The sequence below is a fragment of the Kineothrix alysoides genome (assembly GCF_000732725.1).
In the GTDB taxonomy this organism is placed as follows: Bacteria; Bacillota; Clostridia; order Lachnospirales; family Lachnospiraceae; genus Kineothrix; species Kineothrix alysoides.
In genome coordinates this window covers 1,557,131-1,614,801 of record NZ_JPNB01000002.1, presented here as the reverse complement: position 1 = coordinate 1,614,801, position 57,671 = coordinate 1,557,131, and the positions used below count along the sequence as shown (strand labels likewise).

At 43.2% G+C, this 57,671-nt stretch carries 55 protein-coding genes and 1 pseudogene (1 of these 56 cut by a window edge); 7 read left to right on the top strand and 49 right to left on the bottom strand.

All coding sequences use genetic code 11. From position 1 onward, the window contains the following. Positions 1–122 precede the first annotated feature (122 nt). The 4 genes from CC90_RS0118465 to CC90_RS23355 all read right to left on the bottom strand — a co-directional run bounded on the left by CC90_RS0118465 (position 123) and on the right by CC90_RS23355 (position 3,506). The gene (locus tag CC90_RS0118465; protein WP_157837565.1) at positions 123–308 is read right to left on the bottom strand and encodes a helix-turn-helix domain-containing protein; all 186 of its coding nucleotides are present in this window, start codon (positions 306–308) and stop codon (positions 123–125) included. 202 nt (positions 309–510) lie between these two features. After that, positions 511–1,200, bottom strand: coding sequence for a collagen-like protein (locus CC90_RS24880; RefSeq protein WP_031392192.1), 690 nt, complete (start codon positions 1,198–1,200; stop codon positions 511–513). Positions 1,201–2,056: 856 nt separating this feature from the next. Continuing rightward, positions 2,057–2,638, bottom strand: coding sequence for an SOS response-associated peptidase (locus tag CC90_RS0118455; protein ID WP_031392191.1), 582 nt, complete (start codon positions 2,636–2,638; stop codon positions 2,057–2,059). Between the two features lie 193 nt (positions 2,639–2,831). Then, positions 2,832–3,506: a collagen-like protein gene (locus tag CC90_RS23355; protein ID WP_031392190.1), complete on the bottom strand. Its 675-nt coding sequence runs from the start codon at positions 3,504–3,506 to the stop codon at positions 2,832–2,834. 235 nt (positions 3,507–3,741) lie between these two features. Between CC90_RS23355 and CC90_RS0118445 the strand changes: the two genes are divergently transcribed. Then, complete coding sequence (locus tag CC90_RS0118445) at positions 3,742–5,082, top strand: IS30 family transposase (RefSeq protein WP_031392189.1); 1,341 nt, start codon at positions 3,742–3,744, stop codon at positions 5,080–5,082. 348 nt (positions 5,083–5,430) lie between these two features. Here the strand turns inward: CC90_RS0118445 and CC90_RS0118440 are convergent, their stop codons facing one another. From CC90_RS0118440 to CC90_RS24875, 7 genes are all read right to left on the bottom strand, one after another. Then, on the bottom strand, positions 5,431–5,661 hold the full coding sequence (locus tag CC90_RS0118440) for a hypothetical protein (protein ID WP_031392188.1): 231 nt from the start codon (positions 5,659–5,661) through the stop codon (positions 5,431–5,433). Positions 5,662–5,898: 237 nt separating this feature from the next. After that, positions 5,899–6,633 (bottom strand): glucosaminidase domain-containing protein, encoded by a 735-nt coding sequence (locus tag CC90_RS22635; RefSeq protein WP_132038562.1) that lies wholly within the window; start codon positions 6,631–6,633, stop codon positions 5,899–5,901. An 11-nt stretch (positions 6,634–6,644) separates the two neighbouring features. Next, positions 6,645–7,175, bottom strand: a complete 531-nt coding sequence (locus CC90_RS0118425; RefSeq protein ID WP_051869773.1) for an N-acetylmuramoyl-L-alanine amidase — start codon at positions 7,173–7,175, stop codon at positions 6,645–6,647. Positions 7,176–7,185: 10 nt separating this feature from the next. Then, positions 7,186–7,389: a holin gene (locus CC90_RS0118420; protein WP_031392185.1), complete on the bottom strand. Its 204-nt coding sequence runs from the start codon at positions 7,387–7,389 to the stop codon at positions 7,186–7,188. 15 nt (positions 7,390–7,404) lie between these two features. Continuing rightward, the gene (locus tag CC90_RS0118415; RefSeq protein ID WP_031392184.1) at positions 7,405–7,704 is read right to left on the bottom strand and encodes a hypothetical protein; all 300 of its coding nucleotides are present in this window, start codon (positions 7,702–7,704) and stop codon (positions 7,405–7,407) included. A gap of 93 nt (positions 7,705–7,797) precedes the next feature. Continuing rightward, a complete protein-coding gene (locus CC90_RS24045; RefSeq protein ID WP_031392183.1) occupies positions 7,798–8,475 on the bottom strand; it encodes a collagen-like protein in 678 nt (225 codons plus the stop codon). A 128-nt stretch (positions 8,476–8,603) separates the two neighbouring features. Then, the gene (locus CC90_RS24875) at positions 8,604–8,708 is read right to left on the bottom strand and encodes a CD1375 family protein (RefSeq protein WP_278245486.1); all 105 of its coding nucleotides are present in this window, start codon (positions 8,706–8,708) and stop codon (positions 8,604–8,606) included. Positions 8,709–8,764: 56 nt separating this feature from the next. On the opposite strand from CC90_RS24875, the gene CC90_RS24040 reads away from it, so the two are divergent. Continuing rightward, complete coding sequence (locus CC90_RS24040; protein ID WP_108702655.1) at positions 8,765–9,124, top strand: site-specific integrase; 360 nt, start codon at positions 8,765–8,767, stop codon at positions 9,122–9,124. Positions 9,125–9,250: 126 nt separating this feature from the next. Here CC90_RS24040 and CC90_RS0118395 read toward each other — a convergent pair whose 3' ends face one another. From CC90_RS0118395 to CC90_RS0118315, 17 genes are all read right to left on the bottom strand, one after another. Beyond that, positions 9,251–10,399, bottom strand: a complete 1,149-nt coding sequence (locus CC90_RS0118395; RefSeq protein WP_031392181.1) for a HAMP domain-containing sensor histidine kinase — start codon at positions 10,397–10,399, stop codon at positions 9,251–9,253. Beyond that, positions 10,396–11,097, bottom strand: a complete 702-nt coding sequence (locus tag CC90_RS0118390; protein WP_031392180.1) for a response regulator transcription factor — start codon at positions 11,095–11,097, stop codon at positions 10,396–10,398. Before CC90_RS0118390 ends, CC90_RS0118395 begins: the two co-directional genes overlap by 4 nt. A 331-nt stretch (positions 11,098–11,428) precedes the next feature. Then, positions 11,429–11,881, bottom strand: a complete 453-nt coding sequence (locus CC90_RS0118385; protein WP_031392179.1) for an Hsp20/alpha crystallin family protein — start codon at positions 11,879–11,881, stop codon at positions 11,429–11,431. A gap of 21 nt (positions 11,882–11,902) precedes the next feature. Continuing rightward, on the bottom strand, positions 11,903–12,265 hold the full coding sequence (locus CC90_RS0118380; RefSeq protein ID WP_031392178.1) for a hypothetical protein: 363 nt from the start codon (positions 12,263–12,265) through the stop codon (positions 11,903–11,905). Positions 12,266–12,275: 10 nt separating this feature from the next. Continuing rightward, positions 12,276–12,650, bottom strand: coding sequence for a hypothetical protein (locus tag CC90_RS0118375; RefSeq protein ID WP_031392177.1), 375 nt, complete (start codon positions 12,648–12,650; stop codon positions 12,276–12,278). Further along, a complete protein-coding gene (locus tag CC90_RS0118370) occupies positions 12,635–13,078 on the bottom strand; it encodes a MarR family winged helix-turn-helix transcriptional regulator (RefSeq protein WP_031392176.1) in 444 nt (147 codons plus the stop codon). The genes CC90_RS0118375 and CC90_RS0118370 overlap by 16 nt, the downstream gene beginning before the upstream one ends. Positions 13,079–13,359: 281 nt before the next feature. Beyond that, complete coding sequence (locus tag CC90_RS0118365; RefSeq protein ID WP_031392175.1) at positions 13,360–14,901, bottom strand: sialidase family protein; 1,542 nt, start codon at positions 14,899–14,901, stop codon at positions 13,360–13,362. Between the two features lie 36 nt (positions 14,902–14,937). Next, positions 14,938–16,239 (bottom strand): hypothetical protein, encoded by a 1,302-nt coding sequence (locus CC90_RS0118360; RefSeq protein ID WP_031392174.1) that lies wholly within the window; start codon positions 16,237–16,239, stop codon positions 14,938–14,940. A 175-nt stretch (positions 16,240–16,414) separates the two neighbouring features. After that, positions 16,415–16,729 carry a YolD-like family protein gene (locus CC90_RS0118355; RefSeq protein WP_031392173.1) on the bottom strand — a complete coding sequence of 105 codons (315 nt, stop codon included), beginning with the start codon at positions 16,727–16,729 and terminating at the stop codon, positions 16,415–16,417. A gap of 10 nt (positions 16,730–16,739) precedes the next feature. Next, positions 16,740–18,005 carry a Y-family DNA polymerase gene (locus CC90_RS0118350; protein WP_031392172.1) on the bottom strand — a complete coding sequence of 422 codons (1,266 nt, stop codon included), beginning with the start codon at positions 18,003–18,005 and terminating at the stop codon, positions 16,740–16,742. Between the two features lie 182 nt (positions 18,006–18,187). Beyond that, positions 18,188–19,072 (bottom strand): carbohydrate ABC transporter permease, encoded by an 885-nt coding sequence (locus CC90_RS0118345; RefSeq protein WP_031392171.1) that lies wholly within the window; start codon positions 19,070–19,072, stop codon positions 18,188–18,190. A gap of 1 nt (position 19,073) precedes the next feature. After that, the gene (locus CC90_RS0118340) at positions 19,074–19,970 is read right to left on the bottom strand and encodes a carbohydrate ABC transporter permease (protein ID WP_031392170.1); all 897 of its coding nucleotides are present in this window, start codon (positions 19,968–19,970) and stop codon (positions 19,074–19,076) included. Between the two features lie 139 nt (positions 19,971–20,109). Next, a complete protein-coding gene (locus tag CC90_RS0118335; RefSeq protein ID WP_031392169.1) occupies positions 20,110–21,552 on the bottom strand; it encodes an ABC transporter substrate-binding protein in 1,443 nt (480 codons plus the stop codon). Positions 21,553–21,797: 245 nt separating this feature from the next. Continuing rightward, positions 21,798–22,070 carry a DUF6171 family protein gene (locus CC90_RS0118330; protein ID WP_031392168.1) on the bottom strand — a complete coding sequence of 91 codons (273 nt, stop codon included), beginning with the start codon at positions 22,068–22,070 and terminating at the stop codon, positions 21,798–21,800. Positions 22,071–22,081: 11 nt separating this feature from the next. Then, positions 22,082–23,590 carry an alpha-N-arabinofuranosidase gene (locus CC90_RS0118325; RefSeq protein WP_031392167.1) on the bottom strand — a complete coding sequence of 503 codons (1,509 nt, stop codon included), beginning with the start codon at positions 23,588–23,590 and terminating at the stop codon, positions 22,082–22,084. Positions 23,591–23,655: 65 nt separating this feature from the next. Beyond that, positions 23,656–25,128 carry a glycoside hydrolase family 43 protein gene (locus CC90_RS0118320; protein WP_242843334.1) on the bottom strand — a complete coding sequence of 491 codons (1,473 nt, stop codon included), beginning with the start codon at positions 25,126–25,128 and terminating at the stop codon, positions 23,656–23,658. A 20-nt stretch (positions 25,129–25,148) separates the two neighbouring features. Then, positions 25,149–26,117, bottom strand: a complete 969-nt coding sequence (locus CC90_RS0118315; protein ID WP_031392165.1) for a glycoside hydrolase family 43 protein — start codon at positions 26,115–26,117, stop codon at positions 25,149–25,151. Positions 26,118–26,655: 538 nt separating this feature from the next. Here CC90_RS0118315 and CC90_RS0118310 point away from each other — a divergent pair. Then, entirely contained in the window at positions 26,656–28,596 is a 1,941-nt protein-coding gene (locus CC90_RS0118310) for a glycoside hydrolase family 127 protein (RefSeq protein WP_031392164.1), read from the top strand. Between the two features lie 20 nt (positions 28,597–28,616). Further along, a complete protein-coding gene (arfA, locus tag CC90_RS0118305; RefSeq protein WP_031392163.1) occupies positions 28,617–30,125 on the top strand; it encodes an arabinosylfuranosidase ArfA in 1,509 nt (502 codons plus the stop codon). Between the two features lie 111 nt (positions 30,126–30,236). Here the strand turns inward: arfA and CC90_RS0118300 are convergent, their stop codons facing one another. The 11 genes from CC90_RS0118300 to treR form a co-directional block, all read right to left on the bottom strand. Beyond that, on the bottom strand, positions 30,237–31,217 hold the full coding sequence (locus CC90_RS0118300) for an ArsR/SmtB family transcription factor (protein WP_051869771.1): 981 nt from the start codon (positions 31,215–31,217) through the stop codon (positions 30,237–30,239). A 166-nt stretch (positions 31,218–31,383) separates the two neighbouring features. Further along, positions 31,384–33,111 (bottom strand): methyl-accepting chemotaxis protein, encoded by a 1,728-nt coding sequence (locus CC90_RS23345; protein WP_081906051.1) that lies wholly within the window; start codon positions 33,109–33,111, stop codon positions 31,384–31,386. Positions 33,112–33,184: 73 nt separating this feature from the next. Further along, positions 33,185–34,009, bottom strand: a complete 825-nt coding sequence (locus CC90_RS0118290) for an HAD-IIB family hydrolase (protein WP_031392160.1) — start codon at positions 34,007–34,009, stop codon at positions 33,185–33,187. A 96-nt stretch (positions 34,010–34,105) separates the two neighbouring features. Further along, positions 34,106–34,879, bottom strand: coding sequence for a response regulator transcription factor (locus tag CC90_RS0118285; protein WP_031392159.1), 774 nt, complete (start codon positions 34,877–34,879; stop codon positions 34,106–34,108). A 31-nt stretch (positions 34,880–34,910) separates the two neighbouring features. Then, positions 34,911–36,611: a sensor histidine kinase gene (locus CC90_RS0118280; protein WP_031392158.1), complete on the bottom strand. Its 1,701-nt coding sequence runs from the start codon at positions 36,609–36,611 to the stop codon at positions 34,911–34,913. A 61-nt stretch (positions 36,612–36,672) separates the two neighbouring features. Next, complete coding sequence (locus CC90_RS0118275; RefSeq protein ID WP_031392157.1) at positions 36,673–38,331, bottom strand: ABC transporter permease; 1,659 nt, start codon at positions 38,329–38,331, stop codon at positions 36,673–36,675. After that, positions 38,324–39,436 (bottom strand): ABC transporter ATP-binding protein, encoded by a 1,113-nt coding sequence (locus tag CC90_RS0118270; RefSeq protein WP_031392156.1) that lies wholly within the window; start codon positions 39,434–39,436, stop codon positions 38,324–38,326. Before CC90_RS0118270 ends, CC90_RS0118275 begins: the two co-directional genes overlap by 8 nt. Before the next feature lie 132 nt (positions 39,437–39,568). After that, the gene (locus CC90_RS0118265; protein WP_031392155.1) at positions 39,569–40,693 is read right to left on the bottom strand and encodes an ABC transporter substrate-binding protein; all 1,125 of its coding nucleotides are present in this window, start codon (positions 40,691–40,693) and stop codon (positions 39,569–39,571) included. 148 nt (positions 40,694–40,841) lie between these two features. After that, positions 40,842–41,765: a SufB/SufD family protein gene (locus tag CC90_RS0118260; RefSeq protein ID WP_031392154.1), complete on the bottom strand. Its 924-nt coding sequence runs from the start codon at positions 41,763–41,765 to the stop codon at positions 40,842–40,844. After that, entirely contained in the window at positions 41,740–42,498 is a 759-nt protein-coding gene (locus CC90_RS0118255; RefSeq protein WP_031392153.1) for an ABC transporter ATP-binding protein, read from the bottom strand. The genes CC90_RS0118260 and CC90_RS0118255 overlap by 26 nt, the downstream gene beginning before the upstream one ends. 92 nt (positions 42,499–42,590) lie before the next feature. Continuing rightward, the gene (treR, locus tag CC90_RS0118250; RefSeq protein ID WP_031392152.1) at positions 42,591–43,313 is read right to left on the bottom strand and encodes a trehalose operon repressor; all 723 of its coding nucleotides are present in this window, start codon (positions 43,311–43,313) and stop codon (positions 42,591–42,593) included. Between the two features lie 202 nt (positions 43,314–43,515). On the opposite strand from treR, the pseudogene treP reads away from it, so the two are divergent. Then, a pseudogene (gene treP, locus CC90_RS0118245) lies at positions 43,516–44,922 on the top strand (PTS system trehalose-specific EIIBC component); the annotation flags it as partial. Positions 44,923–45,315: 393 nt separating this feature from the next. Beyond that, positions 45,316–46,974: an alpha,alpha-phosphotrehalase gene (gene treC / locus CC90_RS0118235; protein ID WP_031392149.1), complete on the top strand. Its 1,659-nt coding sequence runs from the start codon at positions 45,316–45,318 to the stop codon at positions 46,972–46,974. 96 nt (positions 46,975–47,070) lie between these two features. On the opposite strand, the gene CC90_RS0118230 is transcribed toward treC, so the two are convergent. The 3 genes from CC90_RS0118230 to CC90_RS0118220 all read right to left on the bottom strand — a co-directional run bounded on the left by CC90_RS0118230 (position 47,071) and on the right by CC90_RS0118220 (position 51,184). Next, entirely contained in the window at positions 47,071–48,798 is a 1,728-nt protein-coding gene (locus CC90_RS0118230) for an ABC transporter ATP-binding protein (protein ID WP_031392148.1), read from the bottom strand. Further along, the gene (locus CC90_RS23340; RefSeq protein ID WP_051869770.1) at positions 48,785–49,882 is read right to left on the bottom strand and encodes a helix-turn-helix domain-containing protein; all 1,098 of its coding nucleotides are present in this window, start codon (positions 49,880–49,882) and stop codon (positions 48,785–48,787) included. Before CC90_RS23340 ends, CC90_RS0118230 begins: the two co-directional genes overlap by 14 nt. A gap of 450 nt (positions 49,883–50,332) precedes the next feature. Beyond that, positions 50,333–51,184 carry a GNAT family N-acetyltransferase gene (locus CC90_RS0118220; protein WP_051869769.1) on the bottom strand — a complete coding sequence of 284 codons (852 nt, stop codon included), beginning with the start codon at positions 51,182–51,184 and terminating at the stop codon, positions 50,333–50,335. A 90-nt stretch (positions 51,185–51,274) separates the two neighbouring features. On the opposite strand from CC90_RS0118220, the gene CC90_RS0118215 reads away from it, so the two are divergent. Further along, a complete protein-coding gene (locus tag CC90_RS0118215) occupies positions 51,275–51,796 on the top strand; it encodes a peptidylprolyl isomerase (protein ID WP_031392146.1) in 522 nt (173 codons plus the stop codon). Between the two features lie 479 nt (positions 51,797–52,275). Here CC90_RS0118215 and fba read toward each other — a convergent pair whose 3' ends face one another. The 7 genes from fba to CC90_RS0118180 all read right to left on the bottom strand — a co-directional run. Continuing rightward, positions 52,276–53,139 carry a class II fructose-1,6-bisphosphate aldolase gene (gene fba / locus CC90_RS0118210; protein ID WP_031392145.1) on the bottom strand — a complete coding sequence of 288 codons (864 nt, stop codon included), beginning with the start codon at positions 53,137–53,139 and terminating at the stop codon, positions 52,276–52,278. Positions 53,140–53,282: 143 nt separating this feature from the next. After that, positions 53,283–54,209 carry a diacylglycerol/lipid kinase family protein gene (locus CC90_RS0118205; protein ID WP_031392144.1) on the bottom strand — a complete coding sequence of 309 codons (927 nt, stop codon included), beginning with the start codon at positions 54,207–54,209 and terminating at the stop codon, positions 53,283–53,285. Between the two features lie 151 nt (positions 54,210–54,360). Continuing rightward, on the bottom strand, positions 54,361–54,624 hold the full coding sequence (locus CC90_RS0118200) for an HPr family phosphocarrier protein (RefSeq protein WP_031392143.1): 264 nt from the start codon (positions 54,622–54,624) through the stop codon (positions 54,361–54,363). Positions 54,625–54,639: 15 nt separating this feature from the next. Beyond that, positions 54,640–55,584, bottom strand: coding sequence for a DNA-binding protein WhiA (gene whiA / locus CC90_RS0118195; RefSeq protein WP_031392142.1), 945 nt, complete (start codon positions 55,582–55,584; stop codon positions 54,640–54,642). A 2-nt stretch (positions 55,585–55,586) separates the two neighbouring features. After that, positions 55,587–56,450: an RNase adapter RapZ gene (rapZ, locus tag CC90_RS0118190; protein WP_031392141.1), complete on the bottom strand. Its 864-nt coding sequence runs from the start codon at positions 56,448–56,450 to the stop codon at positions 55,587–55,589. Between the two features lie 17 nt (positions 56,451–56,467). Further along, positions 56,468–57,379, bottom strand: a complete 912-nt coding sequence (gene murB / locus CC90_RS0118185; RefSeq protein ID WP_031392140.1) for a UDP-N-acetylmuramate dehydrogenase — start codon at positions 57,377–57,379, stop codon at positions 56,468–56,470. Positions 57,380–57,428: 49 nt separating this feature from the next. Continuing rightward, positions 57,429–57,671, bottom strand: the final stretch of a protein-coding gene (locus CC90_RS0118180; protein ID WP_031392139.1) for an ROK family glucokinase. The gene runs 702 nt beyond the window's last position; the window shows 243 of its 945 coding nt (coding positions 703–945); the start codon falls outside the window, past its right edge — the gene reads right to left on this strand; the stop codon is at positions 57,429–57,431.

Here is a 57,671-nt window from a genome sequence, read left to right as displayed (position 1 = left end):
CTTTTATCATTTGCATGTCACCCTCCGTACATCCAATAGAACATACGTTTTTATTTGTCTATTATAGAATACCGATAGATATTTTTCAGCCACAATATATAGAGCGATAAAAAACATGTTTACTACTGTTCTTTGCAATTAACCATTTCTCCTATTTCTACATCAAGAGCGCAGCACAATCGACAAATCGGAATCAGAAACGGAATCATAGACCCACTCTCGATCTTGCTCATTGTCCTAGTACTCATGCCCGATACTCTCGCTACCTCCCTAATCTTTAAATCATTTTTCACTCTTAATTTGCGCAAATTAATCTCCATACAGGCATGCTTCATATCGCCTATATTGTATTTATAAATCGTGTATTTTTATTGTATTCATAAAGTTTTTCGTATGGGAAACATACCGTGAATGTCGTTAATTTTTCTCAAACAGCGAAAAGTTTTTGGGGACTTAAATTAAGAGCCGGTAAAGATTGCTCCCTACCGGCTCTGTGATTTTTATATTAAACTATAATAAAATACATGCTTCTCCATAAAACCACTGATCTGTTTTTATTTCCTTATGAGCAGTTACTTTAACATCACCAATTATGTCTATTGTAACCCTTAGCAAATCGCCGCTAATAGAACCTATGGCATTAAATGATAACTGAGCCGTCCAGCCTGGAATAGTAGCAACACGCAAATACTCATAGGGCTTTACTGTTTGTCCGGTTAAATTTATAGCAGTTACAATAGAAGCCATAAATCCATTAAGGTCAGCTTGAATCGACACATTTCCGAAAGCTGGGGTAACCGCGTAATGTGTTTTGTTCATTTTGTTATTTGCATTAACAATTTTATCATTTAATGCTTTTCCCATTGTCGCATCCAACGCTTTGCCTACTACTGTTTCCTGCAAATTTGCAACAAGTTCCGGTGTATCGCCTTTCGGACCCTGCGCACCAGTATCTCCTTTATCTCCCTTATCTCCTTTGGGGCCCTGCGCACCAGTTGCACCTACCGGTCCCTGAATACCCTGCGGTCCTCTATCGCCAGTTTCACCTTTGGGACCAATTAAGCCCTGTAATCCGCAATGTCCTGCCGGTCCCTGCGGGCCTGCTGGTCCCTGTGCCTTAACTCCAGTGTCTTCATTATCTACATACCAATTTCCATTTGCTCCAATATAAGGAGCGTATACGCTGCTGAAAGTTTCCATGATTTTTCCTCCTGAATAATTGATTGATAGTTTCTCACATGTGGTAGCAGCAATATAGAACATTTGTTCTATTATCGCAATAGTGAATATGACCAAAATTATCCGGGGAATTTCTATACAAGGAAAATTAACCGGTTTATAAGTTATAGATATGTAGGATTTCGACACGACCAAGTTGCATAATCTGTCGATACGAATACTATAATATTGGGCTAATGATTATGCTTGACAATAATTATTGTTTCATCATACCCCCATACTATGGAAAAAGGCGGCGTAACGCTACTTATTGCGCTGCCTTTTTGTGCTGAGCTCCCATTCGTAGACGAGCGCCATAATAGCTTTATCATATAGAAATCCGACCCACAGTTGTGACAATGCCATTGTTTGAATCGCTTTGTTCCTAACAATCCGAATAATACAGTATTTACCGTCTTAGATATCTTTGTAATTCTAGATGTATTTGCAGATTTACAATAAGGACAAGTAACCTTTGGCTTTGTTGGGTCTGGTATTACACCAATCACTTTATATTCTCGCCGAGATATTTATCGCCTTTAGTCCGCCAACATATTTACATATAGTACGTTTATAGCTCTCTATATACAGAATGAAATAATATTTCAATTTTATTGTTTTAATTAAATTAATAATAGCAAAGGTTTTATAACTATACAAAAATATAATTAATATTTGTATGTTTTTTTATCGATTCATTCAAACGTATGTTCTGCATTATCATTAACGCATGTGATGATCATTTGTCATTTGTCATATGCGTAAGCGTAAATTTAAATTCTACATGCTTCATAATAAGCTAAAATGTAGAACTTACTTTTTCATTTAACCCAAAATATTACAACGGTAATTTGAATTGCTCGTAATCTCTTATTTGCTTAAGCTGCGTAGGCGTTTTATGCAGAATAAAGTCTGTAAATTGATTATCAAATACCCAGCTTTCTAATTCGCTGTCCTCCAATATCAGCGGCATACGCTCATGCACATTTTCCACGGATTTATTTGCATTAGTAGTTAATATAACAAACCTATTTTCACCATCATACGACTTCCAGATTCCAGCCATATAAATTATATTATTGTCGTTACGCTCAAAGCGAATTTTATTCTTTTCTTTATCCCATTCATAGAATCCTGCTGCTGGCACGATACAACGTCTTTCAATAATAGATTTACTAAATGTCCGCTTTGTCTTAACGGTTTCGCTTCTGGCATTGACGATTACACCCTTATCTGTATGTTTTGGGAAACCCCAAGTCATTACGGATGACGTAAGAGAATCCTGATTACTGTGGATAATCGGCACTTGGTTTGTCGGGTAAATATCACCTTTCTTATGCACTATCTTCTCACTTACTTGGCGTACTATTTTTTCTATTTTATGTACTGTCTCATCGTCTACATAATATCTGCCACACATACTCATCCCTCCAACATCTTTACTTATTATCCGCATCCATAAAACTTATTAAACATTATACATCAAAAAAGATGGCATGATAATATATGGAGAATTTATTCGATATAATTAAGAGCCGGTAAAGATTGCTCCCTACCGGCTCTCTGGCTCTTGTATACTAAATAGTTACTTTATCCTGTTTACTTAAAAATAATTAAATAGGATTAGTTGATGACCAATTTGTATAATTATTACCGTCGTGGCCTCTAAAGTAGCTCACCCCATTGCTGATGTCATAATCAGTTATCGCCACGTATCCTGAAAAGGGGCACTCTACTTTAATAAGATGCCGCATTCCGGTACCCGCAAAACTTACATTGGGAAAGTCTGATTTGAACATTGGAGTAATGAGCATTGCGTAGCCTTCACTTGTCAATGCCGATATGATCTGATCCATAGTGCAACTATTATTAAGGCCAATTTCGGCAACATTTTTAAACATTTTCCATGTCAACTTACTATTTAACGAATTAATGCTGGTCGTGTTTGTTTTTATCTTATCATCCAACACTTTACCCATCGTTGCATCCAAGGCTTTACCCGTTACGGTTGTCTGCAAATCTGCTACAAGCTCCGGCGTATCCCCTTTCGGGCCTCGCTCTCCAGTATCACCCTTATCGCCTTTGGAGCCCTGCGCCCCGGTTGCGCCTACTGGTCCCTGAATACCTTGCGGACCTCTGTCACCGGTTTTACCTTTAGGACCAATTAATCCCTGCGGACCAACGGGTCCCTGGGGGCCTTCATCTCCCTGCGATCTCATTCCGGTATCTTCGTCATTGATGTACCAATTACCATTTTCTCCAATATAAGGCGTATTTTCGTTTGTCATTTTATTTTCCTCCTGAATAATTGATTGATAGGTTCTCACATGTGGTAACTGTAATATAGAACATATGTTCGTATATTGCAATGGTGAATATTACCAAAATTATCCGGGTAGAATGAAAACTTAATTTCTAGTTGGCAAGAGTAAATTCTACCCCTGTAGAAATTACCTCCGCACCACTTTTTCTGTATAATAAAGGAGCAGTTGATTGCCCTCCTGTGCAGAAAGAGAGGTCACCATGAACAACAGACCTACTGGCAATCATAAACACCTTACCTTATCCCAGCGTATATCTATAGAGCACGGTTTAGCTGAAGGAAAATCCTTCCGGGCAATCGCTGCATTAACCGGCAAAGATCCAAGTACCATCTCAAAAGAAATTCGCAAGCACACTCAAATAAAAGAACACAGCAAATCAAGAAGTTTTGCTAAAGTTCCCTGCAGCCACAACAGAGATGATACAAATCCCAGAGCCAATAAGTGCAAGATGCTACATGCTTGTGGTGATGAGGAATGTATAAAACTATGTCGGTCCTGTCACAAACACCAGTGTGAAAAAGTTTGCAAGGAATACAAGCCTAGGCAGTGTGCGAAACTTAATAAACCACCCTATGTATGCAATGGATGTCTGAAACGTGTGAATTGCTTACTGGAGCAGAAAATTTACTCTTCTAAATACGCCGACGATAATTATAGAGATGTTCTTATCTCAAGTCGGGAAGGGATTAATCAGACACCGGAGCGGATACAGGAAATGAATGATCTCCTGACTCCTTTGATTAAGAAAGGACAGTCTCTGGGGCATATTTATGCCACACATGCTCAGAAGTTAGGATGTTCCAGGCGTACTGCTTATACTTATATCGCAAGTGGTGTTTTTGATGTGAGAAACCTTGATCTAAGGCGTAAAGTCAAATATAAAAAGAGAAAGACATCCACCACTTGCAGTATGAATAACCGTACCTTCCGGATTGACCGGGCCTATAAAGATTTTCAAATGCTTTTAGCGAATGGTTTTACTGGCAGCATCGTAGAACTTGATACTGTGGAGGGGCGAGCAGGTACAAAGCCGTGCTTCATGACGATGCTATTTCGTAGCTGCAATCTGATGTTGATATTCCTTTTAAGAGAACAGACGCAGACAGAAATTAAGCGGATCTTTGATTCACTGACAGAAGCATTAGGCATAGAGGTGTTTCGGAAGCTGTTTAAAGTGATCCTTACTGACAACGGCCATGAGTTCCAAAATCCCGACGAATTGGAGACCTCCCTAACTGGAGAAAAACGAACTGCTGTATATTATTGCGATCCGTATCGCTCCAATCAAAAAGGAGCCTTAGAAAAGAATCATGAGTATATACGATATGTCAGACCAAAGGGGACTTCATTTGAAGATTTGGACGATCAGAGAGTCACCCTTCTTATGAATCATATCAATAGCGAAAAAAGAGACAGCCTAAACGGACATAGTCCATTTGAACTGTCTCAGCTGCTCCTGGATAATAGGCTCCATGACTGTTTGAACCTGAAAGAGATTAAACCAGATCATGTAAATCTGAAACCAGGATTACTAAAATAAATTAGAACTAGATAGCATAGGCGGATTCCACTGCATAGAACTTAGTCTTACATCACAGACATGTGGAATTTAGTCTCGCACACTAGTTCCAGATGTCCCATTCTCATGCAAAGAATCAACTGATTTCTGTGTTATTAGTTCTATTATAATAGAAAATCACCTCTTTGTTAAGGATAATCTGGAATTAAAGTCCGCATGAAATGCGGAGATATCAAAAGTAGAACTTAACTTTTCAATTAAGCCAAAATTATCCGGGGATTTTCTATATGATAAATTAGTACCAGTGCATAAAGAAAAAAGCGCCCATCCGAAGATGAGCGCCCTATATATTGTGACACAAAGAATCTTTTAATAATAATCATGCTTATCAAGAAATATGCATTTTACAAGTAATATAATAAAATATACTAAAACTGTAACAGATAATATAGCTGCAAAATGAAATATCAATACATTACGTTCGATTGAAATAGCATCCATTCCTCTTTCCTGCCATGTGGATTTAAAAATCAATATAAAAGGAGTCAAATAATAGTCTACTCCAAAAGCAATTATCAGAGATATTATACCATCTTTCATCTTCGTTCCCCCTCATGTTTTATATAACATGAATATATCACAAAATTTTTATTTATGATAGAATAGTAATAGTAAAAAGGCAGCTGTGTGGCCGCCAGTATATATTTTATAATTCAGTTTCTAATTCAATAATCATTTTTTTCAATTTATTATGCCTGCTCTTGTCAATATCGTCCGATTTTAATTTTCCTGCCTTTACTACTTCTTTGAACAAACTTCTTATTTCACCTTTATCAATTAAATGATCTTTTTTTCATTTAATGATTTTAAAACTAACTCAGCTACCTGTTCAATTGAATCGTAGTTTAAATCGGACAAATCTCTGTGCAAATTCATATATTCTTTTATAAAGGAAATAATCCCCATACCTTCAAGTCTCTTAACAAACCTCTCCGCATTATTCTTGCTCTTATATGCCCTGAGCTGCACCACCCATAGCTTACCGGCCGGTGCAAGCTCATCCTCTACCGCATCGAACCGTGTGAGGTCATACTTCTCTATGTAATCATTGATAAGGGATTCCGCGTACGTCAGTGATGTAGCATAGCCTAAATCCTGCAAATACTGGCATACAAGTACATATTCCTCACAACCGATTATAGGCCTGTAGCGCAGCGTTTTTCCGCCGTCCGTACTTCTTTCTGCTATATAGGTATTGTGGTCGAGGATGGATTCTTTCCAGCTTCCATATGATCGCCACTCGGTGTTGTCTACGGTATAGTAACTCCCGTCTGCCCTCTGCTCCGTGGCAGCCTTGATATAGGTCTTGCCAGCCCATCCGTTTTTCTTGATGCCGAACAGCGTATTCGCGTTCTGGGCTAACTCCGAGGCTCCGCTCGCGGATTCTTTAATAGCCTGAGACACCACCACGGAAGGCAGAATAATCTTACGGTCAATCCAATCCTGTCTGGCAATCTCGCCCACGTACTCCACGAACTCATCAAATGGCATGTCGTGTTTTTCTGCCGGCACGTCCTCCGGATTTACTGCCTAATCGTAAATGCCGTTAAAATAGCCTGCGCAATGGTATCAGCACCGCCTATACGATTATAAAGAGCAACATCCTGGCCATTATCGCAAAAGCATACTTCTATCAGTATTGCCTTTGCCTTGGTATTTTTAATCACGTACAAAGCAGTGCCGGCTTTTACGCCCCGGTTTTTGAATCCATAAGCAGCAATATTACTGCATACGTCAAGAGCATTCTGATACTGTCTGCCCTCATAAGTATAGACTTCCACACCTTGCCCGGTATGAGCTGCTGAAGCGTTAAAATGGATGCTGATAAACCAATCCAAATCCTCCCGGTTCGCCAATGCTACTGCCGCCACAAGGTATTCTGCTTGCGTATTGGCTTTATCTACAGTGCAATCCACCACCTTTGCGCCTGCAGCGCGTAATTTCTCCATAAGGGCATATCCGACAAGCCTCGTATGGTTCGATTCTTTGATAAAGCCTACTGCACCATATCCGGCGCCGCCTATCGTATGCCCGCAGTTTACTCCCATCGTCATGGTTCTCTCCTTATTCTTTCAACTCCGGCAGTCCGGCTGTTGATGTCAGCAGAGATAAGATTCCTGCCAGCACGGAAGCAGACGCTACCACCACCCAATTTACCTCTGACATGATCGTCGCCGTGCCAATCGTCGCAACTGCGGTCTGCGCTACTGTTTTGACCGCCCTTACTCCTGCTGCTTTTAACCACTTTGTGAATTCTTCTTTGCTCATACTCTTTCTCTCCTTTTATAAGATTGTTAATAGTGCTGTTACAAAGGACCCTACGACATCGCCTACAAGAGCGGTGATGATGGCAGCCTTTACTTGCCGGTTAATCTCTACTGGTACTTTTTCCAGTGCTTCCAGCCTTGCACCCTGCTTCTTTTGCTCCTCAAGCATATTCTCCATGTTTACCGCCATTTTATTAACGGATAAAGCCAACGCTTGGATGGCTTTGCTCTCTGCTTCGAGTTCTTTTACTCTATGCTTCAATGAGCCAATTTCATGCTCGTGGGCTTCGAATTTTACCGCTACTTCTGTTTCCATCGTGTTCCTTCCTTCTATAAACTAAAGAGCCGGTAAAGATTTCTCTTCCTCCGGCTCTTAGACTCTATTTAGAGACAATTATTAAATAATTATTTATTGCGGCGTGATACTCGTCCATCCGGTCCATGATGATACGTTGTAAAAATTAGTCCATATTCGCCCGTGTACAGGGTAAAACTCTAATAATTCAACAAGGATGTGGCTGGCGTTTCTCCAATGGCAGTTCCATTCTCCGATAAATGTTCCTGACACGGGAGCGTTATAGGTAGGGCTGCTAAAATAACGAGTTTTATTATCATCCCCGTACTTATTGGATATATCTACCATAAGCAGATTGTCCTTTATCGTTGATGCGGCATCAATAATGGGTAACTTCTGATTCAGTGCATTAATACTGCTTGCATTAGTTGCTATCTTATCATCCAACGCTTTTCCCATTGTTGCATCAAGGGCCTTGCCTTTGACAGTTTCCTGCAAATTTGCCACAAGTTCCGGTGTGTCTCCTTTCGCTCCCTGAGGGCCTACATCGCCTTTATCGCCTTTGGGTCCCTGCGCTCCGGTTGCACCTACCGGACCCTGAATGCCCTGCGGACCTCTATCGCCGGTTTCTCCTTTAGGGCCTCTTAGTCCTTGTGCTCCGATTCCCGACGCACCTACCGGACCTTCATCGCCCTTCGGTCCCTGTGCCTTTACTCCGGTATCTTCATTATCTACATACCAATTTCCATTCGCTCCGATATAGGGAGCATATACACTACTAAAAGTTTCCATGATTTTTTCCTCCTGAATAATTGATGAATAGTTACTCCACATGTGTTAGCGATAATATAGAACATATGTTCTAATGTTTCAATAGTGAATATAGACAAAATTGACCAGTGAATTTCTACATGAGCAATTTAATTACTATCCAGCCACTTTTCTGTCACTGCTCTCCACAGTTTAGGCACATCATCCAACGTGAGCTCTCCGGCCTTGATGCGCTCCCCGTAAAACCTACCCATAACTACACTCCTTACTATCACAAAAAGCTGATAATGTTTACATTAAAGAAAGATATATGGTCGGGGGCGTTAAAACAATATCAGGAAAAGGCCGTATTATTCCAGTAGCAAAAACAATACTTCCTTTTGCCAAAGAACTATACAATTGCAAAAATACTTATCTTTTACAGCGTCAAGAGCGAAAATATAGGAGACCTACTTTTTTACTAGATATATGGAACCCGGTCATGGAAAAATTAAGAATGGAGCTCCTGCCGCATGATACCAGATATACATGCGCATCTTTAATGGATAGAGCAGGAATAAATGAAAACTACAAGAAATTGATATTAGACCATGCGAGGCCGGATATCACGAACAGTACGTATGTACAAAAGGATTTACTTGACTTAATAAATACTATCAACATAATATAATTCTGTATACTTTGTATAACTTTCGATAATTTAATTATAATAATGGCTACTTAACAAATACCATATTCAAGGCATTTATGACACCTTTATTATAGTTAGAATTAAGAAGTCATTAAGGCCTGACATTTACTCTATCAAGGGAAACTTAATCCTCACTTCTATTCCCGGATACTTGTTAACAAGCACTGCGCTGCCGTCCATTTGCTCCGCCACATATTTTACAATGTAAAGGCCAAGGCCCGCTCCGTCTTTCCCCTCCGTATTCTTTCCTCTGTAAAATTTATCGAATACAAAGGGCATATCTTCATCCGCTATTCCCTGCCCAAAATCCCTTACGCTGATAACAGCTTCTTGCTCTTCCTGCTCCAGCACAATTTCCATCCTGCTGTCCGGCGCATATTTTACCGCATTATTTACAAGGTTCTCTATCATCTGTTCAAATCGCTTTTTATCCAAAAGAACCTTGTTATGTATCCCTCTGTTCTCATAAAAAATTGTACGCTCTCCGCCTGTCAGTATCGTTATCGTCTCTTCCAGAATTTCCGCAATGTCTTCTTTTTCCAGATGCATTTTCAGCTTGTCCATATCCGCCAGAGAGTGCAGAAACAAATCGTTGGTCAGCGCGGTTACTTCATCACATTTTTTCATAATCACGGAGGTATAACGGGCTCTTCTTTCCGGATTATTATCCATGTTTGACTGAAGTGCTTCTGCATAGGTACGTATAGAAGCTATTGGTGTCTTTATATCATGGGATAAAGTAGCAATTGCCGTCTTATTATTAGCAATCGCTTCCTTCTCACAATTTCTTGCCTTGCTTATTTCCTTTCTCATATGGTCAAATGCCCATGTGAAAGCGCCGAAATAATTTTCTCTTTCATAGTCAAGAGAAACATCCAGATTTCCTCCGGCAATTTCGTATGCGAAATTCTCCAGTTTCTCAAAAGGTTTTACAATCTTTCTATATAAATAAACAAATACAAAGGCAACAAAGCCGGCTGCCGCTGCATATACAGCAATAAGCTTTGTTACCTCCATTTTATTCTCATGAAAATCTGCATCCCTCAGTTCCTCCTGAAGCGCATGGATTTTCTTATTCACCTCTTCCTGTTTGTCTTCTGCATAAGAAAGCTGCTGTATTTCATTTAACGCTACGATATATGCGCCGTTTTCCCCTTCCAGCCGCGGTTTTGGCATATTTATATAGGAAAAGAGGGCGATTGCTGTCAAAACAAGCATAAACCAAATAAAAATCTTTACCATTTTTTTCTTCATTTTACTTTGTCCTCAAACTGATATCCTATTCCCCAGACAGTCTTAATATATACCGGATGCGCCGGGTCTTCCTCCAGCTTTTCTCTCAGCCATCTTATATGTACCGTTACTGTCGACATTTCTGTCTCCGAGTAAATTCCCCATACCTCCCTAAGCAACTCTTCCTTGGATAAGGCCTCATTTTTATTTTGGGCCATAAAACAAAGCAAATCGAATTCTTTCAAGGACATGGAAATCAATTCACCGTTTTTCTTGACTTGTCTTGCGACAGCATCGATTTCCACTGGGCCGCAGACTATATTTTCTTTTCCGTAACCGTAGGTCCGCCGCATAAGGGCATTGATTCTGGCTAACAGCTCTTTGAGTGAATAAGGCTTTGGAAGGTAATCATCCCCTCCCATATTAAGGCCCGTAATCCTGTCATCTTCGGAAGTTCTGGCACTGGAAAAAATAATCGGAACACCGGATACCTTGCGAAGCTCCAGGCACACTTCAAATCCGGTGCCAAAGGGAAGATTGATATCTAATAAAATCAGATCAAACCTCCTGTCTGCAAGAAGCTCATAAGCTTCCTGTCCGTCTTTCGCATGGACCGTGCCATATCCATAGTCCTCCAGCATATCCGAAACAATCATGGCCAGATCCATATCATCTTCTATAATCAATATTACTTTTTTCTTCTCTGTTTCTTTTTTCATCTGTTTTAAATATCTCCTATCCCGCCGTTATTCCCTTTACTAATTTTACTGTTGCCACAACTTAAGAAAATATTTGTACGCTTTTTAGTGTAACACAGTTGTGTGTATGATTCAATTTGGAAGAATTGACATTTGGGAAAATTTATATAAATAAATATGGAACAAAAATGTGCTTTGTACTCTCTCGTAGCCAAATATTTGGGCCGCACAGCTTTTACTTAGTGCTCATAGCTACGCATTCATTGTTTATGTAAATAGACGCGTTTCCTATTTATATAACAAACGAGGAGAGACCTCTAAAGTCTCTCCTCGTTTATGTCCCTTTTTAAGTTTATCCTTCAATAGCTATAAGCTTCTTCTCTTCCACTTGCTTTGCGTCCTTTTTTGTAATATAAAGCTGCAAAATACCATCTTCAAATTTTGCTCTGATATCTTCCTCGGTAACCTGTTCACCGACATAGAAGCTTCTGGAGCAGAGACCGCTATAGCGTTCTCTGCGAATGTATCTGCCGCTTTCTTCATCTTTTTCGTCTTTTTCTAAATTCCTGGAAGCGCTGATGGTAAGGTATCCCTTTTCCAGTTTCGCGGAAATTTCCTCTTTCTTAAAGCCCGGTAAGTCAACAGCTACTTCATAGGCAGCGTCTGTTTCTTTTATATCTGTCTTCATTAAATTTTTCTCGCCTTTTCCATACATCGGATTGCGCCTTCCGAAGAATTCTCTTTCGAATGGAAAATACATAAAATCATCAAATAAATTTTCTCCAAAAATACTTGGCATTAACATAATTCATTCCTCCATTCTTCATTAATATATTATGCCTTTTATACCCTGAATTCCGGATTGTGAATTTTGGGATTCTTTGTTTTTCCCTCGTTCTATATGTAATATAACACTCATCGTTAGCACTGTCAATAGGTGAGTGCTAATATTTTTATATTTTTTATGCAAACACAGTAAAATCAATGGTTTGCAAGCTTCAAAATTCTTTGAAATTGTCATTTTTGAGGTTTTGACACCAATTTGACACCAATTTGACACCAATTTTTCTTTTGCCGGTGTCAGAAATTTACTGCCATGCTGTCCAGCTCCGTAATCTCTTTTTCTATTCTCGCACTGTCGCTTGTTTATTCCTACAAACAGGACATAAAATCCGCTTATTACATTCATGCTTCTTAACTTACACCCCTATATAAACGATTAAAAGCATAATTGAAACAATAGCAAATCCTATCGTATTTCGATATTTGTAATAAATAGCTTCAATACAAGCATAAATCGCAAAAGCAAACATACCAACTATATATAAGCTATATAAAGGCTGGTGAAGAATGTATGATAATAAGCCTATTAGCAAAAATGTGATTCCCCATAAAAGCATCAGAATAGTTTTAATCTTGATTTTTATATCTGAAATCTCCGGAGGAAGCTCTCTATGCTGCTTTCTCGCACTTTCTAATCCGTTTTTGTCACATAAATATCTCAAATTACAACATAACTCCATAAAACCAAAGGCAACGAAAAAAGCTCTATAAATTTCTATTTTCCAATCCATGTTTTATCCTCCAAATTATTTGCAATTTGATGTAAAACTTTATACAGAGTTTCAATGTCACATTCTGATATGCCCTGTAATGCCTGCTTATTGGTTTCTGAAGCAAGTTTTGTAAGTGACTCAACAATATCAATACCTTTTTGCGACAAAGATATATCAAATGCCCTGCGATCAGCGGTGTTCATTCTTTTTAAAACTAACTTTTTGTTTGTTAACCGGTCGATAACGGAACCACATGTAGCTCTATCTGAATTTAACTTTTCTGCTATTTGTGCCTGCGTTAACGTAAGCTCTACCGATAATAATTTTAATATTGCCCACTGAGAGGTCGTAATATCAAACTCTATCAATTTTAAGTCCAGATTTCTTTTTATCAGTCTTGCACTGATATTTAACAGATACCCTATGGAATTATGAATATCGTCCATTTTATTATCCCTCCAATTAATATGTGTACATAATATATGCATACTTATCATATCATTCGAGAGCATATTTGTCAATGTATGGAAGATTTGTGAAACACACTAGGCTTAACATAGTACAAGCCCATTTTCTTTTATTTCATAATCTTCCGGTTATCGCTTGTTTCTGAATGAATGAAAATAGAAAAGGAACGCATTTCTGTATGCGTTCCTCCATTAACCCCAAAATATTTTGCTCTTCCCTTACAGCACCGAAAAAACAGCGAAAAGGGCTCGCTTCAAAACTATCGCTTTACCGCTTCTTCTCCCAGATAACTCCATGTCACACCTTTATCCTCAGATTCAAAAAGTCCATTGCAATAGCCTTTTTCCCCATAATAGTCTCCATCAGGCCCCTGTCCGACTAGAAGATACATTTTTCCTTTTTCTTCCCAGACCTTTTCCGGCATCACAAACGGATTGTAAACAGTTCCATCCGAAAGCAATGCATTAGCCGAAGGATAGATAACTTCACAGAAGGTCTTGCCTCCATCCCCCGTCCGGAATAACAAACCATAGCTGCCGCCGCTGTATGACAGGCAGGAGAATCCGATTTGTTCATTCTCCAAAAAGCTTATCCATTTGGCTTCCCCGCCCTGCCCCAAATAAGGGTCCATATTTATTATTTGAAATGAATTCCCCTTAACAGCCGTTAATATATAATAACTGCTTCCGCAAGCCCTATCTACCGGTAACATATTATATGCGGTTCCGTCCTTCATTTTATAGCTCGCATCCGGTTCCAGAGACTTATAATACTCCAGGATTTCTTTTGTTATTTCGAACGAAAAAGCTTCGCTTTTGTTTGTACTATAGGAATCCCCTTTGGGAATTACGTCACTCTCCGGTTCGATGGGAAAAGTTTCGCTTTGGTCTGTATTAGTTGCTTCCGGATAATCTGCGTCCGGGGCCTCTTCTTCCTCAATTGCCCTGAGAGATGCCTGCTCAAGCTGCTCATATATCGCATTATACAGGACATTCCTGTTATATGGCTTCAAATAGCCTTTCACTTCAAATGTAAAATCCTGTTCTTCTATGTAATAAATAAACTTATCGAAGGGTACCTTTTCGAAGCTCTCCACTAAATCACATACCGCATTACAAAACCTTTCTATTTCTCCGGCTTGCCTTCCATTAAAGCCTACAACAGGAATATATTTTGAATTGTCTTCTTCAAAATAGAGAGCTCGATTATGTGTTTTTGAAAATTGTTCGCCGTACCATTCATAGTAAGCTTTTTCATAATTGTCCGTTAAATGAAAATCCTTCTGCACTTCAAACCTGAAGTCGCCCTCATCAAAGTTATATGTATTATTTTGTTCCGATACAAATCGGACTTCGCTGCCGTATTTCTCCTGTATCCATGCAACTACCTGTTCTTTGGTATATCCTTTGAACCGATCGCTCCCATCATAATAAATCACATAGGTTTCATTTTCCTGCTCACTTCCCGTAATAATAATTTCTACCCCTGCCGGGTACCAGGTTACATACCAGTTTGAATCACGAAACGCCCCTCCATCGTCCAGGATAGTTAAGTCTGTTTTCTGAAGCTGTTCGTCATTTGCTAAATCATTTACAACAAATCTGCCTGTCGTTGCCCCAAACGGCCACTCCGGCTCTCCTATCATCTGAAAAATCACTTCATAATTTCTATCTGCTGATTGTTCTCTTCCCACTTCCAGTACACGATATTTGGTTATATAAATAAAACTGCCTATCAGGACCATTATTGCACTAAAAATCAGCAGAAAAATAAGTCCTATTATTTGTATGACTTTTTTCATCTTATATTTTTCTCCTATATGCCCGTAAGGTCCGGATTACTTAACCTCAAAATTTTGATATGATTCCGATAACATTGCTATAATTTGATCCGTATTAAGCCCTTGTAAATCTTTCACATCCATCCAGCCGAAAGAAGCTGTTTTCTTCTGCAAGCCAAGCTTTTCGAAATATGTCTGCGCAAAATTATCATAATCTTCTTCTGTTATTTCCTCCCCTTTATAGTCTGTATACACTGTTTTCCCCGTATAATCTGCTCCTCCATACAGAGTATCCTTATTCGCCAGCGGCATCTCCATCACCACATTCTTCTCTATATACAGGGCTCTTATATCTTCATGATACTCATCCGGTCCAGCTTTTAGAAAGTCACCGAAAATATAATAGTCTTTTATGCCGTCTGCTGAAAAAGAACTATAAACAGTTGCTTCATCCGTTATAATATCTACCTGCGAGTTCCCTTCTATGAAGTTTGTACCAAGTTCTTCCATATTTCCTTCCGAATTGATTTCATAAAAACGATTATAAGAAAAACTTCCCGTACCTCCGCAGTTCGACACAATTAAGTCTATCATTCCATCATAATCCAACTCCGTCAGCGCAAAACAATACAGGTCATCTGCATACTCGATATCAGCCGCCCATTTTCCGGCCTGCCCGGCAAATATCTCTATCTGCCTGTCGATGCTGATTTCTCCATTCAAGCCTGCAACATATTCCGCATAATCCTTCCATGTTCCCATTACAGATGACACGTTATCTGTCAGCCCTTGCTTTTGAAGATATTCCTCCAGGAAAAGATCCCTGTAAAAGGCGGGGCCGTTTTCTGTCTCCCGCTCTAACAGATATTCTCCCAGATCATAATCCAGATAAAACATATTATCTGCATTTTCCTGCAAAAAGACCTTGGCCTGATTCCAGACATTTTCCCCGTCCTTGTACTGTACAATAGCAATGACATCCGTTTTTGCATCCCCATTATAGTCCTTAAAAGCCACCGCCAGCACTTTGCTGAAATTGTCTGTTCCTTTTTCCGGAAAAGTATAAGTTTCCTGCCCGTTTTTCAGCAATTTGAATGTAACGTCCTTCTCCTTTTCTCCATCCGGAGCAATTGCAGCAAAAGTGACCTCTCCCCAATTATCTAAGGCAACTTCAAAAGTCTGATCTTCTATGATACGTGCCATATCATTGGTCTTTTGCGAATCCTCCGCCGGATTCTCATGTAATATAGCCTGCCCTGTCTCTTCCTGTATCGCAGTTGTTCCCTGCTCCGCACTCTTCTCGTTGCCACAGCCGGCTAAAGTTAATATAAGTAAAAAAGTACATACAAGTTTTTTCATATTTTCCCCATGTTTTCTATTGAGTTACCAGTATAAGTTGTACCGCTTAAAGCAAAAAACAGTATATCATATCCATGAATAAAGCGCCACAAACCCATACCGCATATTATGATGCTTCCGAATTGCTGAGGCCGTGTGAACTTCCATATCACAGATATTTTAGAAAAAGCCCCGTCTAAATGGCACTCTCGCGCAAATCGGAAATATCATCAAAAGCAATCCTTGTATTGACAATCACCAGTATTCTGGCCGCCTCTTCTATCCGCGACACCATTCCTGTCATTTGAACATACTCATCGTTTCGAAAGAACTCTACCGTAATCACATCCATTTTTTGAATCCGCCGCAGCTTCCGGTCCAGCTCCTCCTTCTGCTCCTCCGACAATTCCCGCTTTGGAACAATAATACGTTCTTTCTCCGCCAGCACTTCCCGGAATCCTTTTAAAGCATCAAAGGGCATAAATTGCTTTGCACGATTTTCATGGTCCATTTTTTCCCGCCTACTCCCCACTTTTATGTCCTCCGATCTGACGGTTGCGCTGTATGGTAGTACCCGCCTCTTGCAGATCCATCCCTCGCACAAGCGCATTCTGTCCATATTTTCTTTTGATTTCCAAGGCGGCCTTCTGTATTTTCCGGTCCCGCTCCAACTGCGCCGGATCGGTAAACAGGTCATATTGCTCGTAGGCTTCGTCTATGAGGTTATTGCAAGAGAGGCTGAGTCTTCGTATCGGCATATTCCGATTCGCAATGCGTTCATAGAGCACATTCACATAGGGAATTATTGCGCGGTAGGAATTGGTACTGATGGACATTGAGGCGGTTCCCGTTGCAGGCTTTAACTCAAGCCGGTTAGAATATCCGATCATAAGAGAAATAGAATCGGTGACCAATCCTTTCTCCGCCATATCCAGACACAGCGCGTCCGTCATTTCTTTCACTGCCAGTCTGCATTCCTCAAAGCTGTAATCTCTCGGAAGAATTTGCCCGCTGGACATAGAGCTGTTTTTGGGCTTGTATGCCTTGATATCAGCCATTGTGGCCGACTCTCTTCCCCATGCATGGTCTATCAAAAGCTCCGCATCTATCCCGAACAGGCGATAGAGCATATCTTCATTGGAACAGGCAATCTCTCCCATGGTTGTAATTCCCGCATCGGCGAGTCTTTTTACCGTACCGGCTCCTATTCGCCAAAAGTCGTTCAATGGCCTATGGTTCCACAAAGTTGTTTGATAGGTTGTTTCATCCAAATATCCAATGTTATCTTTTGTATGCTTTGCAGTAATATCCAGCGCAATTTTAGCCAGATACAGATTGGTTCCAATTCCTGCCGTGGCGGTGATTCCTGTTGCAGCCTTTATGTCCTCCATTATCCGGGTCGCCAGACTTTTTGCATCCATATGATACATGGGAAGATAATGGGTCACGTCAAGGAACGCTTCATCTATGGAATAGACATGGATATCTTCTTTCGCGACATACTTTAGATATATGCTGTATATATTGGCGGAATACTGAATGTAGAGCTTCATCCGCGGCACTGCCATGATATAACGAACACCATGAGGTATCTGGAATACCCGGCATCGATTCTTGATGCCAAGGGCCTTCATGCTCGGAGAAATCGCAAGACAGATCGTTTTTTCACTTCGCTCCGGATCGGCTACCGCCAGGTTGGTCGTCAGCGGGTCGAGCCCTCGCTCCACACATTCCACGGAAGCGTAAAATGATTTTAAATCTATACACAAATATGTCCTGTTCTCCATTCCCGAAATACCTCCTATTTCCTGTTCTGATTACTATTTCCCCGATTAGATTTATTATAGCACTCGAACTTATGTTTGTGTATGGGAATTTTTACAAATGCCAAAAAGCCGCCGCATCATACTGTTTCCAGCAGACGCAGCAGCTTTTTAGGTAATGGAGTGTTTTATTGCTTTTATTGTAATTATCCTTTTACTGCTCCAGCAGTCATTCCATCGATGAAATACTTCTGGAAGCAAAGGAATACAACAAACACCGGGATGATACCGAACATAGAGCCGGCAATCAGTACATCGTAATTGTTTCCGTAGGGCGTTAACAAGGTGTTAAGGCCTATTGGGAGTGTGAACTTGCTGGCACTTCTATATACCAGCATCGGCCAGAGGATGTTGTTCCATGCGCCCATGGCACAGAGAATGGACATTGCCGCAAAGGCGGGTTTTGTAATCGGCAGCATGATCTTGAAGCAAATACCGTATTCTGTCGCGCCATCTATACGCCCTGCATCCAGAAGCTCTTTCGGCAGTCCTATCATATACTGCCGGAAGAAAAATATGGTGGAAGCGCCGCATATGCCCGGCAGCACAACGCCTGCGGTAGTGTCGATAAGTTTCAATGTAATCATTTCTTTATACAGAGGAAGCATCAATATTTCAAAAGGTACCATCATCGTAGCGATTACCATGAAGAACAGAATTCTTCTCAAGGGAAATTCATACATGGATAATCCATAGGCTACCAGGTAGCAAATTGCCAGCGTTCCCACTACTGAAATGAGTGTAAGAAACAAGCTGTTCTTGAACCACATGAAATATTTCTGTGAATCTACGTTCCCGCTGAACAAATATATATAGTTATCGAGCGTCATCGTAGTGACATTCAAGTCTACGCTGAGTCCCTTTCGGATCAGCTCCTGACCCGGACGGAAGGAAGCGAGCAAACCTGCAAAAATCGGAAATACGATGATGAAGGAGAGCAGCACAAACCATCCCGTGGCAAAAGCGCTCAATATTTTATTCTTTTTACTCATACCCATTTGATCGAATGAAGAGGATTTTGTGTTTGACATATTATTTTTCCTCCTTCTTGAATGTACCGCTCAGCACCAACTGAACAACGTTGATAAAGAGTGCGATTACCAAAAGTACAAGACCTACCGCGCTGCCGTAGCCCAACTGATTCTTGGCAATACCGCGTTTGTACAAGTAGCCTACGATGGTAAGACCAATGTTGTTCGGCGAATCCGGGCCCGCCCACAGCATGAAGCTTTCCATGAACATCGCCAGACCGGCATAGATACTGATAGTAAGTACGTAAATAGTGGTCGGCTTCAAAAGGGGTATCGTTATGAAACGGAACTTCTGTAAGCCGGAAGCACCGTCGATTTCAGCGGATTCATATAATGCGCCGTCAATCGATTTCAAGCCGGATAAGAAATAAAGCATATTCACGCCGGTCCACCTCCAGCAGCAGACCAATACGAGGGCGAAAAGTCCGGTTGCTTTTACTTTCAGCCATTTAAAGGTTCCAAGTCCGAGGATACTTGTAATTACGTTCAATTGTCCCGTGCTGTATTCAGAGAACATCAGACGGAATAAGGTACCGGAAATAACTACGGATGTCAGTGCCGGAAGATAAAGAAAAGCCTTCCATACACCTTTTGCTTTTACCAGTCTGGAGTCCATCAATACTGCGAACGCCATCGGGAACGGTATGAGCAATACAATCGTTAACAACATGTACTCAAAGCTGTTCATAATCGCTTGATGAAAAGTGGTGTCTATCAACAGCTTCTTATAATTCTTCAGGCCTATCCATTCGGTTCCCGTAGGAAGAATGTCTTGAAAGCTCATTGTTATCGTACTGCAAAGGGGATAAATCCAAAAGAAACAAAAACTCAGTATAAATGGCAGCACGAACACATAAGGCGCCACTTTCTGTGAATATAAAAATTTTCTTACTTTCATATGCAATCACACTCCTTACCTAACAACCCCATTAACCCATTCATTTATAAAATATAACCTTTATGTAATAGGAGCACTTTCCTATTACATAAAAGGGATTGCCTAGGAAGTCACTTCCCTAAGCAATCCCCAGTAGTTACTACTCTTCCAAGCTGATTACATCCTGAGCGGCCTGTAACGCTTCATCTACATCCATTTTATTCTCTAATACATCGTTCAATGTTACGTTGCACATCTGCTCGTTGATTGTCGGGCTGATAGCTACAACGCTGATCTTGCCGATTTCGTCTTTTACTTCGTTAAGAACGTCGTAAGGATTCGTTCTGAAGAATTTAACATATTCATTGTTCGAATCATGTGTGATGGACTCGTCTGTCCACATTGCACTGTTACAAACGTCAAATCCTAAAGTTTCCCAGATTCCTTTCGCGCCTTCTTCGGAGCACTTCGCATAAGAAATGAAATCTGCTGCCAACTGGGTATCTACGGACTGATTCGTAACAACTGTACCTGTACCACCGATACCTACGGAACGAGGCTGGCCTGCTTCAAATACCGGGCAAGGAGCCAATGCCCATTTTCCTGCTTCTTCAGGCATATAATTAAGGAAACGGCTCATGTACCAAAGTGCCTTCGGGAAGGAAGCAATGTTGCCGTCCAAAATGTTCTGGAAGCCTGCTTCAAGGTCAACGTGTCCGTCGGGAGATACCATAGCAATACCGGAATCCAACCATCCCTGCTGCATTGTCAGCATGTTCTTAACAGATTCAAGCTGTACGTTTGCAGAACCGTCAAAACCGCCGGTCCAGTCTTCGCCGTACTCTGCCATTGCTACCCACATCCAGTCAACGCCTGCCGTATCAACGGAGGTCAGCATAACTTTGCCATCAGAAGCTTCTTTCAGCTTCTCGCCTGCTGCGGTATAATCATCCCATGTCTTGATTGTCGTATAGTCGATGCCATAGGACTCAAGCAGCTCTGCATTATAGTACATAACAGTAGCACCAACGTGTGTAGGAGCTCCGTAATGCTTGCCATCAGCACCGGCATAGGTATCGAGACGAGCCTGTACTAAGTCAGCAGCATAGGGTGCAAGCGCATCATCCAAAGGATAAAGCCATGTATCCATACCTGCTACAACGTTAGGGAACTGTCCAACTTCTACGTCGCAGAGATCAGGAGCACCAGTACCTGCATTCAAGGATGTTAATAATTTCGTGTGCATATCCGCATAAGGATATGTAGTAAATGTGATTTCGATTGTTCTGTCCGGATTCTCAGCATTCCATTTCTCTAACATGCTCGCATAGAACGTATTGTGTAATTCAACGAAGGACCACATCTCCATATGTGTACCGTTAGGATCGCCCACGGTCGTAACTGCTGCCGGAGCTGCTTCGCCTTCTGCAACTTCCCCTTCTTCCGTTGCTGCAGCATCATCGCCTGCTTCTGCCTCAGTCGTAGTCTCGGCTGCCGCATCTCCAGTGGTTGTTCCACTTGTGCCGGCATTGGAACCACAGCCTGCTAACATGGATGCTGTCAAAGCAACGCTTAAAATTGTAGCTAATAACTTTTTCTTCATTTCCCTACCTCCTTTAATTGATTAGAAACATTGGACCGCCTGGTTTTGCAATTGCGCAAATTGTCAAATAATTTAGTAAAATATATAATTTTACTTTTTATACCCACCAGTTGATTAAGCACTTTGTATGCTTTTCTTTTATTTGCGGTTATCTTATGTTCATATTGTACAATACATTAATATGTATGTCAATATTATTTTAAAATATTTTAGCTTTTACTATATGAATAAAATAATTCATTATTTTAGATTTTTTCAAGCTGCCATTTTCCGTAAGGACAAGCCTTTTTTCGCATTGCCGCACGCAGTTCCACATAGCATCCGCACGCTCTGCACATGCCGTCCGCAAGCAGATTACAGCTCTTGCAGACGGCCAGCCTTTCTTCATACAAAGATTGCTGTGCCTTAATATCTTCATCCATGTTGGCAATATAAGCATGAAGGTTCTCGAAATATTCCTTTTCATCCATATCCGCAGTGAGACATTTCCGGCACATGCGCCTTGGTTTTTCTTCCATATTTTTTCTGCCTATTTAACACGGAAGCTGATTACGCTGCACGCAGGAGCAGTAAAGCGGATTGTTCTTCCCTCTATGGTATATTCTGTGAATTCAATCGCTTTCACCTTGTCAGGTTCTTCAAAGGTATTATGGGCATGCACTTCCTCCGTGAGAATAGTTCCCTGAACCGACGATGGCTCAAGCTGTGCAAATACCATTTCCACCGGCGCGCCCTCGGATATGGACAGATTGCTTATTGTAACGTTCACATAGCCCTGAGCATCTACGGATACGGACTCGCTGAGGTGCGGCACCTGATATTCCGCCTCTGCTCCGATGATGTTATTTCCTTCCACAAAGCTTTCCACAAGCTCCGCGTCCTGATGGTGCTTGTACATATGGAATACATGATAGGTAGGCGTAAGAAGCATTTTTTCGCCCTCCGTAAGAATCACGGACTGAAGCACGTTCACCATCTGCGCGATACATGCCATCTGCACCCTGTCACAATTCTTATTGAAAATATCCAGCGTAACGCCCGCTACCAAAGCATCGCGCATAGTGCTTTGCTGATACAGGAAGCCCGGATTGGTGCCCGTCTCTACCGTAAACCAGCAGCCCCATTCGTCTACGATCATGCCAATTTTCTTGCCGGGATCGTACTGATCCATAATCGCACCATGACGCGTTACCAGCTCCTCCATATACTTCGCCTTCGACAGCGTCTTATACCATACCTTATCGTCAAAGTCCGTAGCACTTCCCTTGACCTCCCAGCCTTCGGGATGTACATAATAATGAAGAGAGAGACCATCCATGTAGCCGTGCATAAAATCGGGATGAGGCGGTGCAAAGCAAGTCTTCAGCACATCCTCCGTCCAGAAATAATCCGCGACATTAGCTCCTCCGCATATCTTTTTGATCGGCCGGTCCGCATTGTACTGCCTTACATAGGTCTGAAATCTTCTGTATAGATTCGCATAATATTCCGGCGTCATGCTGCCTCCGCATCCCCAGTTCTCGTTGCCCACTCCGAAATAATCAATTTTCCAAGGCTTTTCCCTGCCGTTTTGCTTACGCAGATCGGCCATGGGAGATACGCCTTCGAATGTCATATACTCCACCCACTCGCTCATCTCCTGAACCGTGCCGCTTCCCACATTTCCATTTACATAAGTCTTACAGCCAAGCTGCTCACACAGTTCAAAAAATTCGTGGGTACCGAAGCTGTTGTCCTCGACCACTCCGCCCCAATGGGTATTGATCATTTTCTTTCTCGTTTCCTTGGGACCGATGCCGTCCTTCCAGTGATACTCGTCTGCAAAACAACCGCCCGGCCAGCGCAGAAGCGGGATTCCCATTTCCTTGAGGGCACCTACAACATCCCTCCGCATACCGTTTACATTGGGAATCTCGGAATCCTCCCCTACATACAGGCCTTCGTAAATACACCGTCCCAGATGCTCCGAGAAATGTCCGTAAATCTCAGCATTAATATGCCCTTTTTTGTTCTTTTCATTAATAAATAATTTAGCCATTTCAACCTTCTCCCTTCGCTTTTATTATTTATGTCATTTCTATTGTTTCTTCTATTATATATCCTTTATTCCTCCACTGCTGCCAGTCCGCTTCCCCAGACGGCTACGCCGTCTTCAGACAACACAGTAAAGCCTATTACATATTTTTCTCCGAACTCATCGTATTGCTTGCAGAGTACACCGTCATAGCTTTCTTCACCCAGCATTATTTTCAGCTGGTTCCCATCCGACAGCTCCCAGCTTCCTTCATAAGCTCCGGTCACCGTTCCGTCAAAGTGCAGCGTAATGTCTACGGACTCCTTCATCTGAGTGGTAATCTGACGGCCATGCTTGATCACTTTGTATATACCGGCAGCTTCTTTCTTCTCAAACTTGCCTGTAGTCTCGCCCGCATAGCGGTAAGGAGCGATTACCGGCCAGCCTTCTTCATTAAAGAACATCTGGTGTACGCGTACCTCGTGATTCTCTCCCTTGCTCTCGAAGCGGGTATGGAAAATGATAAAATATTTCCCGCTTTCTTCATCATAAATGGTAGAATTGTGTCCCGGAGAAACGATTCCTTTCCTCTTCTCTCCGTTCTCCCCTTCGTGCCAAGCCCATTTATAATTGCCCATCAGCTTTACTCCGTAAAGCTCTGCTTCCCTGTCATCGAAAAAGCTTCCGTCCGGGCCTGCGCATTCGATCATATCCTGACCCTGGCTGTCGCAGTAAGGCCCGTCAGGTGTCTTCGAACGGCATACCCTTATGTTATACGCTCCGTCTGCAGCCAAACCGCCGAAAGACAAGAACATGTAATAGTATTCCGTCTCCGGATTATACTGTATGTAGGCCCCCTCGATGCGAAGATGATTTCCTCCTAACAACTGCTTGCCATAGCCCGTTTCTATCGGAAGTCCGGTATTCTTATCCAGCTCCAGTATAAAGATTCCTCCGGAATAAGAACCGTAAACCATCCATAGCTTTCCTTCCGCATCATAGAACACGCAAGGGTCTACTACATTGGGCTGCCTGGTCGCATCGTAGGTGTCGCCGTTTTCACTAGGTTCGCTCACCATGCCTGATTTCAGAAAAATCCCCAAGTCCTTATAAGGCCCTTCTATATTATTGGAAACTGCAAGTCCCAAGCAGGACAAGGGTGAACTTCCCTCGCAGTTACAGTAGTACATATAAAATTTACCGTCCCCCAATTGTATCACATCCGGAGCCCAAAAAGTGTCCGTTTGTGCCCATTCAAGAGCTTCCGGCATCTCGTTTTTGGCATCCGGTATAATCGGATTCCCTTTCGTTACTCCGCTGCCTATCAGCGTCCAATCCATTAAATTATCCGATTTTGCCGCCGCCAAGTGAGAACCGAATATGTAATACGTTCCATCATACTTCACTACAGACGGATCGTGAACAGAAACGTTCTTAAAGAATATGTTCGTCCCCTTCGCAGATGTAAGGGGAATGTTGTCAAAATTCTCCTCAGCCTGCCCACACCCGGCCGTCAGCGCCGCAAGCAGCATAATCGATACTAACTTTTTCCCATGCTTCACTTATCATACCTCCCTTATTTTCATTTGCCGAAATCGAATACCGGCATTCCGTTCTCGTTCCACTTCACCTTCATGAGCATCGCATGACGGTTGGGATTATAAAGCGGATTTCCTACAATCTCGCTTTCCGTTCTCGCGTGATATACGAGTATATCGTTACCCTCTTCATCCACCGTAAAGCTATTATGTCCCGGGCCGTAAATTCCTATTTCCTCCTTCGTCTGAAGAACCGGATTTCTTTCCTTCCTCCATGACAAAGGGTCCAGCAAATCAGAATCTTCATCCGCCGTCATCATTCCCATGCAGTAAGCAACTCCCGTCTCCGAAGCAGAATATGTCAAAAATATCTTTCCGTTCTTCTTTATGACCGCCGGCCCCTCATTTACCCAGAAGCCGATTCTCTCCCAATCATAATCCGGCGTAGTAAGCAGCACTTGAACCGTCCGAAGTTTATAAGGAGATTCCATTTCACCGATATACAGATTGGATATCTGCTTGCCAACCCCTACCTTTTCCGCCCACACATAATAATACTTCCCTTTATTCTCAAACACCGTCGCATCCAGAGAAAACGCCTCGAAGGAAAACTCATCCCCATCCGCTCTCCCCATCTTCCCCTTCTCCGTCCACGTACCGGTCAACGGGTCAGCATCCTTACACTCCAGCACATAAGGCCGAATATTCCAAACTGCCTCCGCTTCTCCCGCCGCGAAGTAAATATACCAGGCCCCATTTATATAATGAATCTCCGGTGCCCATATGTGATGACTCATAACCCCGTTCTCATGCATATGCCACACCTCGACCTCCTCGGCCTGTGCCAGCCCCTCAAGCGTATCCGACTTCCGAATCACGATTCCGTCATAGGCAGGAACCGATGATGTAAAATAATAAGCTCCATCCTCATGCCGATATACATACGGATCCGCCCTTTGCAGTATCCAAGGTTTATTGTAAATCGCTTCTATATTGCCTTTACCCTTTCTCATAATCATTGCACTCCTGTATTTATTTTTATTTAAATTATTTTATTTATATCTAAATTATATAAAATTAATGTCTATAAATCAACCCATTTTTTTATTTTTTTCATAAATACTCCACAAAACACTCCTTTTTCATTTGTATATATTAAAATTACTTTACATAATTATCTCCTTTTCTATTTACTCTCCACATGTAACATGCTATAATCACAGCAAGTCATCACCATAATTACTATCATAAATTTCAGGCAGAACAAAAGTGTGCTTCAGGCACTTTTATAGCCAGGTACTTAGGCAGCATAGCTTTTGTTCCGCGCGCGTAGCTGCGCATCCATTGTTTCTGTAATAGGGGCTTTTTCCTATTATAGAACAAAAGTGTGCTTCAGGCGCTCTTGCAGCCAGGCATTTCGGCAGCACAGCTTTTGTTCCGCGCGCGTAGCTGCGCATCGTTTGCCTGAAAGGCAGCACCTTCACACTTTACTACTTCAAGGCGCTCCCTATGATATAAAAAATACTTTTCGAAAGGAGAGCAAGTATTTACATGGAAAAATTAGAACTTTCCCCCTTAAAAAACACACAATTGGACGACCCGTTCTGGAATAAATACACCCATCTGGTAACCAGCCAAATTATCCCTTACCAATGGGAAGCGCTCAACGACCGTATCTCCGATGCCGAGCCAAGCCACTGCATCTCGAACTTCAAAGTAGCCGCTGGTTTAAAAGAAGGCACCTTCGAAGGCGCAGTATTCCAAGATACCGACGTAGCCAAATGGCTGGAGGCCGTAGCCTATTCCCTATCCTATCAGCCCGACAAAGAGCTTGAGGAGACTGCCGACGAGGTCATCGACTTAATCGGCAAGGCTCAGCAGCCCGACGGTTATATCAATACCTATTTCACCGTTCTCGCTCCCGAGCACCGCTGGAAGAATCTGCGCGAGGGACACGAGCTGTATACGGCAGGCCACCTTTTAGAAGCTGCCGTTGCTTACTATAAGGTCACCGGCAAAGATAAATTTTTGGGTATCATGAGAAAATTCGCAGATTTAATTTGTGAAGTGTTCCATACAGAGGAATATAAACAAGCCGTACCGGGACATCAGGAAATAGAAATCGCGATGATCAAACTGGCGGAGGTGACCGGCGAACAGAAATATATGGATATGGCAAAGGGCTTTATCGATAGGAGAGGTACCGAACCCAACTATCTCGTTTCGGAGCATAAGAATCCCCTTTGGATAGATATTTTCAAGGATAGAAACGCTTTTTGGCCCAAGTATTCCCAATGTCACAAACCGGTAAGGAAGCAGAATACTGCCGAAGGTCATTCCGTAAGAGCTACTTACATGTACAGTGCCATGGCCGATCTTGCTGCCGCTTATGACGACAAGGAGCTTTTGGATGCATGCGAGAGACTGTGGAACAACATCGTAGAAAGACGCATGTATATAACCGGAGGCATCGGAAGCTCCGGCGCCTATGAGCGCTTCACTACGGATTACGACCTTCCCAACGATTCGAATTACTGCGAGAGCTGCGCTTCCATCGGCCTCGCGCTGTTCAGCCGCCGGATGTCACAGGTTACCAGGAACGGCAAGTACATCGATACTATGGAACGAGCGCTGTACAATACAGTGCTCGCCGGAATCGCCATGGACGGCAAGAGTTTCTTCTATGTGAACCCGCTGGAAGTATGGCCCGACAACTGTCTCGACCGTACATCCATGGAACATGTAAAGCCCGTACGCCAGAAATGGTTTGGCGTAGCCTGCTGTCCGCCCAACATCGCAAGAACCCTTGCCAGTCTGGGCGAATACGTATACTTCCAGAAGGATGGCGATTTATGGGTTAATATGTTCGTTTCGGGCAAGACTGCCCTGACTTCCGGGGAGGGTACATTGACCGTTACCCAAAGCACCCGTTTCCCCTTCGAAGGCAAGGTAAACCTGCACGTGACCTCGGACAGAAGCTGCGAGTCCACTATCGCGTTCCATGTTCCCGCCTATGCACTGAACTATAAAATAGAAATCAACAGCAAAGAGGTATCGCCCGAATTTAAAGATGGCTACGCTTATTTAAAGGGCTGTTTCAAAGATAGCGATATTCAGATTACCTTCGACATACCCGCCCGTTTCACCTACGCGAATCCCAATGTAAGGGCAGACGCAGGAAAAGTTGCCATCGAAAAAGGCCCTCTCGTATATTGCCTTGAAGAGGAAGATAATGGCGATAAACTGGCAAATATCTATATCAATACCGCCGCACCCTTGCAGGAGCAGTATGACAGCGCTTTACTCGGCGGAACATGTACCATATCTGCAAAGGGAAAACGGATTTCTTCCATGAACGAAGACGGACAAGGGCTATATTTACAAACTCCGCCTGCTTTCGAGGAGACAAGCCTCAAGTTTGTTCCCTACTGCTATTGGAACAACCGCAGGGCAGGAGAAATGTCCGTCTGGATAAAATATTACAATCAATGATTTAAGAGGAGGAACGAAAAATGGCAAAAGCAAAAATGATTATTGACAAGGATTTTAAAATTGCAGAAGTTGACAAGCGCGTGTACGGCTCTTTCATCGAGCATCTGGGCCGTGCCGTTTATAACGGTATCTATCAGCCCGGACACAGCACAGCGGATGAAGATGGTTTCCGCAGGGACGTTCTGGAGCTGGTAAAGGAACTGGAGGTTCCAATCATCCGCTATCCCGGCGGTAACTTCGTATCTAACTTCTACTGGGAGGACAGCGTAGGATCGAAGGCGGAGAGGAAGCCCCGTCTGGATCTGGCATGGCGCACACTGGAAACCAACGAATTCGGCTTGGGAGAATTCGCGAAATGGTCGGAAAAAGCCGGCTCCGACATTATGATGGCAGTCAACCTCGGTACCCGGGGTATCACCGACGCACTGAATCTGTTGGAATACTGCAATCTGGATACCAATACCTATTACAGTGACCTCAGAAAGAGCCACGGGGTAACGAAGCCCTACAACATCAAGACATGGTGCCTCGGCAACGAAATGGACGGACCTTGGCAGATGGGACATAAGACAGCGGCAGAATACGGCAGGCTTGCAGCGGAGACCGCAAAAGCCATGAAGACTATGGACGATTCCATCGAACTGGTATCCTGCGGAAGTTCAAATATAGAAATGCCCACCTTCCCCGAATGGGAAGCTGCAACTTTAGAGGAAACCTATGAATATGTGGACTATATCTCCCTTCACAATTATTATGGAAATGCGGAAAACGATACGGAGGATTTTTTTGCAAAGACTCAGGATCTGGAGCGCTTCATCCACACCGTAACCGCTACCTGCGACTATATCAAAGCGAAAAAGCGCAGCAAGAAAACTCTGAACTTAAGCTTTGATGAGTGGAACGTATGGTTTCACTCCACGGAAAGCGACAGCGAAGAGATGAAGGAACGCCCGTGGCAGATAGCTCCTCATTTGCTGGAGGATATCTACAGCTTCGAGGACGCCATCCTGGTAGGTCTTATCCTGATTACCTTCCTGCAGCATGCGGACCGCCTGAAAATGGCTTGTCTGGCACAGCTCGTCAATGTAATCGCGCCTATCATGACGGAGAACGACGGCGGCGCCTGGAAGCAGTCAATTTACTATCCTTTCCTTCACGCTTCCAAATACGGACGAGGCACAGCCCTTCACAGCATCGTGAATTCCACCAAACACGACAGCAAGACTCACGAAGATGTTACGGACGTAGAATCCATCGCCGTATATAACGAAGAAAAAGGCGAAGTGACCATTTTTGCTGTAAACCGCAGCGTAAAAGAAGACGCTTTGTTCGAAGCTGACGTAAAATGTTTCGAAGGTTACCGTGTACTGGAATACCTCGCTCTTGAAAACGACGATATGAAAGTTACCAATTCTATAACGGGCGAGAAGGTTTCTCCTAAAAACAGGACAGATTACGAATTGAAGGACGGCACTTTTACCGCAACGATGAAAAAGTGCTCCTGGAACGTTATCAGACTTGGCAAATAAGATACAAACAAAGAAATAATGCTGCAAAATATATTCCCCGGCAAAGCGAAAATCTTCGTTTTGCCGGGGATATTTTTATGTAATAGGAAAGTGCCCTATTACATAATATGTTTATACTTCATCCGCCTCATATCCCAAAGTTGTTTTGCTCGCTTCCTGCTTCGCCGCCTCAGGGACAATAATCGGGCTATAATTAATACGTACAGAAATATCCTGATTATAATTACCGAAAGTCTTTCCAAATATGGTCAGGCCGCCTACATGCTTCGCGTCGTCCTCTACCTCCAGCTTCAGCTTCATCGTGCTGCGGTAGTCCAGATTGAAATCCTTGATGGATACGTCCGATACCTGAAGTCCGTCGATGAAGGTGCCTTTTTTATTGATAACAAGAATTTTCAGCAGACCGTACTGGTTCCAGTTCGGATACCACCAATCCGGCGTGAAGATACCTCCCACGTTGCCGAAATCTCCAGGGCTGGTCCACATCGCAACCTTCTTATCGTTCAGTATAAAAGAAATATCCGAAGGCCATACGTCGTTTACTCCCGGCGCCTCCGAACACAGTTCCAGAGATATCGTTATCTGGTCTATCTTCTGTTCGAAAGGAATGAAGTTAGGAATCACATATTCCACATATCCCCTCGTGAACCAGAGAATATCTGCATTGTACCTGTCCGGATGGGCGAAATAGCGGGTGTCATCCACCTCTCCTATAATCGCGGTATTAGAAGCCAGCCCGCAGGTAGGATATACCTTGTAATCCGAGAAATGCCCTACCTTCAGGTCGGTCTGATATACGTTCTTGAAGTCCTCCTGGGAATCCATATCGATCAATATCTTGTCCAGATGCACAGAGCATTTCTTCTGGTTGCCATGTCCTCTCGATTCGCTGGACACAGTGATCAGTCCGCAGTCCTCCAGCTTCTTAATATGGCTGGTGAGCGCACCATTGGTAATGTTCAGCTTGCTTGCCAGCTCGTTCATATTCATTCCATGATTTTCTAAAAGGATTTTTATAATTTCTATTCGGACCTCAGAACCCAATGCCTTAAAAATATCCAGTCCTTCATCCAACGATTTAATATGTAGCATAATTATCTCCAATATTCTAATAAATTTTAGATAAAATTAAAATAATACACATTTTATTATATCAGTTTAGAAAAATTAGTCAATAATTACTGCATAAAAGTAATACAAGTTAATAAGTACAAGTAGGAAAGGCGAATTTACATGCAAAAATTTTGCATTGCAGAAATCATGCGTTGCTGAGAACGGAGTGAACAGTAACGTCACTTTTTCGCTCAATTCCCTTCAATGTATTTTTTAACAGCTCTGCCTGCACAAAAAGCTGCTCGCTGGCTGCCGCACTTTCTTCTGCCGTGGAAGAATTATCATTTACTATTCTTATGATATCCTCCATCTTATCCGTAATCTCTCCTATGGCATTTCCTTGTTCCCCCGTTCTTTCCCCGATTTCCTTTACCGAGCTGTCTATATCGGCAATGTTCTCGAGCATTTTCAGTATGGACTCTCCCGCCTTTCTCGTCTCCTCATTCCCTCTCTCCACAGCCTCTCGGGTCTCCTTTATCATTCCTGCCGTTTCCTTGGCTGCTGCCGCGCACCGGTCCGCAAGTCTGGATACCTCTCCTGCCACCACTGCAAAACCTTTGCCGGCTTCTCCTGCTCTTGCAGCTTCAATTCCTGCATTCAGCGCCAGCAGGTTCGTCTGCCCCGCAATATCATTAATGGATTGTAATATTTTGGAAATCTTGTCGCTCGTATTGTCTATCGTTTTCATGGAAACAATCAGCTCTTCGACCTTCTTTTTTCCATCCTCTGCAAAAACCTTCGTCTGCTGCGTCACGATACCGGCTTTTTCGCACAAGCATCTGTTAATATCTGCTTTACCTGATATATTCTTTACTTCCGCCCTTATTTGATCAATAAGTCCGCTCTGAACCAACGTTCCCTGTGCCAGATTCTGTGCCCCGTCCGCCACCTGAGATGCTCCTGCATATACTTCGTCCGACGCAGCATCTATCCGGGAAAATATATCGTTTAAAGATTGGAGAATTTCAATAAGGGACTTCCCTATCGGCTCAAAGTCTCCTTCATACTTCAATGCGATTTCATCCGTCAGGTCGTGGTCTGCGATATGACCAAGTTTTCCTGATATATCTTCTATATATGTATTCAGTGATTTCACAGTCTCGGCCAAGCTTTTTGCCAGAATGCCTATTTCTCCGTCTCCGTTATTTTTTATGGAAACATGGAGATTTCCTTTGGCTATCTCCTCTGAACAAATCGTCAGTTCTTCCAAAGGCATGCAAATGTCCCTGATCGCTTTTCCTGATTTTTTTAATGAATAGATTACTATAAATATGCTCAATCCTATAACGGCAATAACTGCCAGAATACTTTCTGCCGTAAACATTTTATAATAATGACCGGCCGAGGCATTCATATTATAAAAAAGCTGTTCCATTAATCCTTTCATCTCTCTTGCTAATGAGCTCGCTTCATTATTATATAATTTTTCGGAATTATATTTCCCTCCCTGCTTCTCGTATTCTATGATCTGTCCCATAATACCGTTATAGTCTTCAATTAACGCAGCTACACTTACATACAGCTCCTCATTTTCCTTACCCTGCAGTATATCGTGTAACGCATACACACTGCCAACCAGCTCCTCGTAAGTGCCCTCTATCTCCGCCATATCCTCTTCCTGTTCACCTTTTCTTGTTTCAAACACAAGATAGCGGACCTCTTCATGCAGCGCGCTGAATTTCAGCTCTACCGTTCCGGCCTTTCCCTGTCCCGTACCATACCTGTCAAAAACCTGCCGGTTCAAGGCAGTCATTATAATGATAAAGCAAACCAATACAAAACATATTGCTGCCAATTGTCCCATTGAGCTCAACAATATAGCGTGCAGTCTCCTGCTCACACTTTTACTATTCTGTTTTTTCTTTGTTCTCATTTATATACAGCACCCCCTTTTTTCCGTTTTTATGGACATTATACCTGCAGCGACCAAAGCGATTGCATATATATTACAGCACGTGCGGCGCACACGCTATCATATGAGCAATGACATCCGCAATCGCACTGTTATTATAGTCCGCACATATCCTGTCCGCATGTTCTTTTACGGCATCCGGTGCATTTTCTGTCACAATGCCTACATCAGCTTGCGCGAGCATATCAATATCGTTATAATAATCCCCCACTGCATATATAACATCCGTGTCATTTATGTATTGTCTGAGCTTCACTAACATGGAACCTTTATTTATTCTTACCGGAAGGAATTCGTAATAATTTATTGCCGACCGGACCCGGTCTACGCTGGCACGCTCCTCCAAATATGACGACTCCTTTTTCAGCCAGCTCAATTCGTCCTCATTCCCCGAAAAAAGAATCTTTATCCATTCCATTTCCATCACATTTTCCAGGGAATCGAAAATCACCGGCAAGTGGTCTTTTACGACGCACGGATCCGCATATTCTTCACGCGAAACGATATAGCTCATGTCCTTAGCATAGACCTGTACGCCTATCCGCGGCCTCTCATCGATACACCTTTTTAAAAATGGCATAATCTCGCCTCTGGGAACTCCGAATTCTTCCAGATACACCTTCTTGTCATAGTCGTACAATTGTCCTCCGTTGGCCAGAATACAATATCCGTTTATCCTCACTCCTTCAAGGAAAGCAGCGGCATTTGTCAGGCTTCTGCCCGTCGCGATCCCAAATTTCCCTCCTTCTTCAACAAAAGTACCGATTGCTTTTTTATTTTCCTCACTCACTTTATTTTCTGAGTTCAGTAAAGTTCCATCCAAATCACTTAATAATATTTTTCCGCTATATTTGCCCATATTAATCCTTTATGTTTTCAATGTGTGCGAATTTAGACGCAAGCACAAATCCGCGTGTGAAAAATTTATTTTTCACACTATCCTCTTCGTAACAATTTATCCGTCTCTTAGTTTTGTAAAACCGGTAGGCGATTTAAGCGTATATTTTTTAAATACGCTGCAAAAATGTTTATAATCGCTGAATCCTGTCATGTCCGATATTTCATAAACTTTATATTGTCCTGAATTCAGCAGCTTCACCGCCTGCTGCACTCTGTATTTATTCAGAAAGTCGAGAAAGGTGTGTCCGGTAATGTCCTTGAACTTCCTGCTCAAATAGCTGGCGCTGATTCCCATATCCTCCGCAACCGCTTCTATGCTGATTTTTTCGCCGTAGTTTTTGCGTATTTCCTCAATGGCCCCCATTACATATTGATTTTGAAACTGTGCCAATTCTATATAATGTTCCAAATCCAGACTGCTGTCCTTATTTTCAAAAGCAAGTTCTGTTTCTTTGCCCTTCATGATTTCCGAATGCAGCAGCTTCATTGTTTCCACTAACTTTTCTTCATCCACCGGTTTTAAAATATAGTCTGTAACACCCAGAGAGATTGCTCTTCTGGCAAATTCGAATTCCGCATAGCTGGTCAGTATCAGGCTCTTAAAGCGCGTTTCCTTCAACGCTTCCTGCAGCATGGTAATTCCATCCATTTTCGGCATTTTGATATCAGCAATGACGACATCCGGATGCAGAGCACGTATTTGCGCAAGCCCCTCTTCTCCATTGGCGGCCTCCCCTGCGATTACATATCCCATACTCACCCAGTCGATCGTATACGCCAGTCCTTTTCTTATAATATCTTCATCTTCCACAATCACTATTTTCAGCATATTGCCCCGCCTCTTTCATTCCCGTTTATTTTCAGTTGCTTTTTCTATAGACCGGAAGTGTCAGGGTGAGTGTGGTCCCCTTATCCGGCTCGCTTTCAATCGCGACTCCATAATTTCCTTTGTACTTCAGATTGATCCTCTTATGAATATTATAAAGTCCCAAATGGCTGCTTCTATTCTTGGGGCTTGCCAAAGTATGCTTCAGTTCTTTTAATGTCTCTTCTTCAATTCCTGTTCCATCATCTTTGCATATAAAAACCAGATTGTCTCCGTCTTTGTATCCTCTGATTTTCACTGTCAGGACTTCTTTATCTCCAAACCCGTATTTAATAGCATTTTCAATTAACGGCTGAATAAGGAGCTTGGGTATTGCGAGGTCCATGACCTCCTCCTCTATATCGACACTATACCGGAACCTGCGATTAAACCGCATCTTTAAAATACTCAGATACTGCTCCGTATTCTTCATATCCTGCCGTACCGTCACATCCTCCTCCGCATTGCTTATACTATAGCGCAGGATTGAAGACAGATTTACGATCATTTTATCTGCTTTTGCCGTATCCAGCTTGCACATTATCCGTATATTTTCCAAAGTATTGAATAGGAAATGCGGATTTATCTGAGATTCCAACTGCTTTATCTGAGCAAACGCCATATGTGCGATCATCTCTTTATTCTTTTCTATCTGCTCCTTTAAGCTATCGATCATCAAATTATAAGAGTTCCCGATTGTCTGGAATTCTTTGCTGCTGCATATCGAAATATAATTGTCAAGGTTGCCTTCCTGCACTTGTTCAAAAGCATTCGCAATAATATCTATGTCTCTGGTACTTTCTGCGGAAGTTTTATCCGCTCCTTTCAGCAGGCTGAAAAGTATGACCACGAACATCATCGTCAGAAGCAGCCCGACCCACTTAAAGGCCGCCAACTGGTTGCTTACGTCCGATACCGTATAAATCCGAAGCCTGTCATCCATCATAGAGGAGCTTTCCATATAAAAATTTTTACCGTTACATTTGATATAGCCTTCCTGTGTTTCAAATTCTCTGCTCATACGATCCAGATTATCGGAAAAATCATAATTATTAGCCAAGTATATCCAGCCATAAGTATCCGCGATAATTGTTTGAGAAGATACTTTTGTCAATAATACCTGAAACTCGGAGCTGTCGATAGAAAAAACAACGTAACCGACCGCCTCTTTTCCGTCCTTTATCGTTCTCCCGATAAGAAGGCTGGAAGATTGACCTTCCATATCCTGCATCACCTTGATCGCTGTCGCATCCTTGTCATTGTTCATCAAGCGGAAGATTCCCCAGTTTGCAACGGATTCGTTTTTTAAATACGACGGCACTTCCTGGTTGCTCATAATGACAGGCACATAGTCTTTATTAAAGATATATATCTTCGCTTTATATCCCAGTTTGTTGGAAAGTTTATATACGTCCTCAAAAACTGACACCCGTGTCACTCTATCTATGGGCTTCGTGACCAGATCGCTGCATGTTTCCATCAAGATCAGAGCCTGTTCATAGCCTTCTATAGTCCGTACAATCTTTCCTCCAATATCCTCATTTGCTTTTTTGGTAATATCGATAGTGGAATATCCCCAAAAGCCAAACGTAATGAGCACGCCGGCAAACGCAATACCAAAAGCAGGAGCCACCGCATACCGCAGGAACATCCTATACATATTATCTTTAAATGATACAGGTTTATTTTTTTCCATACGTATACCCTTCTCCTCAGCGTCTTATGCTTACAGTATACCATAGAACCTTATTATTCCATTACAAACTGACCTCTTTCTTACCCGATACCTTGAAGAAGATGAGAAGAGAAGCAACCGTTGTCAGAGTCAAAATACTCGAAAGAGCTGCCGCCGTACCATAGCTTGCACGGATAACCTCCGTATAGATGGATACCGACATCGTCCTCGTTCCCCCGGTATATAAAATAACAGAAGCACTCAATTCATTAATGATCGTGATCCAGCTCAAAATAGCCCCTGAAAGCACTCCCGGCATCATCATTACTGCTGTTACTTTGAAAAAGGTCTTAAAAGGCGAATCTCCCAAACTGATTGCCGCTTCTTCCATACTGGGACTCAATTGATATAAGATCGCCGCACTCGACCTTAACGTATAGGGCAGACGTCTTACTACAAATGCCAATATGATAATAAATGCCGTACCGCTTAATAACATCGGTTTTTTGTTAAATGCCAGAAGCAAGGTAATTCCCAGAACAGAGCCCGGAATGATATACGGAAACATTGTCATAGAATCAATAATATTCGAAATCACGCTCTTTCTTCGAATCGTAATATAAGCGATAAGCATAGATAATATAATCACTATCATTATTGCTATTAATCCGAACAGATATGTATTTCTTATTGCCGTTCCTAAGCTTCTGAAGATGGATTTATAGCTATCCAGGCTATAACCGGCTACGAAGATTGCCCCGTTGGTCGCTTTAAAGGAGGTATAAATAACCGTAATCTGAGGTATGATCGCAAGAAACACCACAAAATATATAAATATATGCATAATCACATTCCATACACCCTTTAGCTTTTTTGATTGTATCGGGCGAAGAGAACTCATAGTAAAGGACTTCCTGTTGACCACATACTTCTGACCCAGAAACATTACCCCGGTAATCAATACCATAATAACCGCAAGCGCTGCTGCAAAGTTTGCATGACCGCCCATTTCACTTATAAATTCATTGTAAATAAGCACCGGCATTACCGTATACCCTTCTCCGATCAGCATCGGCGTACCGAAGTCCGCAAGGGCATTCATAAATACGATCAGGGAACCGGCCAAAATAGTCGGAGCAATAAGCGGAAGTACGATGGTGCCTACTTTACGCACCGCATTGCACCCCAGACTTTCGGCTGCTTCGCTCAAAGAAGCATCCACCTTTTTAAGCGCCCCCGTAGTATAAAGATAAATATAAGGATATAATTTCAAGGTAAGCACCAGCAATATCCCGCCAAACCCATAGATGGAAGGCGTTTCCACACCGAATACATTTGCGAAGAACTTTGTGATCACACCGCTGCGTCCCCCCAGAACAATCCACGAATAAGCACCGATAAACGGAGGAGAAAGCATGGAAATAATAACGAGTATATCGATGATTCCTTTTCCCTTCACCTTGAATGATGTTGTCAAATAAGCTAACGGCGCTCCTATCAGCACTGCCAGGACCGTCGTGCATGTTGTTACAAGGAAACTGTGCCCCAGCGTTTTGTAATAATACTTCTTTGAAAAGAACTTTGCAAAATTGGCAAGTGTCAGTTCACCGCTGGATGGATCTTTGAATCCGCTGAAAAACAGCGAAAACAGCGGATAAACAAGGAATACCGTGAATATCAATACAACTGCTATCGTAACAACTGTCCAAAAATCAAATCTTATTCCTTTTTTCTTACTCATACCTCATCACATCCTTTATAAGACTTTTCGTTCCATCCTCCGAAAAAATATTGATTTTCTGCGGATTCGCTTTCAGCTTCACTCTTTCCTTACACTTTATAATTTTTTCTGCCTGACCCACATCCTGACTGAATTCGATTTCCGGCTGCTTAGACGCTTCCTCTGTAAATGTCATTACATAATTTACATATTTCCCCAGGAATGTTCTCTCTTTTACTTCCGCTTCAATCCCTTCACTGCCCAGACAAAACTCCTCCGGTCTCACCGAAATGATTACCTTCTGTCCGTCTTCACATTCTTCCACCAAATTTGTCATTTCTACTTTGTATCCGTTTTCAAAGACTGCATAAACCGCGTTTTCCTTCTTCTCAAGCACTCCGCGGAAGCTGTTGGAATGTCCGATAAAGGTAGATACAAAAAGGTTATACGGTCTCGTATAAATATTTTCCGGCGCACCGATCTGCTGAATCACACCATCCTTCATTACCGCAATTCTATCCGAAATCGCCAGTGCTTCTTCCTGGTCGTGGGTTACATATACGGTCGTAATTCCCACCTGTTTCTGAACATCCCGGATTGCTCCTCTCATTTCCACACGGAGCTTGGCGTCCAGATTGGATAACGGTTCATCCATTAAAAGTACGCTGGGATGAATGACAATCGCTCTGGCAAGCGCCACTCTCTGCTGCTGCCCGCCCGACAACCGCTCCGGCAGCCGTTCCTGATAATCCGTTATCTTTACTACCTCCAGTATTTCATCCACCTTTTTCTTCATTTCCTGTTTATTGGTTTTTCTAAGTTTTAAACCATATTCGACATTTTGTCTTACCGTTAAATGCGGAAAAATAGCATAATTTTGGAAAACCATACCTATATTTCTCTTATGAGCGGAAATATGGTTAATCACTTTATCTCCGAATTTAATCTCTCCGCCCTCTATGGAGTTAAATCCTGCGATCATTCGCAGCAAGGTTGTTTTCCCGCAGCCCGAAGGCCCTAACAAAGTAAAAAACTCCCCATTTTTAATCTGTATTGACATATCCGGAATGATTGTTATGTCATCATATTTCTTTACAACATGTTCTACATTGATAGCAACGCTCATTTTATTTCCTTCTTTCCGTTTCAGCCTCTTAATTTCTTTTATGAAAAAAGGAGATTTCTTTCAATCTCCTTTTTTCCTATTCAGGTGTTTTTGAATTACTAATGATTTTAAATGCTTACAACTTATGTTTTATTAATAATTCGTGAAAATATCATTAAATTTAGTAAGCCATTCTTCCTTTTTCTCAACTACAAGATTCTCATCATCATAAATGATGTTGATATCTTCTTTTGGCATTAAATAGCTGGGGGCAGGTACGTCCGTTCTTACGGAACGTCTGTTCAACTGTTCTACAATGATGGTCTGCGCATCTTTTCCCGTTATAAAATCAATGAATGCCTTTGCATTATCCATATTCTTGGCATCTTTGATAATGTATACCCCATCCGGCTTGGAAATAACGCCCTCTTCCATATAAACGACTTTTACCGGAGCTCCGTCAGCCACATATTTTGCAGCACCTTCTTCAAAGGTGAGCCCAACCACATATTCTCCGTCCGCTACGCCCTTATAAACTGCAGAAGAACCGCTGAGCAGCTTACCATCAAGATTCTGACAGAATTTATCCACATAATCCCATCCATCTTCCGGATTTCCATTTCCCATAGCATAAAGCATATTGATCAGGTGCTCATAGGAAGATGAGGATTTGGACGGATCGCAATGTGCAATTTTTCCTTTTAACTCGGGATTCAATAAGTCTTCATAACCATTTACTTCGATATCGCCAATCAAATCGGTATTTATCATGATTACACTGGGAATATCGGTAAATCTCGTTAAAGGCCCTTCTGCATTTTTCATGCCTTCCTGTACGAACTCTTCATTTATGGACTGATAATTTTCAAACAGATCCATCTGCGGCATCATCGTCGATAAAGAACCGCCCCAGAAAATATCTCCCAAAGGATTTCCCTGCTCAGATTCTACTCTTTTCAGCAGTTCGCCGGTACCAGCCGCTACCACTTCTACTTTTACACCCGTCTGATTTTCAAATTCACTTACCAAAGGATTGATAAACTCCAGCGGATGGGGGCAATAAATAACTAAATCACCCGACAACTTATTCGTTTCCGTCTCAGCTTCCGTCGCTGCCGCTTCTGCAGGCGCGCTCTCTTCTTTTACTTCTTCCTTTACTTCTTCTTTCGTCTCTGTGTCCGCTTTAGACACTGTTGCCTCCGAAGTTGTGTTTCCGCATGCCATTAACCCCATTGTCATAGCCGCTGCCATAAAAATGGCTACCATTCTCTTTTTCATCACTAACCCTCCTTATTTTCAGGCACTTCGTACCTTGTAATGTTATAATAATATATCCTCGATTTGTAAAAAACCTAAAATCCCGTAAAAATATCCGAAAAAATGAACCGCAGTTTTTCTCCTGCGGTTCATTTTTTATGTTTATAGGTTATTGTAAGAAATTATCTATGATGACCGCTTCCGCTTCTTCCTCCTTCATTCCAAAGGAACGAAGCTTCAAAAGCTGCTCATTGTTGATTCTTCCGATGGCTGCCTCGTGAACAATCTGTGCATCCACATCGTGAGCGTCTATTTCCGGAATGGCGCATACGTGAGCATGATCCATAATAATAGCATCGCACTGCACATGGGCCTTGCAAAGTGCATTACCTACCGCGCTCGGGTGGAAGGTCTGGCTGGAGGTTCCCTTCGCCACGGAACGGGATATGATCTGCGCCGAGCTTCCTTCTCCGTTCATCCTTACCTCCATATTGGAAACGGCGGTTTGTTTATCGTGAGTCATCAGCTTCTCCATCACGAACAGCCTGCTCTCAGGCCCCATATCCACATCGGTAATACGCTTCGTAGAATCCACACCTCGAATCTGCACCGTATCCAGCGTGAACATCGACCCTTCCTCCATATATATCTGAGTCACAGGATTGAGTATATTCTCTCCGGTACCCTCGCCTTCTCCGTAATGCTTCTCCTCATATACTACTTTAGCGTTCTTCCCTACGTGAAAAGCATGAATTCCGTCGTGTCTCGTTTCATTACAGCCGCTGTTATGAATGCCGCAGCCTGCCACGATGACCACATCCGCACTTTCTTCTATATAGAAATCATTATAAACTACATCCATCATGCCGGACTGGGAGATTACAACCGGAATATGTACCTGCTCTCCTTGTGCCTTGCTGCTTATATAGACATCGATTCCCTGCTTGTCCTCTTTTCTCCTGATCCTGATATTCTCGCTGTCCCCGTGGCAGAGAGCCGCTCCGTTATAGCGCAGGTTATAAGCTCCCTGCTGCTTGAACCCATTGGTATCGATGGCATCAAGCACCTTATTTGTTATCGCATCCAACTCCATAACCGTTTCCTCCCTTTCTGTTTATACACGCACAGCTATCCTCCCCGCCAAAAAGCAGCGGAAGGATTTCCCCGGCAGCACCGCATCTATCCACCGTTCCGTCCTTGATGACCAATATTCTGTCTGCCATGCGGATAATTTTCTCCTGATGGGAAATGAGTACGAGCGTCTCCTTTTTCTCTTTGTGAATCTTCTCGAATTCTTTTACGAGCATGGAAAAGCTCCAGAGGTCTATTCCCGCCTCAGGTTCGTCGAAAATACAAAGCTTATGCTGCTTCGCCAGCACAGTGGCGATTTCCACTCTCTTACGCTCTCCGCCGGACAGCGTGGCATCCACCTCTCTGTCCAGATATTCTCTGGCGCACATGCCGACACTGCTGAGCAGCTCGCAGCAAATGTCCTCTGAAAGCTCCTCCCCCGCAGCGAGGTTAAGAAGCCTGCGTATGGTCATTCCCTTAAAGATAGGCGGCTGCTGGAATGCGTATCCGATTCCGGCCTTCGCTCTCTCGTCGATAGCCATAGGCGCAATATCCACCCCGTCCAGAAGCAGTTTCCCGCCGGTAGCGCTCAGCACACCCATCAAAAGCTTAGCCACCGTGGTCTTTCCCCCTCCGTTCGGCCCGGTGATAACCAGCATCTCTCCATCTTCAACCGAAAAATTTATATCTTTCACAATCGTTATTTTCTCGCCGTTCTCCACGACTTCATAAGCCAAGTTCCGTACTTCCAGCATCTTTTTATCCTCCTGCAACATCCTATTTTATCACGGCTGTTACCCTGCGTCTATTTATATAGAAAATTATTGATAAAGATTATCATTACAGTTTAATGTCTTCTTATGGCCGTGTCCTGAAAGCAGAAATAGTCCGGCCTGTGCCTGGATTGTGTAAACTCAAACATCTGCCCGTCCGCATTATAGGTCTGACTGCTGATAACGGCCAAGCAGTTGAAGTCGTTCAAGTTCAAGTATTTCTCGTCGATTTCCGTGACCCTCTCCACCGTCATGATTCTTTTGCTGGTCACGATGGACATACCCAGCTCGTCTTCGATATAATCATAAATAGAATGAGCCGCAATTTCCTCCGTAAGCCCCGGAACTGCGGATTTCAAAAAAGTATTGATATCGAAAATCAGCGCCTTTCCATCCAGATACCTGACACGCTGTATATAATACAGCTCGGAACCTGCCGCAAAGCCGGTCTTCGCCTGAATATGCTCATCCGCCACCAGCTCGGTAAACTGCACCACCCTGGTGGAATGTTCACAGCCGTTTCGAAGCGCCGACTCCTTAAAGGATTCGATTCCTCCTATGGTAAAGGTTGTCTGGCGCACCGGCTGATAAATCACCCGGACCCCCACACCGTGAAGAGACTGCACATAGCCTTCCTCCGCCAGCATGGAAACTGCCCTTCTTATCGTATTTCTGGAGCAGTCATAGGACTCCACCAGCATATTTTCAGAAGGAAGAAGCTGCTGGAACGGGTACACCTGACTTTCAATTTTCGATTTTAAATCCTTATAAATGGATTGAAATATAGCCTTTGGCATAAATCCTCATTCTCTCCTTTACCATGGTTCATTTTCTACTTATTATAAATCATAACAGCAGGAAGTCAAGAAATGGAAAGATATAAGCGCGGTCATACAGATAATATTAAAAATAATGAAAATAGAAGTTGACTTGTTTAAACAAGTATGATATAAAGGTTTTATGGGACACTTGTTTAAACAAGTTGCAAGGAGGAAACTTATGGGTAAGTATGAAAATGACGCAAAGGAACTTTTGAAGCTGGTCGGGGGAAAAGAAAATATTGCAGCTGTGTCACATTGCATGACGCGCATGCGCTTTGCTCTTAACGACCCGTCTCTGGCGGACATCAAGGCGATTGAAGCGATGAAAGCGGTAAAGGGGAGCTTTACACAATCCGGGCAGTTTCAGGTCATCATAGGGAATACGGTAGCTGATTTCTATAACGATTTCGCCGCAGTCTCCGGAGTGGAGGGCGTTTCCAAAGACGATGTCAAGAATGCTGCGAAGAAGAATCAGAACGCACTGCAGAAAATCGTAACGGCAATATCGGAAATCTTTGCCCCACTCATTCCTGCCATTATCGTCGGCGGTTTGATCCTGGGCTTTCGAAACTGTATTGACAGTTTGTATCTTTTTGAAAACGGGACGAAGACGCTGTGCGATATCAGCCAGTTCTGGGCAGGCCTGGATCATTTTCTCTGGCTTATCGGCGAAGCCGTGTTCCATATGCTTCCGGTGGGTATCTGCTGGTCCGTAACCCGTAAGATGGGAACGACACAGATGCTCGGCATCGTGCTTGGACTGACGTTAGTTTCCGGTCAGCTCTTGAATGCCTACGGAGTAGCATCCACGGCAGCCGCAGACATTCCGGTTTGGAATTTCGGTTTTATCAAGGTGAATATGATCGGTTATCAGGCACAGGTTATTCCGGCTATTTTAGCTGCATTTACGCTCGTTTATCTGGAAAAGTTTTTCCGAAAAGTTTCTCCGCAGGCTGTATCGATGATCGTAGTGCCGTTCTGCTCTCTCGTACTGGCAGTTATGGCTGCGCACTTCGTCTTAGGGCCTATCGGATGGAAAATAGGTTCTGCTATCTCCAGCGTGGTATATGCGGGAATTACCGGTCCTTTCAGAGTTATATTCGGAGCTGTTTTCGGGTTCGTATATGCTCCCTTGGTTATTACCGGCTTACATCATATGACAAATGCGATCGATTTGCAGCTTATCGCTGATTATGGCGGAACGATGCTGTGGCCGATGATTGCACTTTCCAATATCGCACAGGGTTCTGCAGTTCTTGGGATGATGCTCCTTCAGAAAAAAAATGCGCAGGCACAGGAAGTAAATGTACCGTCTTGTATCTCTTGTTATTTGGGAGTAACGGAACCGGCTATGTTCGGTGTTAACTTGAAATATATGTTTCCTTTTATCTGCGGAATGATCGGATCAGCCCTGGCGGCGATTGTTTGTGTGGCTACGGGAACTACGGCTAATGCGATCGGAGTGGGAGGGCTTCCGGGAATTCTCTCGATACAGCCTAAATATATGCTCTCTTTTGCAGTGTGTATGGCGATTGCTGTTGCTGTTCCTTTTACTTTGACTGCTATTTTGGGAAAGAGGAAGGGGACGGAGTAGTAAGAGACGTTGCGAAACTGTTAGGGTTGTGAGGATTTTATGTACAATTTGGGGTTGTGAGGGGCTTTCATCCCTGGCTTCGGTTTCTGTTCAACGTTCACGGCTGTATTTTCTAAAGGAAACCGTGAATGTAACGGTGACGGACGGGTCGGCAGCAAAATACATCCTTGTACTGTGCTGCCTAAACGCCGCATCCATGCGGCGTTTTCCCTGGATGTTGGAGGTTTCCTTAAGAAAATTTCAGCCGTTCACTAAAAGAACAGAAACCGAAGCCAGGGATGAAAGCCCCCGGAAGGCGGTGGAATTGTACAAAGAAATTGGCGAGGGTTACGGGTTTCTCAATCGTCAGTACTGGAGAAAAGAGAGGAAGAGGTGGTTGTCTATATGATAAATTTTCATGACAAGGTCATATATCAGATATATCCGAAGTCTTTTATGGATTCTGACGGGGATGGTGTTGGGGATTTGCGGGGGATTATTGATAGGTTGGGTTATTTGGAGTATCTTGGTGTTGATTATATATGGTTGACTCCGTTTTTTGTCTCGCCGCAGAGGGACAATGGGTATGATGTGGCTGATTACCGTAGGGTGGATGCGGCTTTTGGCAGTATGGAGGATCTGGAGGAGTTGATTGGGCGGGCGGATGAGCGCGGTATCGGGGTGATGTTGGATATGGTGTTTAATCATACTTCTACGGAGCATGAGTGGTTTCAAAAGGCTATGGCGGGCAGGAAGGAATATATGGATTATTATATATTCAAGGATGGAGGGCCTGAGCATATTCCTACTAATTGGGAGTCTAAGTTCGGAGGGCCTTCATGGGAATATGTTCCTCACTTGGGAAAGTGGTATCTGCATCTGTACGATAGGACCCAGGCAGATTTGAATTGGGAAAATCCTAAGGTGCGGGAGGAATTGAAGGAGGTTCTCCGGTTCTGGAAGAGGAAGGGGATTAAGGGGTTTCGGTTTGATGTGGTAAATTTGATTTCAAAGCCAGAGGTCTATGAGGACGATACGGAGGGGGACGGAAGGCATTTTTATACTGACGGGCCGCATGTGCATGAGTTTTTGCAGGAGCTCGTAAGGGATGCCGGAATCGAGGAGATGGTTACGGTAGGAGAGATGTCTTCTACATCTATCGGGAGCTGTATACGGTATTCTAATCCTGCCGAAAGGGAATTGTCCATGTGCTTTAATTTTCATCATCTTAAGGTGGACTATAAGGATGGAAACAAATGGGAGTTGATGCCGCCGGATATGCCGGCTTTGAAAAGGCTGTTCAGGCAGTGGCAGCTTGGCATGCAGGAGCATGGCGGCTGGAATGCGGTATTTTGGTGCAACCACGATCAGCCCAGAATTGTATCACGATTCGGAGACGATGGACGTTATTGGAAAGAATCGGCCAAGATGCTGGCCGCCAGTATACATCTTTTACGCGGTACTCCCTATGTTTATCAGGGAGAGGAGCTTGGGATGACCAATCCTCATTTTACTCATATCGGGCAGTACCGGGATGTGGAAAGTCTGAATTATTATGAGATATTACTTCAGGAAGGAAAGACAGAGAAAGAAGCTCTTCGAATTCTCGCTTCGAGGTCCCGGGATAACGCTCGTACCCCCATGCAATGGTCGGCAGAACCCAATGCAGGTTTTTCCGGGACTCCGCCATGGATTTGCGTAACGGATAATTACAGGCAGATCAATGTGGAAGCGGAAAAAGAGGATGAAACTTCCATTCTCGCCTATTACAGAAAACTGATTCGGCTTCGCAAGGAGAACCGCGCGATAGCCGATGGCAAAATTGATTTTCTATTCGAGGAAACGCCTTATTTATTTGCCTATCGCAGATATGTGGAATGTGAAAACGCATCCGGCGAAGAGCTTCTTGTATTAAATAACCTCGGCAAAGAATCAATTATTCTCGATACGGCGAAATTGGAGACAAATAAATATAAACTGCTTCTGGGCAACTATGAAGAAACAAAAGACGGTATACCGCAGGTGCTTCGGCCCTACGAAAGCCTGATATTTGAAAAGCGATAACTGACAGAAGCCGGACCGATTGATTGCATTGGCATATCAATTTGTCCGGCTTTTCAGTTAGAGAATGACTTGTTCTTTGCAGCCTCTTGCTTCAAGCTATTGAGATACCGTAAATAACGAATAGAAGAATTCCTTTTTCTCCATTAGCTCTGCAAAGCTTCCCCTCTCCTCTACCCTTCCATTCTTAAATACGAGAATCTTATCGTATTTACGAAGTAATGCTTCCTCCAGTCTGTGAGTTACTACGATACGAGTCATGCCTGAAATATCCAGAATGGAGTTGCTCACGGCATAGGCTGTCTTGGCATCGAGAGCGGCGGTAGCTTCATCTACAAGCATCACCGGCGTGCCGCGAAGCAGACAACGGGCGATGGAAATGCGCTGGCGTTCACCGCCGGACAGTCCGCTTCCATTCTCCCCGCAGGCATAATCGTTTCCCCTCTCGGCGATAAACGGGGCTAAGCCGGACATATTCACCGCATTGCAGAGCTCTTCTTCCGTGAAATCCCTGAACATCGTGATATTATCCTTCACAGTGCTATTGAATACAAAGACATTCTGTTGAACAATAGAAACGATGTCGTACAGCGAAGCGGAGGCTATCTCCCGAAGTTCACTGCTGTCAAGCAGAATCTCCCCTTCATAGTCCTCTCTGCTTCCCATCAAAAGGTTGAGCAGCGTGGACTTGCCGCTTCCTGAGCCTCCCACGATGGCATAGCTTTTTCCCGCTTCGAAGCATATGTCTATTCCTTGAAGCACAGGCACATCCTTCTCATAAGAAAAAGACAGACTTTTCAGTTCTATTCCCCGTGTAAGCACAGGCTCTATCTCTTTCCCGCTTTTGCGGATATTGGAATGAACAGCAGCGGACAGCTTGTCGATTAGAGCATATGCTGCCTTTTTGTTAGCCAGAATCCGGGGCACATCGGCAATGGGTGTGAGCACATAATTCATAAGCTGTACGAAGACGATAACCACGCCCGCGGTAACGCCGCGTCCGGCAAGGGCCAGATACGCTCCGAACAAAAACACGCCGAATTGCGCTATGATTCCGGCTACTAGTCCAATCGTCTGAATGACGGTCTCCGTCCTTCGCCTCCTGCATTTGGCTTCCTCCGCCGCCGAATTGCCTTTAGCAAAAAGCCTGAAAACCTCGCGCTCGGCCTTAAAGCTTTTAATGACGGAAAATCCTGACAGCATATCCTTTATCATTCCGATAAAACTCTCATTTCTATCAGAGACCTCTTTTTCCTGCATTGCGAGGCGGTTTCCCGTAAGAACAGAGGCAATTACGGGAAAGAAGGAAAGCAGAAATGCTACCAGTGTCAAAAACGGACTGTAATACAGCATAAGAGCAAAGGCTCCTGCAAACATGAGCAGTTCCCGAACCAGGGTAAATATTTGGGCGAGGTAGTTATTCTCGATACTGGTGGCATCATTGGACAGCGCTGAAATATATATGGAGGTGTTCTCGCCGGTAAAGGCATTAATATTCTTCTTCGACATCTCCTCGAACGCGTAATCCTTGTATTGCCGCATGGCGCTCTTTATGAATCGGGGACAGGCATAATATTCCAGAACCGAAACCATAACAATACCCGAAACGATAACCAATAAAATCATGGCAAGCTGCAAAAGCGAAAACATTCCGGCATCTCCCGACGCGGTATCGATGATTTGCTGCATCAGCCATGAAACCACCAGGTTTCCTAAGGCTGTCAAAACCGAAGCAGTTATTGCCGCGATGAAACTCCATTTATTATGTCTATAAAACTGCCTGGTAAATTCTCTGCGGTGTATGACAGTCACATTATTTTTCTTCATTTTCAATTTTCCTCCAAAGTTCGTCGAAAATCGGTCCCGTTCTTTCATCCGAAATCAACGCTTTTTCAATGCCGCTCATTGCAGTCTCGCCGAAACTATCACCGACAGTATGGGGTTTTCCATTATAAAATTTGATATTTCGAATGTTGTAAGCCTGCATGTTATCGGAAGACTGTGAATCGTCGAAGACTCGTGCCATCGTCACTGCCCGCCTGAAATATTCTTCTGCCGTTTCTACATCATTAATGAAAGCCGCAACCTTCGCACAGCCGGAAAGCAATATGACCTGCATCTTATCCAGATAAGATACCTTGTGCGGAAGCTTCAGTCCTTCCAATACTCCGTACAGCCAAAGGAAGGCTTCTATTGACTGTTTCGCGTCGCCCTTGCTGTCAAAGCAGCCGGAAAGGCCTATTACCGTACGAAATAATCCCATCACGCAGTCCAAAAGATTCTCAGAAAGATACGGTAATGCCTCTTCGCACCGGTCGCTTTGAGAAAGAAGCATCCCGATCAGCCCGTTATTAATTCCACAAGCGTTATACTTTTTCAGAGTACCCAAAGCCTGCTCTATCTCCCCTAACGCCACATATACTTCGCCTATGTTGATTTGAAGTGACAGCTCGCTTATCGCTTCATCGGTATTCTGCGAAATCAACGCACATGCCCGTCCATACAGCTCCAGTGCCTTATGCAGCGCCGCTTTATCGTTTCTTTCCACTCCTGTCAGTTGAAACAGGTCGGCGCTCTGATAGACGACATCAAAGCTATTGGGATACCGCTGCAGAGCCTTTTCCGCTTCCGCAATTCCTTCCTGAATTCTCTTGGAAATACGAAGATTGTAAATTCTCTCCGCTGCAAGCTCCATGGTTCTGCAATTGAGCTGGTATCCAAGGAGTACATCGACAGATATTTCAAAGAGGTCAGCCAACTCGGGAAGCATACCGATATCAGGATTAGAATGGCCGGATTCCCATTTCGATACGGCTCCCACGGTAACTCCCATTGCTTCGGCAAGCTGCTCCTGTGTCAGGCAAAGCTCCTTCCTATAATGGCGAATGTTTTCACCAATTGCAATTTTCATAGTAATAATCTTACCTTTCTCTACGACCTACAGTTCTTCCTTGCAGGTATAAATTTATACGATTAAGCTTTTAAACTTCCCGCGTTTCCAGTTCTCATAATATGATTATAAGGTTCTTGTATATGCATTGGAAGATAGTAACTGTAAAAATAGTAAAATTATTTTTTTACCGTTAGTATAATCTTATATTACAATTCATATAGTGAAAATCGAAGTCCAGTCCACTCACATTTCCCTGTAAAAACGCAAAAAACCACCATTTAGGAATACCTAAAAGGCAGCTGACATGTGTGTAAAATCAAAAATAGCAGAAAAAATTATACAAATGCTGAACGCATCTTGACAGGACAGTACGATTGTTCCGTTCTTTTTCCCGGTACAATCGTACTAACCAAAAGATAGATATTGCTATTGTTATGTGAGATATCGGGAACAATGACTTAATCCAATTCATATATCGCTTAATTCCACCACATACCTCTCATACTCCTTCCCCTTATCTTCCACACTATCTATTCTCACGAATCCAAGTCTCGTGCATAGCCTGATAGAGGCCTCATTGTCCTTTTTAATCAGGGCCTGCACCTTATCGAAGCCAAGCTCCTCTTTCCCGTAACCGAGGATGGCGCGACAGACTTCATAGGCATATCCTTTATGCTGATAGGGAACGGCGATTACAAATCCCAGCTCGGGGATGTCAAAGCCTTCCCTCCAACTGATTCCGGCCCGTCCGATTACAGTTTCGCTTTCCTTGCCTACGATGCTCCACAGACCATAGCCATAAAAGCTATAGATTTTCTTTATGTATTCCCGGGTATATTCCCGCTCCTCCTCCGGTTCCTCGAACAAATCTTCCATGTAAAATGTAATGGACGGTTCCTTGTATATCTGATAAAAAGAGTCCACATCCTCCACCGTCATCTCCCTGATGACACACCGTTTCGTCTCCATAATCGTCCACGGCTTTCCTGACAGGCGCATGTACGCCATGACAAAAGAATCAAAGGTAAGTTCCTCGATATCTGTTATCGCGTATAGTGCAGCCGATAAATCCTGCTCTTTGTTCTCTCCGTGTAAAAGCGCGATTGTGTAGTACGCGTTTTGTTTTAACGCTTGCAACGTTTCCTCTTCGTCCGTTACGAACAACACATTCTCTTTATCATACGCCGCTTGTCCGCCTTCTTCCCATGGCAGATTTCCCGTTATAACCTTATTGCCGTCTTCGCCGAAATTTTTCTTCATCTGCTCTATCGCCGTTATCTGGCTCTTATGACCAATAAGAAAAACTATTTCCTTTAACATATCTCCCCCTATTTACTATCCGTCCATTATAGGCTAGAATAAAACATGAAAATATTATAAAACAAATTATCACAGAAGGGAAGTAAAGCAATGGCACAGAATCCTATTGTTACATTTACGATGGAAAACGGCGACGTGATCAAGGCGGAGTTATATCCTGAAATCGCGCCCGAAAGCGTTAATAATTTTATTAGTTTGATTAACAAGAACTTTTATGACGGACTCATTTTCCACAGAGTTATCCGCGGCTTTATGATTCAGGGCGGAGATCCGGAAGGAACCGGAATGGGAGGCCCGGGCTACAGCATCAAGGGAGAGTTCAGCCAGAACGGCGTAGAAAATAACTTGAAGCATACGGAAGGCGTTCTCTCCATGGCGAGAAGCATGGACCCCGATTCCGCAGGCTCTCAATTTTTTATTATGCACAAGAATTCTCCTCATCTGGACGGCTCTTATGCCGCATTCGGCAAAGTGACGGAGGGCTTGGAATTTATAAATAAAATCGCAGAAACGGCTACTGACCGTTCCGATCGTCCGTTAGATCCTCAGATTATAAAGACGGTTACTGTCGAAACCTTTGGCGAAGTTTATCCCGAACCACAGAAAATTTAAATACTATTTTAAAAGTTTTCAGTAATCTAATTTAATATTTTTTAAATTGTTGGACGAGATTAGTACTTTTGTACTGTCTCGTTCATAGTTTATTCATATTTATTTTAAAAAAACTTCAATTCCACAACATTCTTTAGACATTTCTTTTAGCTATACTATCAATATAAGATACAGCAAGAGCAAAAAACAAAAAAGCCAATAACAGTTAATTGATTTATTAAATAACTTTTTCATAATAAGTGCCAAGTAAAGAAACCTTTACTTGGCATCCTCCCTTTCTAGGGATAATATGCTGTTTTTAAAAGTTCATCATAGCGTGGAACAAAAGCTGTGCCCACAAATTATATAAATATTTCATTTATAACAACTACAAAACGAACCGGCATCGAATCTTTAAATCCGATGCCGGCTTATTTTTAGCCAAAACTCTTTTTTAATTAAAATAATTAAAGTTTGTTCCTTATACTGAAGCCTGTTATTTAGGCTTTGTTTACAGAACCAAACAGTTCCATTTTTTCTTTAACGGTAGCCTTGATAGCCTCAAAGCCCGGACCGAGAAGCTTACGAGGGTCGAAGCCTTTACCCTGAAGGTCTTTTCCTTCTTCGATATATTTACGTGTAGCTGCTGCGAAGGACAACTGGCACTCCGTGTTAACGTTGATTTTAGCAACGCCAAGAGCGATAGCTTTTTTAATCATGTCAGCCGGGATTCCCGTACCGCCGTGAAGAACGAGAGGCATGTCTCCTGTCAGCTTCTGAATAGCATCCAATGTCTCAAAGGAAAGTCCCTTCCAGTTTTCAGGATATTTGCCGTGGATATTGCCGATACCTGCTGCCAGGAAATCGATGCCGAGGTCAGCGATTTCTTTACACTCCTGAGGATCTGCACATTCGCCGGCACCAATAACGCCATCTTCTTCTCCGCCGATAGAACCAACTTCAGCTTCGATAGAAATTCCCTTTGCGTGGGATGCTGCAACCAATTCCTTCGTCTTTTCTACGTTCTCAGCGATCGGATAGTGAGAGCCGTCGAACATTACGGATGAAAAACCTGCTTCGATGCACTTATAGCAGTGATCATAGCTGCCGTGATCCAAGTGAAGAGCAACGGGAACTGTAATATTCAAGCCTTTGAGTAAGCCGTTTACCATGCCAACTACCGTTTCATATCCGCCCATGTATTTACCTGCTCCTTCGGATACGCCGAGGATAACGGGAGAATTGTTTTCCTGAGCTGTCAAAAGAACTGCTTTTGTCCACTCAAGGTTGTTGATATTGAACTGTCCGACTGCATATTGGCCAGCTTTTGCTTTTTGAAGCATTTCTGTAGCTGAAACTAACATTTTATTTACCTCCATATAATAAATTTATCAAATTCACCGAACCTATTATACCCCATTCGCGCCAAAAAGGAAACAACAAAGCTGTAAAAAATGTGGAAAATAGGGAAATATAAGAAAATGAACGCTTTTTTGCCAATCAATCTCTATTTCACCGGCCCCTCTATCTTAGCCGCATTCTTACCGGGCACTTTAATCCTCACCGCCTGTTTCATGTTATGAATGCTCACACTTTTATGATTTCCGCCGAATTCTCCATCCAAGGTCCACGGAATCTCAATATTGGATTCAAAGGTAACCGATGACGTCTTAAAACAGTACATATAATCCGTATTGATATTCCGGTTCAAAAGAGCTGCCATGATATTATTGAGCTCCAAAGGATTCGAAGGCATCTTAATCAAGGTCACCTCGAACTCTCCGTCATCCAGTTCCACATATTTGCCGGTAATCCGCTTAAAGCCCCCCACTGAGATAGAATTGGTCACCATACCGAAGATGAATTCTTCCTCCATGGTCACGTCACCGTATCCGACCTTAAGCCTATAAGATTTGATGCTGGGTATTCTCTTCATGCCCTCCAGAATATACGCCATATGTCCCAACACATTTTTCACATCCTGACTGGTTCCGTAGGACACGTCCGTAAAAAGTCCGAACGCTGCAATATAGACGAAGCTTTCCTTATTGAATGCTCCCACATCACATGCGTAGTCCTTCCCCTTTATTATGACCTGCGCTGCCTTCAGCATATCATTAGGTATTCCCAGACTTCTTGCAAAATCATTGGTGCTGCCTGCCGGAATATAGCCGATAGGAATTTGTTTCGTGCTGCGAAGCATACCGTTTACTGCCTCATCCAGCGTGCCGTCACCGCCACAGCAAACGAGAATGTCATATCTATCCTTCTTATTCTGTGCCGCACACACCGCGTCCCCTTCACACTGCGTGGGATATACGGTAACCTCATACCCGGCCTTAACGAATACGTCTATAATATCCTGAAGCTTATTTCTAATCTTCGCCTTCCCCGAACGGGGATTAAATACAAAAAGCATCTCTTTATCAGCCATATAGTTCCCCTTTTCAATCCTCAACTTTACAAAGTCAAATCGGAGCATCCTAAGATGCTCCGCGTTAAGTCTTTATTCCTACGTAGGCAACAAATCAAAGGACATGCCGGCATGCCAGCCTGACGGCTGCCTATAGGTCATATATGAAATTTTAACTTACTTTTCCTTTTAACAAATATTCTTCGATATCCGCTACTGCCTGCGTCTCATCCTGACCGTCGGCAATTACAGTTACCGTTTCACCGCTATCGAGTCCTAAACTCATCATGCCCATGATGCTCTTCGCATTCACCTTTTTTCCTTCCGATTCAATGTAAACGGAGCAGGCATGCTTACTCGCCACCTGTACCAATACTGCCACCGGTCTTGCCTCTAATCCTGTAGGCAATTGAATCTTCATCACTTTTTCGATCATAACGTCTCCTCCTTTTTAACTTCTAAGCCTGTCAGCCAACTCACTTAATTTTCTAAGTCTATGGTTCATCCCCGATTTTCCAACCGGAGGTTCTAAGATTTGTCCTAATTCCTTTAATGTTGCATCCGGATATTCTAATCTTATTTGTGCCGCTTCTCTTATGTTATCTGGTAGATTCTGAAATCCATAATGATCCCTAATCAGGAGGATGTCCTCTATCTGTTTGGATGATGCGTTTACCGTCTTGGTAATATTAGCCGTTTCGCAGTTTACCTTCCTATTGATGGAACCTCGCATTTCTTTTATGATTCTGTAGTTCTCGAAATTCATAAGGGAAATATGGGCTTCCATGATGTTTAATAAATCTGCTATACTGGCGCCTTCTTTTAAGTATACCACATAATATTTCTTTCTTATTACGATCTTCGCCTCCACTTGAAAGCTCTGTATCAGAGATTGAAGGCGAACAGCTTGTTCTTCATAGGAACAGACAAATTCTAAATGATAGCTTTTTTCCGGGTCGCTCATGGAACCCGTGCAGAGAAAAGTTCCCCGCAGAAATGCCCTTTTGCAACAGGCATTTTTGATTAACAGCGGATTTACTCCGTTGCGCGTGGCCTTTTGAATTCCGCCTTCTTCATACATTTTAACAGCTTGAAGAACTTTGTCAACCCGTTCTCTTCCTGTAATTAATGTAACATATGTATGATTTTTATATTCTTCCAAAAGCTCTTTAAAAGCAATATCAGTATATATATTAAAGGTTTTCTTCAATAATGTAAAGACCTTTCTAATAACTGCCTCATTTTCTGTCTGAAGGCAGAGCCTTACATCCGACTCTGAACTGCCTTCCAATTTGCCGAAAAAGCTAATGACCGCCGCCAGTTCTGCCAATTGACAATGTCTGGACTGGCTTACAACTTTTGACAATTCCTCTTTTACTTCCGCGGAAAAAGACATAATTACGCCCCCTGTTTCACATCTCTGTGATAAATCTTAAGTCCGTAATTTCCCTGATTCTTCATACGCTTGTACAATTCATTCGCCAGCGTCACGCTTCTGTGCTTTCCGCCCGTACAGCCGATTGCTATTACCAACTGGTACTTTCCTTCCTTCACGTAATTCGGAATCAGAAACCGGATCATATCCTCCAACTTCTGTAAAAATTCCTCTGCCTCGGCAAACCCCATGACGTATCCCTGAATTGCCGGGTCATTACCTGTCTGATGCTTCAGTTCGTCGATATAATACGGATTTGGCAGGAAACGGACATCGAAAACCAAATCAGCATCTGCCGGAATACCATTTTTAAAGCCGAAGGAAAGAATCGTTACCATAAGACTGTTATATTCCTCATTCATAACGAAAATCCTATCGATTTCTTCCTTCAGTTCTCTCGTCAGCAGATTCGAGGTGTCAAGCACGTAATCCGCATGCTCTTTTACCGTCTTAAGGATATCTCTCTCCTTATGGATGCCGTCCTCTACCCGTCCTTCCGGGGAAAGGGGGTGCATCCGCCTCGACTCCTTATAGCGTTTTAACAGCACCTGCTCCGAGGCATCCATAAAAAGGACTTCATACATATAGCCGTTTTTCTTCAGGTTTCCCAGCGTCTTCCAGACCGCTTCAAAGGGTTGATCCGCACGGACATCCAAGCCCAACGCGACCTTGTTGATTTCCGAGTTGGGAGTAGCAATTAATTCTACAAATTTTTCTATCAAAGGAACGGGCAGATTATCCACACAATAGAAGCCTGCGTCCTCCAGCATCTTAAGAGCCGTTCTCTTTCCGCCGCCGCTCATCCCGGTCACTACCACGAATCTCATATGCTTTTCCTCCGTATTTAAAAGTCTCCCAAATAAATGACTTCCCTCTCCAGCGTCACACCGGACTGCTCCTTCACGCGCTCTTGAACGGTCTCGATAAGCTCGCGCACATCGGCCGCGGTAGCGTCTCCCGTATTCACGATAAAGCCGCAGTGCTTATCGGATACCACTGCTCCGCCTATCCGATAGCCTTTAAGGCCTGCGTCCATGATCAGCTTGCCTGCAAAATATCCCTCCGGCCGCTTAAAGGTACTTCCTGCGCTGCCGAATTCCAAAGGCTGCTTCTCTTGGCGCCTTGCCGCCAAATCCTCCATTTTGTTCCTGATTTCTTCCTTATCGCCCACCGAAAGCTTAAGCACCACTTCCGTAACGATAAAGGGGCGATTCTTAATCACACTGGTACGATAGCCGAACTCCATCGTATCGTTATCCAGCGTCAGTATTTCCCCGCTTCTGTCCATTACCTCCACGGATTCTACGATTTGTTTCATTTCACCCTCATATGCTCCGGCATTCATTACGATGCCGCCGCCAATTGTTCCCGGTATTCCCGAAGCGAACTCCATGCCGGTCAGTCCGTGGGCCTGCGCCTCCTGCGCCGCTCTGGATATGAGCACTCCCGCAGGAACCCGCATTTTTTTCCCTTCCACTGATATATTTCCCATCTCACTGCCCAGCTTAACGACAATGCCCGAATACCCTTTATCTCCCACTAACAGATTACTGCCGTTGCCGAGTATAAAATAGTCCTGCCCGGTGGCCTGCAAAATCGGCACCAGCTTTATTAGCTGTTCCTTGCTTTCTATTTTCACTAAGCATTTAGCATTTCCGCCCACGCGAAAAGTAGTATGATTGCTCATGGGTTCATCGAATAATATGTTCGCCTGAGGCACTATCTGCTTTATATAATTGTATATTGATGAATTCACCTTAAGACCCCTGCCTGTTTTTTATTATGGTATGTAGCTGACTGCCATCTTATTCCAATACAAGCTTGGCCGCTCCATAAATTCCGGCGTCGTTCCCCAGCGTCGCCAATGCAAACTCCACATTTTTACAGCCCTTAAATACTGTTTTGTCAAAATATGGCTTTATATAATCGAATAAAATATCTCCGGCTTTCGATACACCGCCTCCGATAACGAAGATTTCGGGATTCACCACTCCTGCGATGACACCCAGACCCTTTCCCAGATATTCTCCGAATTTTTCCGCTATCTG

What these genes read in the sequence shown, in the direction of transcription:
- CC90_RS24880 (WP_031392192.1), bottom strand. Translation starts at nt 1,200, where the DNA reads ATGGAAACTTTCAGCAGCGTATACGCTCCTTATATTGGAGCAAATGGA.
- CC90_RS0118455 (WP_031392191.1), bottom strand. Translation starts at nt 2,638, where the DNA reads ATGTGTGGCAGATATTATGTAGACGATGAGACAGTACATAAAATAGAA.
- CC90_RS23355 (WP_031392190.1), bottom strand. Translation starts at nt 3,506, where the DNA reads ATGACAAACGAAAATACGCCTTATATTGGAGAAAATGGTAATTGGTAC.
- CC90_RS0118445 (WP_031392189.1), top strand. Translation starts at nt 3,742, where the DNA reads ATGAACAACAGACCTACTGGCAATCATAAACACCTTACCTTATCCCAG.
- CC90_RS0118440 (WP_031392188.1), bottom strand. Translation starts at nt 5,661, where the DNA reads ATGAAAGATGGTATAATATCTCTGATAATTGCTTTTGGAGTAGACTAT.
- CC90_RS0118425 (WP_051869773.1), bottom strand. Translation starts at nt 7,175, where the DNA reads ATGACGATGGGAGTAAACTGCGGGCATACGATAGGCGGCGCCGGATAT.
- CC90_RS0118420 (WP_031392185.1), bottom strand. Translation starts at nt 7,389, where the DNA reads ATGAGCAAAGAAGAATTCACAAAGTGGTTAAAAGCAGCAGGAGTAAGG.
- CC90_RS0118415 (WP_031392184.1), bottom strand. Translation starts at nt 7,704, where the DNA reads ATGGAAACAGAAGTAGCGGTAAAATTCGAAGCCCACGAGCATGAAATT.
- CC90_RS24045 (WP_031392183.1), bottom strand. Translation starts at nt 8,475, where the DNA reads ATGGAAACTTTTAGTAGTGTATATGCTCCCTATATCGGAGCGAATGGA.
- CC90_RS24875 (WP_278245486.1), bottom strand. Translation starts at nt 8,708, where the DNA reads ATGGGTAGGTTTTACGGGGAGCGCATCAAGGCCGGAGAGCTCACGTTG.
- CC90_RS24040 (WP_108702655.1), top strand. Translation starts at nt 8,765, where the DNA reads ATGGTCGGGGGCGTTAAAACAATATCAGGAAAAGGCCGTATTATTCCA.
- CC90_RS0118395 (WP_031392181.1), bottom strand. Translation starts at nt 10,399, where the DNA reads ATGAAGAAAAAAATGGTAAAGATTTTTATTTGGTTTATGCTTGTTTTG.
- CC90_RS0118390 (WP_031392180.1), bottom strand. Translation starts at nt 11,097, where the DNA reads ATGAAAAAAGAAACAGAGAAGAAAAAAGTAATATTGATTATAGAAGAT.
- CC90_RS0118385 (WP_031392179.1), bottom strand. Translation starts at nt 11,881, where the DNA reads ATGTTAATGCCAAGTATTTTTGGAGAAAATTTATTTGATGATTTTATG.
- CC90_RS0118380 (WP_031392178.1), bottom strand. Translation starts at nt 12,265, where the DNA reads ATGAATGTAATAAGCGGATTTTATGTCCTGTTTGTAGGAATAAACAAG.
- CC90_RS0118375 (WP_031392177.1), bottom strand. Translation starts at nt 12,650, where the DNA reads ATGGATTGGAAAATAGAAATTTATAGAGCTTTTTTCGTTGCCTTTGGT.
- CC90_RS0118370 (WP_031392176.1), bottom strand. Translation starts at nt 13,078, where the DNA reads ATGGACGATATTCATAATTCCATAGGGTATCTGTTAAATATCAGTGCA.
- CC90_RS0118365 (WP_031392175.1), bottom strand. Translation starts at nt 14,901, where the DNA reads ATGAAAAAAGTCATACAAATAATAGGACTTATTTTTCTGCTGATTTTT.
- CC90_RS0118360 (WP_031392174.1), bottom strand. Translation starts at nt 16,239, where the DNA reads ATGAAAAAACTTGTATGTACTTTTTTACTTATATTAACTTTAGCCGGC.
- CC90_RS0118355 (WP_031392173.1), bottom strand. Translation starts at nt 16,729, where the DNA reads ATGGACCATGAAAATCGTGCAAAGCAATTTATGCCCTTTGATGCTTTA.
- CC90_RS0118350 (WP_031392172.1), bottom strand. Translation starts at nt 18,005, where the DNA reads ATGGAGAACAGGACATATTTGTGTATAGATTTAAAATCATTTTACGCT.
- CC90_RS0118345 (WP_031392171.1), bottom strand. Translation starts at nt 19,072, where the DNA reads ATGTCAAACACAAAATCCTCTTCATTCGATCAAATGGGTATGAGTAAA.
- CC90_RS0118340 (WP_031392170.1), bottom strand. Translation starts at nt 19,970, where the DNA reads ATGAAAGTAAGAAAATTTTTATATTCACAGAAAGTGGCGCCTTATGTG.
- CC90_RS0118335 (WP_031392169.1), bottom strand. Translation starts at nt 21,552, where the DNA reads ATGAAGAAAAAGTTATTAGCTACAATTTTAAGCGTTGCTTTGACAGCA.
- CC90_RS0118330 (WP_031392168.1), bottom strand. Translation starts at nt 22,070, where the DNA reads ATGGAAGAAAAACCAAGGCGCATGTGCCGGAAATGTCTCACTGCGGAT.
- CC90_RS0118325 (WP_031392167.1), bottom strand. Translation starts at nt 23,590, where the DNA reads ATGGCTAAATTATTTATTAATGAAAAGAACAAAAAAGGGCATATTAAT.
- CC90_RS0118315 (WP_031392165.1), bottom strand. Translation starts at nt 26,117, where the DNA reads ATGAGAAAGGGTAAAGGCAATATAGAAGCGATTTACAATAAACCTTGG.
- CC90_RS0118310 (WP_031392164.1), top strand. Translation starts at nt 26,656, where the DNA reads ATGGAAAAATTAGAACTTTCCCCCTTAAAAAACACACAATTGGACGAC.
- arfA (WP_031392163.1), top strand. Translation starts at nt 28,617, where the DNA reads ATGGCAAAAGCAAAAATGATTATTGACAAGGATTTTAAAATTGCAGAA.
- CC90_RS0118300 (WP_051869771.1), bottom strand. Translation starts at nt 31,217, where the DNA reads ATGCTACATATTAAATCGTTGGATGAAGGACTGGATATTTTTAAGGCA.
- CC90_RS23345 (WP_081906051.1), bottom strand. Translation starts at nt 33,111, where the DNA reads ATGAGAACAAAGAAAAAACAGAATAGTAAAAGTGTGAGCAGGAGACTG.
- CC90_RS0118290 (WP_031392160.1), bottom strand. Translation starts at nt 34,009, where the DNA reads ATGGGCAAATATAGCGGAAAAATATTATTAAGTGATTTGGATGGAACT.
- CC90_RS0118285 (WP_031392159.1), bottom strand. Translation starts at nt 34,879, where the DNA reads ATGCTGAAAATAGTGATTGTGGAAGATGAAGATATTATAAGAAAAGGA.
- CC90_RS0118280 (WP_031392158.1), bottom strand. Translation starts at nt 36,611, where the DNA reads ATGGAAAAAAATAAACCTGTATCATTTAAAGATAATATGTATAGGATG.
- CC90_RS0118275 (WP_031392157.1), bottom strand. Translation starts at nt 38,331, where the DNA reads ATGAGTAAGAAAAAAGGAATAAGATTTGATTTTTGGACAGTTGTTACG.
- CC90_RS0118270 (WP_031392156.1), bottom strand. Translation starts at nt 39,436, where the DNA reads ATGAGCGTTGCTATCAATGTAGAACATGTTGTAAAGAAATATGATGAC.
- CC90_RS0118265 (WP_031392155.1), bottom strand. Translation starts at nt 40,693, where the DNA reads ATGAAAAAGAGAATGGTAGCCATTTTTATGGCAGCGGCTATGACAATG.
- CC90_RS0118260 (WP_031392154.1), bottom strand. Translation starts at nt 41,765, where the DNA reads ATGGAGTTGGATGCGATAACAAATAAGGTGCTTGATGCCATCGATACC.
- CC90_RS0118255 (WP_031392153.1), bottom strand. Translation starts at nt 42,498, where the DNA reads ATGCTGGAAGTACGGAACTTGGCTTATGAAGTCGTGGAGAACGGCGAG.
- treR (WP_031392152.1), bottom strand. Translation starts at nt 43,313, where the DNA reads ATGCCAAAGGCTATATTTCAATCCATTTATAAGGATTTAAAATCGAAA.
- treC (WP_031392149.1), top strand. Translation starts at nt 45,316, where the DNA reads ATGATAAATTTTCATGACAAGGTCATATATCAGATATATCCGAAGTCT.
- CC90_RS0118230 (WP_031392148.1), bottom strand. Translation starts at nt 48,798, where the DNA reads ATGAAGAAAAATAATGTGACTGTCATACACCGCAGAGAATTTACCAGG.
- CC90_RS23340 (WP_051869770.1), bottom strand. Translation starts at nt 49,882, where the DNA reads ATGAAAATTGCAATTGGTGAAAACATTCGCCATTATAGGAAGGAGCTT.
- CC90_RS0118220 (WP_051869769.1), bottom strand. Translation starts at nt 51,184, where the DNA reads ATGTTAAAGGAAATAGTTTTTCTTATTGGTCATAAGAGCCAGATAACG.
- CC90_RS0118215 (WP_031392146.1), top strand. Translation starts at nt 51,275, where the DNA reads ATGGCACAGAATCCTATTGTTACATTTACGATGGAAAACGGCGACGTG.
- fba (WP_031392145.1), bottom strand. Translation starts at nt 53,139, where the DNA reads ATGTTAGTTTCAGCTACAGAAATGCTTCAAAAAGCAAAAGCTGGCCAA.
- CC90_RS0118205 (WP_031392144.1), bottom strand. Translation starts at nt 54,209, where the DNA reads ATGGCTGATAAAGAGATGCTTTTTGTATTTAATCCCCGTTCGGGGAAG.
- CC90_RS0118200 (WP_031392143.1), bottom strand. Translation starts at nt 54,624, where the DNA reads ATGATCGAAAAAGTGATGAAGATTCAATTGCCTACAGGATTAGAGGCA.
- whiA (WP_031392142.1), bottom strand. Translation starts at nt 55,584, where the DNA reads ATGTCTTTTTCCGCGGAAGTAAAAGAGGAATTGTCAAAAGTTGTAAGC.
- rapZ (WP_031392141.1), bottom strand. Translation starts at nt 56,450, where the DNA reads ATGAGATTCGTGGTAGTGACCGGGATGAGCGGCGGCGGAAAGAGAACG.